At 52.0% G+C, this 57,671-nt stretch carries 28 protein-coding genes, 1 tRNA gene, 1 rRNA gene and 2 pseudogenes (1 of these 32 running past the window's edge); 26 read left to right on the top strand and 6 right to left on the bottom strand.

What is annotated here, in order from left to right; genetic code table 11:
• Positions 1-1,139 carry the 5' portion of a glutamate--tRNA ligase gene (gene gltX / locus CHL74_RS05205; RefSeq protein ID WP_094880108.1) on the bottom strand. 379 nt of this gene lie to the left of the window's left edge, so 1,139 of the gene's 1,518 nt are visible here — the first part of the coding sequence; it begins with the start codon at positions 1,137-1,139; its stop codon lies off the left edge, out of view.
• A 179-nt stretch (positions 1,140-1,318) separates the two neighbouring features.
• Between gltX and CHL74_RS05200 the strand changes: the two genes are divergently transcribed.
• Positions 1,319-3,391, top strand: coding sequence for an HD family phosphohydrolase (locus CHL74_RS05200; protein WP_094880107.1), 2,073 nt, complete (start codon positions 1,319-1,321; stop codon positions 3,389-3,391).
• Between the two features lie 42 nt (positions 3,392-3,433).
• Here CHL74_RS05200 and CHL74_RS05195 read toward each other — a convergent pair whose 3' ends face one another.
• A complete protein-coding gene (locus CHL74_RS05195) occupies positions 3,434-4,189 on the bottom strand; it encodes a copper homeostasis protein CutC (protein WP_094880106.1) in 756 nt (251 codons plus the stop codon).
• Positions 4,190-4,449: 260 nt separating this feature from the next.
• On the opposite strand from CHL74_RS05195, the gene CHL74_RS05190 reads away from it, so the two are divergent.
• Positions 4,450-6,063 carry an OmpP1/FadL family transporter gene (locus CHL74_RS05190; protein WP_094880105.1) on the top strand — a complete coding sequence of 538 codons (1,614 nt, stop codon included), beginning with the start codon at positions 4,450-4,452 and terminating at the stop codon, positions 6,061-6,063.
• A 555-nt stretch (positions 6,064-6,618) separates the two neighbouring features.
• On the opposite strand, the gene CHL74_RS05180 is transcribed toward CHL74_RS05190, so the two are convergent.
• Complete coding sequence (locus CHL74_RS05180; RefSeq protein WP_094880103.1) at positions 6,619-7,080, bottom strand: VanZ family protein; 462 nt, start codon at positions 7,078-7,080, stop codon at positions 6,619-6,621.
• A gap of 66 nt (positions 7,081-7,146) precedes the next feature.
• On the opposite strand from CHL74_RS05180, the gene CHL74_RS05175 reads away from it, so the two are divergent.
• Genes CHL74_RS05175 through CHL74_RS05165 form a run of 3 tightly spaced genes read left to right on the top strand, consistent with a single transcriptional unit; the run spans position 7,147 to position 10,518 of the window.
• A complete protein-coding gene (locus CHL74_RS05175; protein ID WP_094880102.1) occupies positions 7,147-8,508 on the top strand; it encodes a sodium-dependent transporter in 1,362 nt (453 codons plus the stop codon).
• Between the two features lie 12 nt (positions 8,509-8,520).
• A complete protein-coding gene (locus CHL74_RS05170; RefSeq protein WP_094880101.1) occupies positions 8,521-9,498 on the top strand; it encodes a YqiA/YcfP family alpha/beta fold hydrolase in 978 nt (325 codons plus the stop codon).
• A gap of 42 nt (positions 9,499-9,540) precedes the next feature.
• Positions 9,541-10,518, top strand: coding sequence for a transporter (locus CHL74_RS05165; protein ID WP_094880100.1), 978 nt, complete (start codon positions 9,541-9,543; stop codon positions 10,516-10,518).
• Positions 10,519-11,469: 951 nt separating this feature from the next.
• Here the strand turns inward: CHL74_RS05165 and CHL74_RS05160 are convergent.
• A tRNA-Val gene (locus CHL74_RS05160) sits at positions 11,470-11,544 on the bottom strand.
• A 412-nt stretch (positions 11,545-11,956) separates the two neighbouring features.
• Between CHL74_RS05160 and CHL74_RS05155 the strand changes: the two genes are divergently transcribed.
• On the top strand, positions 11,957-15,025 hold the full coding sequence (locus CHL74_RS05155) for a T9SS type A sorting domain-containing protein (protein ID WP_094880099.1): 3,069 nt from the start codon (positions 11,957-11,959) through the stop codon (positions 15,023-15,025).
• Positions 15,026-15,692: 667 nt separating this feature from the next.
• On the opposite strand, the gene rnr is transcribed toward CHL74_RS05155, so the two are convergent.
• On the bottom strand, positions 15,693-17,888 hold the full coding sequence (gene rnr, locus CHL74_RS05150; RefSeq protein WP_094880098.1) for a ribonuclease R: 2,196 nt from the start codon (positions 17,886-17,888) through the stop codon (positions 15,693-15,695).
• A 164-nt stretch (positions 17,889-18,052) separates the two neighbouring features.
• On the opposite strand from rnr, the gene CHL74_RS05145 reads away from it, so the two are divergent.
• From CHL74_RS05145 to CHL74_RS16130, 11 genes and pseudogenes are all read left to right on the top strand, one after another.
• Positions 18,053-19,054, top strand: a complete 1,002-nt coding sequence (locus tag CHL74_RS05145; protein WP_094880097.1) for an NAD-dependent epimerase/dehydratase family protein — start codon at positions 18,053-18,055, stop codon at positions 19,052-19,054.
• A 33-nt stretch (positions 19,055-19,087) separates the two neighbouring features.
• Entirely contained in the window at positions 19,088-20,050 is a 963-nt protein-coding gene (locus tag CHL74_RS05140; RefSeq protein WP_094880096.1) for a phosphatase PAP2 family protein, read from the top strand.
• Positions 20,051-20,091: 41 nt separating this feature from the next.
• Positions 20,092-21,111, top strand: a complete 1,020-nt coding sequence (locus CHL74_RS05135) for a hemolysin activation protein (protein WP_176452172.1) — start codon at positions 20,092-20,094, stop codon at positions 21,109-21,111.
• Positions 21,112-21,123: 12 nt separating this feature from the next.
• Positions 21,124-22,176, top strand: a complete 1,053-nt coding sequence (locus CHL74_RS05130; protein WP_094880094.1) for a glycosyltransferase — start codon at positions 21,124-21,126, stop codon at positions 22,174-22,176.
• A gap of 55 nt (positions 22,177-22,231) precedes the next feature.
• Positions 22,232-23,332 (top strand): glycosyltransferase, encoded by a 1,101-nt coding sequence (locus CHL74_RS05125; RefSeq protein WP_094880093.1) that lies wholly within the window; start codon positions 22,232-22,234, stop codon positions 23,330-23,332.
• Positions 23,333-23,992: 660 nt separating this feature from the next.
• Complete coding sequence (locus CHL74_RS05120) at positions 23,993-26,203, top strand: hypothetical protein (RefSeq protein ID WP_141241237.1); 2,211 nt, start codon at positions 23,993-23,995, stop codon at positions 26,201-26,203.
• 955 nt (positions 26,204-27,158) lie between these two features.
• The gene (locus CHL74_RS05110; protein WP_094880090.1) at positions 27,159-30,899 is read left to right on the top strand and encodes an endo-beta-N-acetylglucosaminidase; all 3,741 of its coding nucleotides are present in this window, start codon (positions 27,159-27,161) and stop codon (positions 30,897-30,899) included.
• Between the two features lie 158 nt (positions 30,900-31,057).
• Positions 31,058-34,846, top strand: a complete 3,789-nt coding sequence (locus CHL74_RS05105) for an endo-beta-N-acetylglucosaminidase (protein ID WP_094880089.1) — start codon at positions 31,058-31,060, stop codon at positions 34,844-34,846.
• A 167-nt stretch (positions 34,847-35,013) separates the two neighbouring features.
• Positions 35,014-38,444, top strand: a pseudogene (locus tag CHL74_RS05100) (SusC/RagA family TonB-linked outer membrane protein).
• Between the two features lie 40 nt (positions 38,445-38,484).
• Positions 38,485-39,315, top strand: a pseudogene (locus CHL74_RS16135) (SusD/RagB family nutrient-binding outer membrane lipoprotein); the annotation flags it as partial.
• 71 nt (positions 39,316-39,386) lie between these two features.
• Complete coding sequence (locus CHL74_RS16130; RefSeq protein ID WP_254923225.1) at positions 39,387-40,331, top strand: SusD/RagB family nutrient-binding outer membrane lipoprotein; 945 nt, start codon at positions 39,387-39,389, stop codon at positions 40,329-40,331.
• Positions 40,332-40,789: 458 nt separating this feature from the next.
• Here CHL74_RS16130 and CHL74_RS05090 read toward each other — a convergent pair whose 3' ends face one another.
• On the bottom strand, positions 40,790-41,113 hold the full coding sequence (locus CHL74_RS05090; protein ID WP_094880088.1) for a DUF3467 domain-containing protein: 324 nt from the start codon (positions 41,111-41,113) through the stop codon (positions 40,790-40,792).
• A gap of 316 nt (positions 41,114-41,429) precedes the next feature.
• On the opposite strand from CHL74_RS05090, the gene CHL74_RS05085 reads away from it, so the two are divergent.
• The 9 genes from CHL74_RS05085 to CHL74_RS05045 form a co-directional block, all read left to right on the top strand.
• A complete protein-coding gene (locus tag CHL74_RS05085) occupies positions 41,430-41,978 on the top strand; it encodes a DJ-1 family glyoxalase III (RefSeq protein WP_094880122.1) in 549 nt (182 codons plus the stop codon).
• Between the two features lies 1 nt (position 41,979).
• Positions 41,980-42,657, top strand: a complete 678-nt coding sequence (locus CHL74_RS05080; protein ID WP_094880087.1) for a 2-C-methyl-D-erythritol 4-phosphate cytidylyltransferase — start codon at positions 41,980-41,982, stop codon at positions 42,655-42,657.
• A 36-nt stretch (positions 42,658-42,693) separates the two neighbouring features.
• Positions 42,694-44,790, top strand: coding sequence for an ATP-dependent DNA helicase RecG (gene recG / locus CHL74_RS05075; protein ID WP_094880086.1), 2,097 nt, complete (start codon positions 42,694-42,696; stop codon positions 44,788-44,790).
• Between the two features lie 75 nt (positions 44,791-44,865).
• Positions 44,866-45,825 (top strand): Rpn family recombination-promoting nuclease/putative transposase, encoded by a 960-nt coding sequence (locus CHL74_RS05070; RefSeq protein ID WP_094880085.1) that lies wholly within the window; start codon positions 44,866-44,868, stop codon positions 45,823-45,825.
• A gap of 173 nt (positions 45,826-45,998) precedes the next feature.
• A complete protein-coding gene (locus CHL74_RS05065) occupies positions 45,999-50,489 on the top strand; it encodes a choice-of-anchor J domain-containing protein (RefSeq protein WP_141241236.1) in 4,491 nt (1,496 codons plus the stop codon).
• A gap of 19 nt (positions 50,490-50,508) precedes the next feature.
• On the top strand, positions 50,509-54,810 hold the full coding sequence (locus CHL74_RS05060) for a choice-of-anchor J domain-containing protein (protein WP_176452171.1): 4,302 nt from the start codon (positions 50,509-50,511) through the stop codon (positions 54,808-54,810).
• A gap of 227 nt (positions 54,811-55,037) precedes the next feature.
• The gene (locus CHL74_RS05055; protein WP_094880082.1) at positions 55,038-55,982 is read left to right on the top strand and encodes a peptidoglycan DD-metalloendopeptidase family protein; all 945 of its coding nucleotides are present in this window, start codon (positions 55,038-55,040) and stop codon (positions 55,980-55,982) included.
• Between the two features lie 118 nt (positions 55,983-56,100).
• Complete coding sequence (locus tag CHL74_RS05050; RefSeq protein WP_094880081.1) at positions 56,101-56,640, top strand: chromate transporter; 540 nt, start codon at positions 56,101-56,103, stop codon at positions 56,638-56,640.
• A 922-nt stretch (positions 56,641-57,562) separates the two neighbouring features.
• A 16S ribosomal RNA gene (locus tag CHL74_RS05045) occupies positions 57,563-57,671 on the top strand; the annotation flags it as partial.

The raw sequence follows: 57,671 nt of genomic DNA, 5'->3' as shown, positions 1-57,671 counted from the left end.
ATGCGCTCCATGCTCTCGTCCACGCCGTTGTTGGCTACGATGGGAGCGAAGAGTCGTGCAATCTCCTCGTTAGACTTGCGGAGGATATACTCATGATTAAACCACATGCCCTTCTGATAGTCAAACTTGGCGCCTGACTTCGAGCACTTGTGTATGTCGAACTGCTCCACAAGCTCGTCCAGCGAGAAGAGCTCCTGCTCCGTACCGGGGTTCCATCCGAGCAGAGCCAGGAAGTTTACGACTGCTTCGGGGAAGTAGCCGCTCTCGCGATAGCCTGAAGAGATGTCGCCGGTCTTCGGGTCGTGCCACTCCAGCGGGAATACGGGGAATCCGAGACGGTCGCCGTCACGCTTCGATAGCTTGCCCTTGCCCTCGGGCTTGAGGAGCAGCGGCAGGTGAGCGAAGGTAGGCATGGTGTCTTCCCAACCGAAGGCACGATAGAGAAGCACGTGCAGTGGGGCTGACGGAAGCCATTCCTCGCCACGGATTACGTGTGTTATCTCCATGAGATGGTCGTCCACGATGTTGGCAAGGTGGTATGTGGGCAGCTCGTCAGCGCTCTTATAGAGCACCTTGTCGTCCAGAATGTCGCTCTTTATCTTGACGTCGCCGCGGATCATATCGTTCACGTGCACCTCTATTCCGGGCTCCACCTTGAAGCGTACCACATACTGTTCGCCGTCGGCGATGCGGCGCTCCACCTCCTCCTTCGGAAGAGTGAGCGAGTTGGTCATCTCCTGACGTGTGCGTGCGTCGTACTGGAAGTTCTGCACAGCGGCACGCTTGGCTTCGAGCTGTTCGGGCGTATCGAAGGCGATGTAAGCCTTGCCGTCAGCAAGGAGCTGGTCAACGTACTTCTTGTATATGGCGCGACGCTCGCTCTGACGGTAAGGTCCGTGATTGCCGCCGAAGCTCACACCCTCGTCAAACTTGATGCCGAGCCAGCGGAACGATTCGATGATATATTCCTCTGCTCCGGGAACGAAGCGGTGAGAGTCGGTGTCCTCAATGCGGAACACCAGGTCTCCGCCGTGCTGGCGGGCGAAAAGATAGTTATACAATGCTGTACGCACACCACCGATGTGCAAAGGTCCTGTAGGACTCGGTGCGAAACGCACCCTTACTTTTCTCTCTGACATAAATGAATATATATATGTTTATGTATCTGTATATCGTTTATTTTTACAAAGGTAGTACAATTTTTCCGATTCTGACATTTTTTTCGTAATATTGCAGTCTAAACATAAGAATATAAGCACAATCGTCCGCTGGCAAAGCCCGCAGGACACCTAAACGACATCCCAAAGACAACACCATTATGGAAAAATTCTATTCAAGCAGAAAGCTTAAGTGGCGCAACTTCCTCAGCCGCACGCTACTCGTGCTAATCACTGTTCTCCTCATCGTATGGGCGCTGCCGCGAAACGAAAGCAAGCAGTTCCGCTACGACATCGGAAAGCCGTGGATGTACGGATCGTTCATCGCCAAGTTCGACTTCCCCATCTACAAGACCGACGAGACCATCAAGGAGCAGGAAGACTCGCTGCTGGAGACCTATCAGCCTTACTACAACTACGACCCGGCGGTGGAGAAAAAGCAGGTCAGCAAGTTCCTGGCGGACTATCAGAACGGCATCCCCGGACTGCCGCACAATTACGTGCGCCTCATAGCAGACCGCCTGCACCGACTATATCAGGCTGGCATCATGGACACGCCCGAATATAACGAGGCTTACCGCGATTCCACTTCGCAGGTGAGACTGGTGAGCGGCAACAGCGCACAGAGCATATCATTGGGCTGCGTCTATTCCACCCTCTCCGCCTACGAGCAGCTCTTCATCGACGAGCAGATAGCCATGCAGCGCCCAATCCTACAGCGATGCAACCTCAACAACTACATCGAACCTAACCTTATCTATGACAAGGGCAAGTCAGAGACCGAGCGCAACGACCTCCTCTCCTCCATACCGCCAGCCAGCGGCATGGTGATGAGCGGACAGAAGGTCATCGACCGTGGCGACATCGTGGACGAATACACGTACCGCGTGCTCAGCTCGTTCGAGCGAGAGATAAAGAGAAGGTCGGCAACGCAGACGCAGATAACCAACACCATCATCGGTCAGGTGATATTCGTGACGCTTATGGTGTTCCTCTTCACAATGTACTTGGGACTCTTCCGCCGCGACTACTTCAACAAGCCGCGATCCATAGCCATGCTCTATACGCTCATAACGCTGTTCCCGGTGGTGGTTTCGCTCATGATGCGCCATAACTTCCTCAGCGTCTACATGCTGCCGTTCGCCATGGTGCCCATTTTCGTGCGAGTGTTTATGGACTCCCGAACGGCGTTTGTATGTCATGTTACGATGATATTGATATGCACCACCGCCGTGCGTTATCAGTACGAATTCATAATCATACAGCTTGTGGCAGGACTCATCGCCATCTATTCGCTGCGTGAGCTGACAAGGCGTGCGCAGGTGTTCAAGACCGCCATCCTCGTGGGAATAGGCAGCACATTTGTTTATTTGGCGCTGCAGCTGATGCAGGACAACGATTTCTCAAGCATGGACCACGACATGTATTACCACTTCGTCGTTAACGCCGTGCTGCTGCTCATCGCTTATCCGATGATGTACATCATAGAGAAGATGTTCGGATTCGTGTCGAGCGTGACGCTTTTCGAACTTTCCAACACCAACCGCGGTCTGCTGCGCGACCTCTCCGAGATAGCCCCCGGCACCTTCCAGCACTCCATCACAGTGGGTAACCTCGCCGCCGAGATTGCCAATAAGATTGGAGCCAACGCCCTGCTCGTACGTACGGGTGCCCTCTATCACGACATTGGCAAGATGAAGAATCCCGTGTTCTTCACCGAGAATCAGGCTGGCGTCAATCCGCACGACACACTCACTTATCAGGAGAGCGCCCGCATCATCATCTCGCACGTCACGGAGGGCGTGAAACTGGCTGAGCGCGAGAACCTGCCGACCATCATCCGCGACTTCATCGTGACGCACCACGGCACGGGCATCACCAAGTTCTTCTATATAAAGTATAAGAACGAGCATCCCGAAGAGGAGGTCGATCCGGCTCCGTTCACCTATCCCGGTCCCAACCCGTTCACCCGCGAACAGGCCATCCTTATGATTGCCGACGGCGTGGAGGCTGCTTCGCGCTCCCTCCCAGAATACACGGAGGAGAGCATCTCCACTCTCGTCAACCGCATGATTGACCAGGACGTGACGGACGGCTACTTCAAGGAATGCCCCATCACCTTCCGCGACCTCGCCATTGCCAAGCTGGTTCTCATAGAACGCCTGAAAGCCATCTACCACACCAGAATCTCTTACCCGGAGATGAAGAAGGCAAGTGAGGAGGAGAAGAACTGAGAGGATGTGTATTCTCAACTCTCAACTTAAAAAAACTGCAATTTATTCCTCCACCGCATTCCCAATTGTCGCCCTCACGCGTTCTGCCGACGTATACATCAATGTGGACTCGTCGGCGTCCTTGGCTCCCATGAAGACGTCGGGATTGGCGAACTGCATGCGGCTGCGGACGGGGGTGCGGGCTGAGAAATGAAATTCGCGCACGCCGGTCTCGTCACGTATCTGACGGATGTTGTTCTCGTTGACACCACAACCGACGAGGATTATGATGCGTCCTGCGGCGAGCATGTTGAGGGTGCGCAGAAGACCGATGCCTTCAAGGGCGGTGGGCTGCTGACCGGAAGTCAGGACACGGTCAACGCCGAGCTGGATGAGCTGTTCGAGAGCGAGATGCGGGTCGCGGCAGCGGTCGAAAGCACGATGGAACGTCACGGACATTCCTTCGGCAGCCTCAACGAGGCGACGGTTGGCGTCCATGTCCAACGTACCGTCCGCGTTCAGACAGCCTATCACCACGCCGTCAACGCCAAGCTCACGGCATACGCGGATGTCCTCCAGCATACGCTCCACCTCAAGCGGCGAATAGAGGAAGTCGCCGCCGCGCGGACGGATGATGACGTGCAGACGGGTGGTGGTGAGCAGACGGCGTGCCACCTTAATCTCTCCGTACGACGGTGTCGTGCCGCCCTCGGGAATGCCCGCACAAAGTTCCACACGGTCAGCGCCGCCTTCCTGCGCTGCCAGACAACTCTCCACGCCATTGGCGCATATCTCAAACTTAAAGTCTTCTCTCATTATTATATAATATAAGGTTGATTGATTTGTTTATCTGATTGGGTCAGCAAATTTACATTAATTTATGTAATATGCCAAGAAGAACCTATGGATTTATAGGTTATGAAAGAGCTAAGAAACAGCGGCTTTTATTGCACAAACCTAATTCTTTGTGCAATAGAAGCCGTTTGTTTTGTTAATAGACTTTAAATTGAAAGTCGCAAACACGGAAAAAGAGAACAATTTGTTTACCTTTGCAACCAATTTATTAAAGGTTATTTAAGATGAACAAATTAAAAGCAGCTTGTTTGACAGCAGCGATTGCGTCAAGCAGCGTCTCGTTTGCAGGAGGATTCCTCACAAACACCAATCAGAATGTAGCGTTCAACCGAATGATGAGCCGTGAGGCTTCTATAGGAATAGACGGCGTTTACTATAACCCCGCCGGCGTAGTGTTCCTCGGTGACGGCCACCACCTCTCCATCAACTGGCAGCTCGCCTATCAGGACCGTACGATAAAGAACGACTACAGTCTGTTCACCAATAACGTCAACAACCCCATCACACCACGCGAATTCAAGGGTGAGGCGTTCGCGCCCGTCATCCCCTCATTCCAATACGCCTACAACAAGGGCCGCTGGTCGTTCCAGGGCAACTTCGCCTTGACCGGTGGCGGCGGCAAGTGTACGTTCGACAACGGTCTGGGATCGTTTGAGCGCATCGTGGCAGAGACAGCCATGGCAGCTTGCGGTCTTGCACGCACCGTTGACGGCGCCCTCGGAAGCGTTCTCAAGCAAGAAAACATGAAAATGTTCTCTTCAGACCAGGCTTTCGGAGCAGGCGGCAAGTACAGCTTTAACAGCTATATGCACGGCCGTCAGTACTACTTCGGTCTTTCGCTCGGCGCCGCTTACAAGGTGTCTGACAACTTCAGCGTCTTCGGAGGCGTTCGCGGCATTTACGCCACAACCAACTATTACGGATACGTGGAGGACATCAAGGTGGGCAACATGCCTCTCTATATGGTGCTCGACCCCACTAAGAAGGACGCTGCCAACATTGAGCTTAGCTGCGACCAGAACGGCATCGGTTTCACTCCGATTATCGGCGTTGACTTCAAGACCGGCAAGTGGAACTTCTCAGCCAAGTACGAATTCAAGACCCGTATGCGTCTGAAGAACAAGTCGGTGAACCTCGTGCCGAGTATCGGTAACCTTCCCGCCAACCTCTCAGCGCAGATGACTCAGATTCTCACTCAGAAAGGTATACCCGCTGAGCAGGCAGAGGCAACAGCAGCTGCAGTACTTGCCAACCAGACTGTGCAGCAGACAATGAAGAATCTGAAGAATCAGTTCGACACCGAGCTGGACGAGGCTATCGGCGAATATGCTGACGGCAAGAAGATTGCCGCTGACATCCCCGCATACCTCAGCGTTGGCGTAGGCTACAGCCCCATCGATCCGCTCCGCATCAACGTAGGCTTCCACTTCTTCGACGACAAGAACGCCAAGGCTTACAACAACCGTCAGGAGAAGCTCGACCACGGCACACTGGAGTATAACGCCGGCGTGGAGTATGACATCAACAAGAAGTTCACGGTCAGCGCCGGATGGCAGAGCACCAACTACGGTCTGCCTGAAGAGGAGGCCACAACATCGAAGGATAAGCGCTTCATGGACGACAAGTCATTCGTGACCAGCTCCAACTCAGTGGGCTTGGGTGGCGTATGGCACTTCAACAAGAAGATGAGCTTCACCGTGGCTTACTTCCACACTTTCTATCAGCACAAGAAGACAACGGAGTCTGTGGAGCTCATCCCGGGCAACGCCATCAACTACTCTGCCGACTACTCGCGTAACAACAACGTCTTCGCAGCTGGTATTGACATCAACTTCTAAAAGAAAATGTCATAAATATAAAAACTCAGTTCACTCAAAAAAATATGGACAGCCCCAATGGCTGCCCATATTTTTTTTGCTTGTTGGCTGAATTGTAAACAGAAATTTATCTGTGAGGTAGCTGTGTTAGGCAGGGCTTTGACAAAAACCTTTATCCACAAGCCTTTTGTTGTCACACCCTACGGGTTCATGATATCGTTTGGCGAATGGGATTTACGAGAGCGTTGCTCTCGACACCCATCCTCCAAACGATATCATGAGTGATGCCGAAGCATCACTGTGCCAACAAAAGGAAAAACAAACAAAACACAAGGTAGCGGATGGCGGGAGCCACCTGTTTGTGTTTTTCTTTGTTTTTTCCGGTTATGGGCGCGTGCTGTGCACAAATAAAAGGCTTTACGTTAGGTTGTAGAGAACTGGTTCTCGTAAGACCTAATGTAAAGCCTTTTATTTAAATCCGATAGGATTTGCGCCCATAAACGGACTGTGGAGTAAGGTTTTTGTCAAAGCCCTGCCTCTTTTTATATATTATAATACCATGTCCATTCCAATCTTCTAATTCTTGCCACGCTTCGTCGCACGCCATACCAACACCCCGATTCCCACTACTGCGCCTAATGTTGCTCCGAGGCTGTTGGCGGCGAAGTCCATCCAGTCTCCGCTGCGTCTGCCACCCGTGCAGTTCGCTTGCAGAATCTCTATCGTTCCACTCATCACCACCGGCGCCAACCATGCGAGGAGGAAGAGCTTCAGGCGGGAGGTTGGGGGCTTGCTTGTCACGCCCTCCTCGATGCTCACCACCTTCTGCGAGAAACGGTGCGGATCGTGGCGGCGGATATACTCCAGCCATATCGTGGCGCATGTGCCGCCATACATCGCTATGTGCACCCACTTATCTATCATCGTGACATCGTCAAGCGGCGTGGAAGGTACGGTTGCGAAGCAGAGTACCCATATTATCAGAATGTAGAAAGAAGAGACGGGGTAGTGTTTTACTAAATGTTTCAGATATTCCATATTTACTTTCGATTTTGATGCAAAAGTAAATAAAATTCATACATTTGCATCGAAAATCAAGTTATTATGTCAGAACAAAGAGTAAATTTTGGAAGTAAGCTGGGCATGGTGCTCGCCACCGCCGGCTCAGCAGTAGGATTGGGTAATGTGTGGCGCTTCCCTTATATGGCAGGTCAGAACGGTGGTGCCACGTTCATCATCATCTATATTGTCTGCGTTCTCCTGCTTGGCTTGCCCTGCATTCTCGGCGAGTTCATAATCGGCAGACACGGTGCTGCCAACACAGCCCGTGCCTATTCGCGCATCTCCGGCGGCAGTCCCTGGCGCTTCGTCGGCTATATGGGCGTGCTCACCGGTTTCCTCATCACGGGTTATTATGCCGTAGTGTCGGGATGGTGCCTCCAGTATATCTTCGCCTCGTTTATGGGCGAACTCAATGGCGACCCTGCATACATATCGCGTTACTTCGCCGACTTCTCCTCCTCCCCGCTGCGTCCCGTCTTGTGGACCGTAGCCATCCTTGCTGCCACCCACTTCATCATTATCCGTGGCGTGCGTCAAGGCATTGAGCGTGCGTCAAAGGCTATGATGCCAACACTCTTCATCCTCCTCCTCATCGTCGTAGTCAGCTCGTGTATGTTGCCCGGTGCGTCCAAAGGCGTTGAGTTTCTTTTCCGTCCCGACTTCTCCAAGATGAACGGCAGCATGCTCCTCGCCGCCATGGGTCAGTCGTTCTATTCGCTGTCCATCGGTATGGGCTGTCTCTGCACCTTCGCTTCTTACTTCTCGCGCCAGACCAATTTAGTGCGCTCCGCTGCCAACATCATCGCCATCGACACCTTCATCGCCATCCTTGCCGGCCTTATGATTTTCCCTGCCGCATTCTCCGTTGGCATCAACCCCGACAGCGGTCCGTCGCTCATCTTCATCACCCTGCCCAACGTTTTCCAGCAGGCATTCGCCTCAATGCCCCTCATCGGCATGCTTGTTGCTGTGCTGTTCTATATACTTTTGTCGCTTGCAGCCCTCACGTCGCTCATCTCCCTGCACGAGGTCAGCACCGCTTTCCTCAGTGAGGAGTTTCGCATGCCTCGTCCCCGCGCCGCCCTCGTCATTACCGTAGTGTGCAGCGTCATCGGCGCCTTCTGCTCCCTCTCCATCGGCGGCAGAGACTGGCTTGTTGTCTGCGGAAAGTCGCTCTTCGATGTCTTCGACTTCGTGACGGGTCAGCTTCTGCTCCCCTTCGGCGGCTTCCTCACCTGCATCTATCTCGGATGGTTTGCGCCAAGAAAGATTGTTCGCGACGAATTTACTAACTGGGGCACCCTCTCCGGACGCTTCTTCAGCCTCTATCTGCTGTTGGTCCGCTTCGTCTGCCCAATATGTATCATGCTAATCTTCCTCAATCAGTTAGGATTAATAGGCTAATATAAAATCATTATGGAAAAGCAATATCCCGACCTTATGTCGGGCAAGAAGATTATGTACGTTCACGGATTTGCCTCTTCGGCACAGTCCGGCACAGTAGAGATGCTCCGCCATCTCATGCCCAACGCCACTGTTGTGGCACGCGACATCCCCATCCATCCCGAGGAGGCGATGGCTATGCTCCGCTCCATGGCGGACGAGGAGCAGCCCGACCTTATCATCGGCACGTCAATGGGCGGTATGTATACCGAACAGCTCCACGGCTTCGACCGCATCCTTGTCAATCCCGCTTTCGAGATGGGCGAGACGATGTCTAAGTTCACCGGCAAGCAGGTCTTCCAGAATCCCCGTCTTGACGGCGTGCAGGAGTTTATGGTCACCAAGGGTCTGATAAAGGAATACACAGAAGCCACCACGCATTGCTTCTCCCCCGAATCGTTGGCTGAACCTGACCGCGTTTACGGTCTTTTCGGCGATGCCGATCCCGTGGTCCACACCTTCGACCTCTTCCGCAGCCATTACCCCAACGCCATCACCTTCCACGGCGAACATCGTCTGACCGACAAGATAGCCATGCACTATCTGCTGCCGCTCATCCGCTACATCGACGACCGCCAGGAGAAACGTGAGCGTCCTGTTGTCTACATCGACATCCAGACTCTTCGCGACAGCTACGGACACGCCACCGCTTCCATGCACAAGGCTTACGAGGCATTGCTCGAACATTACAATGTCTATATCCTCGCCCCGTCGCCTTCCAATTCTCCCGAGCAGATGGTGGCAGACATGGCATGGGTGGAGGAATATCTTAGTGCTCCGGCTTGGGGACACGTACTCTTCACCAATGAACGCCAGCTTATCTATGGCGACTACCTCGTTGCTTCCACACCGCAACCCGAGTTTATGGGCACCACGATAGAGTGGGGCAGCGACGATTTCAAGACATGGGAGGAGATAATCGTCTTCTTCGACCGACTTGGAGGACAATAACCTCCGACCGGCTGCTAACCCCTGAACGTAATTCATTCAGCCATGAACATCCTTAACTTCATAAAGAACTGGACCCTTCCCGTGTCTATCGGCACGGGTATAGGGGTCTATCTCATTTTTGCCCTCATCCCCGCCCTTGACGGATTCGCCACCAAAGCCTCTCCCGTCTTCGCCACGCTCCTCCCCGTGTTTATGTTCTGCGTGCTCTTCGTGACGTTCTGCAAGGTGGACTTCCGCAAGATGCGCCCCGTGGCATGGCATTGGTGGGTGGCTGTCTTTCAGGTGCTCTGCGTGGTGGCAGTGATGGCTGCCATCCTCGCCTTGGGTCTGCATGGTCGCGCTCTGGTCCTTGCCGAGGCATTGCTAACGTGCATCATCAGTCCGTGTGCTTCTGCCGCCCCCGTTGTGACGCAGAAGCTTGGCGGCAACCTTGAGGAGATGACCACGTACACGTTCCTCTCCAACTTCATCACCGCCCTTCTCATCCCCATCTGCTTCCCGATGCTCGACGAGGGAGCCGACATCGGATTCATCACCGCTTTCTCCCTTATATTATATAAGGTGTTCACGGTGCTGGTCATCCCGATGCTCCTTGCCTACATCGTCAAGCATTACATGCACGGTCTGTGCCGTCGCATTGTCTCCGTCAAAGACCTTTCTTATTACCTCTGGGGTTGCTCCCTGCTCATTGTCTCGGGCACCACGATGAAGAACATCCTGCACGCCGACACCTCCGTCTCCTTCCTCCTCCTCATAGCCCTCCTCTCCCTCGTGCTCTGCCTCTTCCAGTTCGGTTGCGGTCGCGCTATTGGCAGACGCTTCGGTGTTACGGTCAATGCTGGTCAGGGATTGGGTCAGAAGAACACTGCCTTCGCCATCTGGATAGCCTGCACTTATCTCTCACCCCTCTCCTCCGTAGGTCCCGGCTGCTACATCCTTTGGCAGAACATCATCAATAGCTGGCAGATATGGCGTGCGGCGAAGCGCCGCACGAATCAGGAGTTAGGAATTAGGAGTTAGGAATTAGGAGTTAGGAGTTGTTTAGTTTTTAATTTTGCACCAAGTCAGATACAAACTTAGGAGGCTATGGCGTCTCGCCGTAGCCACGCAGCCTCCCATAGCAGCCCCCAATCAGCGCCGTGTCCCGCAACCTCCCATAGCTGCCCCCCAGCGCCGTATCTCGCAACCCACCATAGCAGCCCACCAATCAGCGCCGTGTCCCGATGGGACACGTATCTATCAGAAACCCACTGCAAGCTCCGAAGGAGCGCAGCTGTGGGATAAGCATCCCCTCTCCCTCTCTTGGTTCCGCAAAGCGGGACCGACTATCATCCTCAATATCATACAGGATGTGTAAGTCCCCCTCCGGGGAACTATATTTAGGTGGAGGTGTCGCACGTACCCACAGCTGCGCTGCTTCGCAGCTTGCAGTGGGTTTCATGATATAGGTCCCGCTTCGCGGAACTCGCAGCTGTAATACGTAACTTAGTACCATCAGCTCATACTCAATCTGCTCGCGTCCGTGGTTGCGGGGTTACCAATGTCTTGCTGTACGTGGGTGCGAGGCTACCATAAACAATGTTTTGCTGTACGTGGGTGCTTGGCTACGGCGAGACGCCATAGCCTCCTATGTTAGTAACGGCTGCTTGTAGTTGCCAACAATTCGTTAATTCGTTTAATTCGTTGTTGCCGTGTCAAAGCGTGATAATCATTTGCTGTAATAACAATAAACAGCAAGACAAACATAGGAGGCTATGGCGTCTCGCCATAGTCACGCACCCACTAACGATCAGCTATAATGAGCTATATGGTGTTCTGCTATGGGTGGGTGCGTAGCTACGGCGAGACGCCATAGCCTCCTATGTTAGTAACGGCTGCTTGTAAAACTTATGTACTCCCTTGTCTGCTCCGGCATTCCTGGGGATATAAACAAAAAAAACGGATAAGTCATTTGACTTATCCGTTTCGTTGTGGGCGCTGAGGGATTCGAACCCCCGACCCTCTGCTTGTAAGGCAGATGCTCTAAACCAGCTGAGCTAAGCGCCCTTGCTTTATTGCTTTCGTAAAAGCTTTGTTCTTAAAAGCGATTGCAAAGGTAGTGAGTTTTTCTGTAACCTCCAAACTTTTCTGCAACTTTTTTTATCTTTTATCGAAAAAAAGTGATTTTGCCGCTTTCCCCCTCATATAGTCATGCCATATTAGTGGGAAAACGATTGTGAGAGAGATATCCGAAAAATATTATATACTCCCTTTCACTTGAATAATATTATTTAATATATTGATGTTCGATTTTTAACAACCTTACTTTGTTGTTATACATTTGTCAATATCTATAATATATTTCTAACAAAATGTATATTTTATTCTGTGAAATGTTGATATTTTGTTGGTGATATCGTTTAATTTTCCTAAATTTGTCGCCGTGCTTTTAAACATTTCTAACAAAATTCAGTATTTTATGGGAAAAAGATCTTCAACTCTCCACAAGGCTGCAAGTCTGTTGCTCGCTTTGTTAGTGATGCCTGCAGTGCAGTGTCTCGCTCAGTTGAACACACGTAAGCCAGCGTCCAGCGCTTCGGCTCCTAATCGTCAGGCGCCCCTCGTCATCAAGAAGGCTAACGGCACCACGAAGACCGCTTACGGTGTGCTCGGATTCGATCTGACCGACGGCAATATGCTTAACGGACTCGTCAGCTTCCCCTTCACAGAGGGTGCCCGCTTCAGTCTGGTAAAGTATTTTGGCGATGCCAACCATGATGTCACCGCCGGTGCCTACGCTGAGCGCTACTACTATGCAGAGCTTACGCAGACCGACCTTACCACGCAGAAGATGATTCCCGTGGAACTGATTCGTTACGACATCGAGAAGGATGTTACTGAGTCGGTAGGCGAGCTTTCGGGCTACACCAGCCACATCAACGATATGTCGTATGACTATAGCACGAAGACTATGTATGCCATCTCTGTTCTCAACGACGCATACACACAGCTCTTCACCATCGACCTCAACACTGCCGAGAGCAAGCTCGTTGCCGACCTTGACCGTCGCTTCTTCACGCTTGCCTGCACCTATGAAGGACAGCTTTACGGCATCTCTTTCGAGGGAGATTTATGCAAGATTGACAAGACCAATGGCAACGTCACTGTAGTGGGAGCCACCGGATGGCATCCCACATACTATCAGAGTATGGAGTTCGACCATTCTGACGAAACTCTCTACTGGGCTGCCAACCTCATGGGCGGAACCGACTTCGACGACTGCATCGCTACTGTCGATATCAACACAGGTGCTGCACAGAAGGTGGCTGCCGTTGGCAACAGCCCGCAGATTGCCGGTCTCTACGTTCCGTTTGCTGCTTCTGCAAAGGGCACGCCGTCCGCAGTCAGCGACTTCGAGTGTGTTCCAGGTGCGAACGGCGCTACCACCGTCGCGCTCTATTGGATGAACCCCACACAGACCTTCGACGGCAAGGAGCTTTCTTCTCTTACCGACATCAAGGTTTATCGTGACCGCGAACTTATCAAGACCTTCGAGAATCCCGAAATGGGCGAGGAGATGTCTTACACTGACGACCTCGGCGACGTGAAGGGTGGCTATCATTTCTATTCTGTAGTGGCTTCCAACTCTGTAGGCGAGGGTGCCGAGGAGAAGGTACGCATCTTCGTGGGTCGCGACATTCCTGCTGACATCACCACTCTTACTCTCCAGCATGACGGTTATGACAAGGCTGTCATTTCTTGGAATCAGCCCGAGTTAGGTCCTAACGGAGGTTACGTTGACGCTTCTTCTCTTTCTTATAAGGTAGTGCGCAAGCCCGACGGTCGAGTTATCGCCGACGGTCTGAAGCAGACCACCGTATCTGACGAGAACATCTCGCCCGTAGGTCAGTATTCTTATTCTGTTGTGGCTTCCAACGCCGACGGCGAGAGCAATGCTGTGGAGACCGAGACCCGCGTCTTCGGTCCTGCTTACTCAATGCCCGTGACATTCGATTTCACGGCTTTCGATGCTGACAACTCTTGGACAGTTATGGATGCCAATAAGGATGGTTACGCATGGATGTGGACCAAGGTTTCTTCCGGCGACCGTGTCATGGGACACCAGGCTTCCAGCACAGCCGTTTCTGACGACTGGCTCATCAGCTATTACATGCCTTTCGAGAAGGACGCCACATACCGCGCAGAGATGGAGCTTCACGCTTACAGCGCTGACAAGCTCGAGTTTGCTCTCCTTGACGAGATGTATACTGTAAAGCCTGCTCAGGTCCTCGACACCGTTACCGTCAAGGGCAACCGCGACAAGCAGCGTATCGGTGTTGTCTTCAAGGCAGAGTCTGACGGCTACAAGAACCTTGGCATCCACGCTCTCTCTCCGATGCGTGCCGACTGGCTTGAGGTGTTCAATCTTAGTGTGAAGAAGGCAGAGAAGTCTAACCTCGCTGCCGTTTCAATCAGCGGTCCTGAGAAGCCGATGGCAAAGAAGGAAAGCGTCTATACTGTTCGCGTAGAGAACCGTGGTACCGATAAGGCTTACGCTTATCGCGTCACTCTCGTCGACAAGAACGGTGAGGAACTCAATCATAAGGACGTTGCCGTTACTCTTAACAGCGGCGAATACGCAGACGTTGAGGTGGCATGGACACCGCAGGTGGCCGACACCACCGCCATTTGTGGCGTGGTTCGCACATGGCCTGACGACGAGTATGCAGACGACAACACTACAGACTATATGACTGTCATCGTACGCGAGGCATTTGATGGTGACGTTGTAGGTATCGGCCTTGAGTCTTCTTCAACAGCCAGCTCTTCACCGTTCGACCTCTCTAACCAGTATGCAGCAGCCCTCAACATCTATTCTGCTGACGAAATCGGTGAAAATAAGGATATGCTCATCCAGAAGATGGCTTGGCCGTATGACGCCCTTTATCAGTACAGCGACGTGGAGTCAATCCCCGTACGCATCTATCTTGCCAACACCGACCTTACCAACACTAAGGACGGATGGATTCCTGAGGAACAGCTCACTCTCGTTTACGACGGCATCACAAGCATCGCACAGAAGAGCACTGGTGATCTGACCATTGCTCTTGACGAGCCGTTCAAGTATGAGGCTGGCAAGAACCTCGCAGTCCTCACAGCAGTTAACTGCGACACTTATTGTCCTTACGTAAGCTTCAGACAGTACAACAGTCCGCTCGAGGGCAACGCCGCTTATGAGTGGGGCAGCTATTACGCTAAGCAGTGGTTCGACTTCACACAGGTTGGCCATCAGAACTACTACTCACGTACTGCAAGCATCATGATTTACATGACTGATGCCCAGACCGATGGCATTACTTCTGCCAACACTGCAGCCGTTGCCGGCACCGCTTACACCGTATCTGACGTGGCTGGCAGAGTAGTGGCAACTGGCGTCTTCTCAGAGCAGGGCACTGTCAATACAAGTGGTCTCCAGCGCGGCGTCTACGTAGTTAGCTACAAGGTGGACGGCAAGCGTCAGGCTATGAAGATCAGCGTTAATAAGTAAAATGTAGTGTCGGACGGCGTCCGCCGTCCGACACAATATTTGCATTTCTGATGCTCAATACTATGAGTTGAGCGCACGAAGAAATCTTTGGTGCGAAATTCTTGAGTTTTGAGCGTTTTGAGATAACGTACTTATACACAGTGCGTTATACGGTTTTCTAATAAAACGCTATGAAATTCAGCTCTCAAATGAGCCACTTTTTGCTGCAATAGCGCCACTTTTACACTCTAATAGTGCCACTTTTATCATGCAATAGCGCCACTTTTACACTCTAATAGTGGCACTATTGTACTGTAAAAGTGGCGCTATCGTTAAACATTGGTGCTGTTTGCACAGCAGAACACCATGAAAACGGCTTTCTGATTCTCTAGAATTGATTTTTATTTTGTAACATGTTTTTACTCTTTGTACGATATTTGCATTTAAGGTGAATATGTAATCTCACCCGCATTCTTGTGTTTTTACTTGTTTTTTTCGCTTATGGGCGCGTGCTGTGCACAAACAAAAGGCTTTACGTCAGGTTGTCGAGAACTTGTTCTCGTAAGACCTGACGTAAAGCCTTTTGTTTAAACCCGTTTAGGGTTTGCGCCCGTAAGCGGATTGTGGATGAATGTTTTTGTCAAAGCCCTGCCTACGAGATTAAGCAAACCTACTAATTCAAAAACTCCTATTCCGCCAGCGTAAAGTCGAGCTGTTTCTTTTCGAGGTTGGCACTTGCCACCTTGATGCGTATCGCATCACCCAGCTGGTACTTGTGGTGATGGCGACGGCCAACGAGGCAGTAGTTGCGTTCGTCGAAGTCGTAGTAGTCGTCATCGAGGTCGCGCATCGGTACCAGACCCTCGCAGTGGTTCTCGTCAATCTCGCAGTAGATGCCGTACGACTGGATGCCGGAGATGTGAGCGTCGTACACGTTGCCTATGCGCTCCGACATAAACTCCACAGCCTTATACTTTATGGAGTCGCGCTCGGCGTTGGCAGCAATCTGCTCCATCTCGCTCGAGTGCTCGCACAGCTCCTCGTAATGCTCCTTGTTGGCAGAACGTCCGCCCTGCTGATAACGCGTCAGCAGACGGTGAACCATCGTGTCAGGGTAACGGCGGATAGGCGATGTGAAGTGCGTGTAATAGTCGAACGCCAGACCGAAGTGACCCGTGTTATGGATGGAGTATTTGGCCTTCATCATCGCACGCAGCGCCACAGTCTGAATGAGGTTCTGCTCACGCTTGCCCTCACACGCGTCCATAAGAGCGTTCAGCGAACGCGCCATCGCACCCTTCGTGCCGTCCGTCTTCACCTTATATCCGAACTTCACCACAAACTCGCGCAGCGTCTCTAATTTTGTGGGGTCGGGATTGTCATGCACACGATAGGGTAGGGTCTTCGGCTTCTTGCCCTTCGCCACCTTGCCCACGCTCTCCGCCACGGTGCGGTTGGCAAGCAGCATAAACTCCTCGATTAGCTTGTTGGCGTCCTTCGAGCGCTTGAAGTAGCAGCGGATGGGCTTGCCCTTCTCGTCCACGTCGAAGTGAAGCTCCTCGCGGTCGAACCTTACCGAACCGTTCTTGAATCGTGCCGCGCGCAGCTTCTTAGCCAGTCGGTCCAGCGTGATAAGCTGGTCAGCGTTCTCGCCCTTATATCCTCCCTTGGGAGCCTTCGGTGCCGGTTCGCCCGTTCCGTCCACCACGCCGTTGTCCTCCAGCAGCTGCTGCACCTCCTCGTAGGCATAGCGGCGGTCCGACTTGATGACCGTGTGCACGATGCGATAGTCCTTCACCTCCGCGTCGTCGTTGAGAGTGAATATCACGGAGAACGCCAGCTTCTCCTCGTCAGGACGGAGCGAGCAGATGAAGTTGCAGAGACGTTCGGGCAGCATCGGTATGGTACGGTCGACGAGATACACGCTTGTGGCACGCTTCACCGCCTCCTTGTCAATGACCGAGCCCTCCTTAACGTAATGGCTCACGTCGGCGATATGCACGCCCACCTCCCAGAGGCCGTCCTTAAGCTTCTTGATGGACAGCGCGTCGTCGAAGTCCTTGGCATCCTTCGGGTCGATGGTGCACGTGAACGTGTCGCGGAAGTCCTCGCGCTCGGCATAGTCCTCCGGCGTTATCTCTGCTGAAATCTTCTCCGCAGCCTCCTCCACGTTCTTCGGATACTTATACGGCAGACCGTACTGTGCGAGGATGGTGTTCATCTCCACGTCGTTGTCTCCCGACTTGCCCAGCACGTCCGTCACCTCACCGATCATGTTGCGGTGGTCAGCGTCCGGCCATTCCATTATCTTCACCACCACGTTGTCGCCCTCCTTGGCACCCTTCAGCTTGCGTCGCGGAATGATGATGCTGTTGGCGAGTACGTTAGACGGCGAGATGAGCGTCGCGAGGTCGTGGTCGATGGAGATTCTTCCTACGAACGTCTCCTTCGCTCTATGCAGAATCTCGATGACCTGCGCCTCCTTTATATGGTTCTTGCGACGCGCCATGCACGAGAAGCGCACGCGGTCGCCGCTGAGCGCCCACATCGAGTTGCGCTCTGCCACGAAAATCGGCTTGTCGCTGCCGTCCGGCGTAATGGTGTTCTTGCCGTTGGTCTTGCGCAGGAAGACACCCTCCTGCACCTGTCCCTTCTGGTTGAGCTGGTATGAGTTGTCCGACACCTTCGTGATGAAGTCGTCCCATGCCATCTCTTCCATAATGTCAATGGCAAGCATCTTCAGCGGGTGTGTGTCGAGATGCAGACTTCTGAATATCTCCTTAAAGGACATCGTCTTGCCGGGATTCGAGGAGAAGAGCTCCTCCAGCTTCGGTACGAGCTGTTTCTTTGTCAGGCGTTTGCCTCCTTTCTTTCCTTTTCCCATGGTTTTATCTTTTTAGTATATACTATGCAAATAAACAAAAAAGTTTTGAGATATCAATGTCCCAGAGCGCTAAATTTATGTTACAAACGAATTAATCTTCAATAAAATCGTCTATTCGTCCAAATCTTGCTATCTTTGCAAGCGATTATGTACCAATTATCATAATGACTAACAAGATACTTATAACCGGTGCCAGCGGTTTCATTGGCAGTTTTATTGTTGAGGAAGCCCTGAACCGTGATATGGAGGTATGGGCGGCGGTGAGAAAAACCACCTCACGGCGTTACCTCAAGGACAAGCGAATAAATTTCATCGAACTCGACTTCAACTCCAAGGATGAGCTGAAGCGACAACTTGCAGACCATCAGTTTGACTACATAGTGCATGCTGCTGGAGTGACTAAGTGCATAGACAAGGCCGACTTCCGACGCATGAACACCGAGGGAACAAAGCATTTCGTGGATGCCATCATCGAGCTTGGTATGCCCATAAAGCGATTTGTCTTCCTCAGTTCGCTCAGCGTCTACGGAGCCATACACGAACGGCAGCCTTATCAGGACATCACCGAGAACGACTGTCCGCACCCTAACACGGCGTACGGCAAGAGCAAGCTGGAAGCAGAACGCTATCTCGACTCCATCGGCAACGACTTCCCGTACATCATCCTCCGCCCCACGGGAGTGTACGGCCCGCGTGAGAAAGACTATTTCCTCATGGCGGAGAGCATCAAGAAGCACGTCGACTTTGCCGTGGGCTTCCGTCGTCAGGACATCACCTTCGTGTATGTGCTGGACGTGGTGCAGGCAGTGTTTCTCGCCCTCGACCGCGGCATGAGCGGACGCAAGTACTTCCTTTCGGACGGCGACGTCTATCAGTCGACTGAATTCTCCGACCTGCTGAAGAAAGAGATGGGCGTGAAGTGGATGCTCCGCATTGTGGCTCCCGTATGGGTGCTGCGCGTCATCACCTTCTTCGGCGAGCGCATAGCACGCATCACGAAGAAGCCCATAGCACTGAACGACGACAAGTTTAACATACTCCGTCAGCGCAACTGGCGCTGCGACATCGAGCCGACAATGGACGAGCTCGGCTACCATCCCCACTACAAGCTGAAGGACGGCGTGCGTCTGGCGGTGAAGTGGTATAAGGAGAACGGATGGTTGTAAGAGGAGACCATACAGATAACCCAGAGAAAAATAATGAAATTCATAAAACAACTCTTCGCCATCGAGGCGAATCCCAAGCGTGGGCTGATGGCACTTGAGTGGCTGGTGCTGGCATACGCCACTTTCACGCTTCTCATCACCCTCTTCACTTTCACGACACTGCCCAATCCCGAAGCGATGATATGGGGACGCGTGCGTGCCGTGGCCATGACCTTGGCATTGTGGCTTGTCTACAGGCTCGTGCCCTGCCGCCTGACCCGCTGTGTGCGCGTCGTGGCGCAGATGTCGCTCCTTGCATGGTGGTATCCCGACACGTACGAGATCAATCGTATGTTCCCCAACCTGGACCACGTGTTCTGTCATTGTGAGCAGCAGCTCTTCGGATTCCAGCCAGCCATAAGCTTCGTCTCCACATTCTCGTGGCCCGTCTTCTCGGAACTGATGAGCCTTGGCTATACGAGCTATTATCCGATGATAGCCCTTACGACGTTCTTCTATTTCGTCTGCCGTTACAACGAGTTTGAGAGAGCTTCGTTCGTGGTGCTGGCGTCGTTCTTCATCTTCTATGTGGTGTTCATCTTCGTGCCAGTCGCAGGACCTACGTTCTACTATAAGGCAGTGGGCATGGAGAACATCATGTCAGGCGTATTCCCCGCCGTCGGCGACTACTTCAACACTCATCAGGAATGTCTGCCCACACCCGGATATACGCAGGGCTTCTTCTACGACCTTGTGGAGGATGCCAAGGCAGCGGGAGAGCGCCCCACGGCAGCCTTCCCCTCATCACACGTAGGCATCGCCACCGTGTGTATGCTGCTCGCCTGGCACACCCGCAACCGTCGTCTGCTCTACGTCATGGCACCCTTCTACGTGCTGCTCTGCTTCTCCACGGTGTACATCCAGGCACACTACGCCATCGACGCTTTGGCTGGTCTGGTAAGCGGCACACTCCTCTTCGTCGTCCTGATGTGGGCGACAAGAAGGCTGAAGTATTGACAACCATAAAAACGACATAACCCCTAAACCCCTTAATGCTTATGAATCCACAACCTTACAAGACGGACGTAGCCGTCCTCATACTCTTCTTTAACCGCCCTGACCATCTGCGCCGCGTGTTCGACGAGGTGCGCAAGGCGCGTCCCTCAAAGCTGTTCCTCTATCAGGACGGACCGCGTGGCGAACGCGATATGCCGGGCATAGAGGCTTGCCGCCGCGTCGTGGAAGACATCGACTGGCAGTGCGAGGTTCACCGCAAGTATCAGGAGCGCAACTTCGGTTGCGACCCGTCGGAATATATCTCGCAGAAATGGGCTTTCTCCATTGTGGACCGCTGCATCGTCCTCGAGGACGACGACGTGCCTTCGCAGTCGTTCTTCCCCTTCTGCAAGGAGATGCTCGACCGTTATGCCGACGACGAGAGGGTGTGGATGATTGCCGGATTCAATCCCGAGGAGCAGGTGGACAGTCCTTACGACTATCTCTTCACCTCCGTATTCTCCATCTGGGGATGGGCTTCATGGCGCCGCGTCATCGACACATGGGACCCCACGTACGCCTGTCTGGACGACCCCGATGCGAAGCGCCAGCTGGACGCCGTGATGCGCCAGCGCCGCTACTGCCTCGACACGCTTCGTGCCTGCTATGACCATCGTGCGTCGGGCAAGGAGTATTACGAGACCATCTTCTGGACGTCGATGGTGATGAACTCCGGTCTTGCCATCATGCCGACGCGCAACATGATAAACAATCTCGGAGCCACCGACGGTTCCACCCACTATACGGGTTCGCTGCAGACCATGCCGCGCCGCCTCCGCCGACTCTTCACCATGCAGCGCTTCGAGCTGGACGCCCCCGTCCGCCATCCGCGCTACGTCATAGAGGATGTCGACTTCAAGGAGCAGGTCTATCGCACCTACGCCTACGGTCATCCGCTCATCAAGGCAGGACGCTCAATGGAAGAGTTGTGGCTCAACATCCGCTACGGCAATTTCGGCTATATCTTCAAGGCTGTGTCGCGAAGAATAAGGAAAATCTTCGGTCGCGACCGCCACTGGTAATCAATAGTTTTTATGAAACATAATATGTCGCTCTCCGTAGTGATGTGCACATACAACGGTGCATCACGCCATCTTGCAGAACAGCTCGACTCCATCTTCTCGCAGACGCTGCTCCCTGCCGAACTCATCGTTCAGGACGACGGGTCGACGGACAACACCATGGACCTCCTCCACGACTATGCAGCCAAGGCGCCCGAAGGAATGGAGATGCGGATATTCCGCAACGAGAAGCAGATGGGCATCAACGCCAACTTCTTCTCTGCCATGCGCCGTGCCAAGGGCGACCTCATAGCCGTCAGCGACCAGGACGACATCTGGATGCCGACAAAATTAGAGGAGCAGGTGGCAGCGATGGCTGATCCGCACATGATGATGTGCGTATGCCGGTCCGTGCCCTTCTCGGAGAGCGGAGCCGAGGTGCGCTACGATCCGCGCCGCCCCAACTGCAATCTCATCCGCCTCTTCTATGCTTCGATGATGGGACATTGCCAGATGCTGCGCCGCACGCTGCTCGACTATATTCCCTCCGAAACAGAACATCCCGACATCTATCGCCGCACGTGCTACGACGTGATGACAGCCACGGCAGCGGCTGCCCTTGACGCCATCTGCCTTATCGACCGTGTGCTTGTGCGCCAGCGCCGTTATGCTGAGACTGCCACGTATGTGGGAGTGGACGCCCATCGTGTCCGCCAGGCAGACAACGCCCTCTATATGGTGTGGTACGGTATGTGTCATTGGCATAAGGTGAAGCCGTGGATGCGCCAGCACTTCGCCGCCCGCCTGACGTTCATAGAGTGGGTGTGGCGACATGAGAAGGCTGGCACGCTGGACGTTCGTGACGGCGTCACCACCAACAACCCCATCTATGCCGACGCGCTGAAGCTCCTGCATGCCGAGTGTGGCACGTCGCCCTTCTCCCTCCTCTCCCTTATGCGAATGTACGTAAAGTATCGTCACGTCCTCTTCTATACTTATGAGAAAGACCCCGTGGCGCTCCTGCGTGCCCTCCTCCATCCCTTCATGCAGGTGTATAACTACAGGTATCTAGTCCCCAAAAAATAATAAGTACAAAATAATAAGTAATAAGTAAAAAATAATAAATACTAAATAATAACTGATGCACGTCTACTTCTACCACACGCAGAACATCCAGTATTGTCTTGACAGAATGAAGGACGGCGAGTTTCCCTCGCACTTCCTCTATGGCGCATGCCACCTCAAAGACAACGGCATCGGCGTTGTCTGGCATCGTTCGCCGAAGAAGACGCTCTCCCGTATAGCCACCGCCATTAGTACGGCATGGCGTGTGCTCACCTGCCGTGAGAAGTATGACGCCGTGTATGCCACGCATTACAAGGGGCTGGAACTGGTGGTGCTCCTCCGTGCTCTCCGTCTCTTCCGCAAGCCCATCATCGTATGGCATCACCAGCCCATTGTCACCTCTAAGAGCCGGTTGCGCGAGCTGGGAGGACGACTCTTCTATCGTGGTTTCGACCGCATGATTTTCTTTTCGCAGAAGCTCGTTGACGATTCTCTTAAGTCGCGCAAGGCAGACCCGCGCCGCATGGTTGTGGGACATTGGGGTGCCGACCTCGACTTCTACGACCGCATCTCGCGTTCGGTGGCTGAGGCTCGCCAAGCGTCTGCTCATGAGGGTGGGGCAGAGGCTCCCGTCTTCATTGCCACGGGTAAGGAACAGCGCGACCAGCCCACGCTCATCGAGGCGTTCCGCAATACTCCTCACCACCTTATATTATATATAGGCATCAATGCCGACCCCTCCATCCCCAATCCCAACCTTGACGCCGTGCGCCACTGCCATCCCTCCGCCAACGTGAAGGTGGTGGAGATATGTGGCTTGTTGCCTTACGAGATAGCGTGCGAGGTGGCAAAGGCATCGTGCGTGGTGATTTGCTGCAAGGAGACCCGTTACACCGCCGGCTTGACCACAGTGGTGGAGGCATTGGCATTGGGATTGCCCATCATCTGCAGCCGCAACCCCCAAATCCCGGTAGACTTCTCCCGCGACGGCTGCGGCATCTCCGTTCCCTACGGCGACGTGGAAGGCTGGCAACGCGCCGTCGACTACATCGCCACGCATCCAGAGGAGGCGCGTCGCATGGGAGAGAAAGGCAGACAAATAGCCGAGCGGACGTTTAATGATAAGCGCTGCGCAAGGGAGATTGCAGAAGTTATAAAGAGTGTGACGCATAAGTAGCCAAGGCAAACCTAGGAGGCTATGGCGTCTCGCCGTAGCCCCGCACCCCCGTACAGCAAGTCATTGGTAGCCTCGCACCCACGGACGCGAGCAGATTGAGTATGAGCTGCGGGTTCCGCTGGGCGGGACCTGTATCATGAAACCCACTGCAAGATGCGAAGCAGCGCAGCTGTGGGTAAATATGCCCCTCCCAAAATGAGTTCCCCGAAGGGGGACTTACACATCCTGTCTGATATTGAGGATGATAGTCGGTCCCGCTTTGCGGAACCAGGAGAGGGAGAGGTGATGCTTATCCCACAGCTGCGCTCCTTCGGAGCTTGCAGTGGGTTTCTGATGGATACGTGTCCCCTCGGGACACGGCGCTGATTGGTGTTCTGCTATGGTAGGCTGCGGGACACGGCGCTAATTGGTGTTCTGTTATAGTAGGTTGCGTGGCTACGGCGAGGACGCCATAGCCTCCTAAGTTTGTATCAGCCTTGGTGCAGTGATTTCCCTCCTGATGGAGCTGTTGTATCGAATTTTATGCTTACCTTTGCCAAATATTTCTTTATCAATACTGAATCTTCTGAGATATGCAAGCATGGGATGTCTATACCCCGCTTTTATATAAATGTATAAGTCTACTAAATCAAAGTACCTAATAATATAATGAACAAGATAATGAATAATAGAATGAAGCGTTGGTTAGGAGCTTCTGTTCTCTGCCTTGTCATTGGCAGCGGACAGAACGTCGTGGCACAGCAGGTGATTTTTCCGCAGGAAGTGCAAGCCGACAAAGCACAGTTGGTAAGCCGCTCTAAGGAGTGGACACTGAAGAACGCGTTGCTGACAGCCAAGTTTGCCAAAGTTAAGGGCAAGCTGATCTTTAATGGCTGCGAAGAGATGAACCTTAAACCAGGCACCGAACTGTTTAAAGTGGTATTGGGTGACGGCAGCACCTTCACATCCTCAGAGATGGAGCTGGTAAGCGTCGGCACCGAAAATCTTGTCGGCGACAAAAATGCCGTGAAGGGGTCGGACCGCTTTAACGGTAAAGCGCTCAAAGCCGTGTTTAAGAAGGGTGATCTCAATATCGTCTGGCATGCTGTGCTGCGTGACGGAAGCCACTATCTGCGCACCACCCTTGACGTGTCTGCCGACAAAGATATTGCCATGCAGTCCATAACACCTATGATCTACAATGTGGACGGGTATAAGGCACAGAGCGTGCCGGAGGTAGTTGGTAATACACGCGGCGCGCTTATTGCCAGCAATAAGATATTTGCAGGTCTTGAAACTCCTATGGGCGTAAACTCCGTTGAGGTGGAAGACACTATGTCTGCTACAGCCGATGTGCCTATTCAGGGTTATTGGCGCCGCAACACTACGCTTAAGAAGAGTCAGCCGTGGGAGGTCAGCTCCGTTGTAGGATTGGTGGCTCCCGGTCAGGCACGTCGTTCGTTTCTGGCTTATAGCGAGCGCGAACGTGCAGTGCCTTGGCGTGCGTTCCCCCTATACAATTCGTGGTACGAGCTAAACATCGACCGCAACAATGCCGTAGGTAATAACGGCGTGTATGATGCTTCCGACCTCAAGAACACAAAGGGCGACTACTCGGAGAACATGACATCCACACAGTGCGCAGACGTGGTGAAGCACTGGAAGGACAAGTTCTATGATGTGTATGGCAAGGCCCCCTATGCTTTCGTCTTTGACGATGGTTGGGATGCTTACGGCACATGGACTTTCAATCCGAACTTCCCCAATGGCTTCGCTGATGAAGACCGTCTGGCTAAGAGCATGGGTGTGGGCATCGGTGCATGGTTAGGTCCGGTAGGCGGTTACGGCGGTAGCGGCACTTATCGTCGCAAGTATTGGGAAAACCGTGGCGGTATGCAGTTGAGCAATGAGGCATATTACAACTACTTCATCGACTGCTGCAACAACATGATTAGCAATTACGATTTCCGCTTCTTCAAGTTTGACGGCATCAGCGCACAAGGTACAGCCTTCGGACCTGATGAGGGTGACACCGGCATTGAGAATGCTGAAGGAATCATCAGCATAGAACGTGCCGTGCGCAAGACACGTCCCGACATCTTCTTTAACACTACCGTGGGTACATGGGCTTCGCCCTTCTGGTTCCATTATAGCGATGCGATATGGCGACAGGATGCCGACTGCTCGTATATCGGCAATACGGGAACAGACCGTGAACAGTGGATAACTTATCGTGACCACATGGTTTATAAGATCTTCACGCAAGGTTCGCCGCTCTGTCCTATCAACACTTTGATGACGCACGGACTAATCCTTAGCGAGAAAGGCAAGCCTTACACTCCGAGCGACTATAGCTATGACGGTGTGTTGCGTGAGATGCGTTGTGCCTTTGGCTGTGGCTCGGGTATGGTGGAGCTATACACCGACTATAAGTTGATGGACCAGATTGAGGACAACGAGGGCAAGGCTGGCGCTCTGTGGAAGGACTTGGCGGAATGTATGGATTGGCAACAGCGTAATGCCGATGTGCTGCCAGATATTCACTGGGTGGGTGGCAACCCATGGGACGGCACTCAGGTGAATGTCTACGGTTGGGCTGCTTGGAACGGCAAGAAGGCAACTCTCACCCTTCGCAATCCCGATGTGAAGGAACGTCAGTTCACCACTACGCTCCGTGAAATGCTCGACATCCCTGCATACATTCAGACCACCATCACGCTCCGCAGCTCGTTTGCAGACCAGAAGGTGGCGGTAGAAGGAGGACTGAAGGGTATTGAGGTGAATAAGCCCATCAATATCGATGACCAGCTTACCCTAAGCTTCCCCGCCTCCACAGTCTTTGTGTTTGAGGGCACAGACAATGGCAACTTCAACTTTGCTGCCGTGCATTAGGAAGAATTTATACAGCAGCAAAAGCAAACATAGGAGGCTATGGCGTCTCGCCGTAGCCCCGCACCCACATACAGCATTATGGTAGCCCACCCCACGTACAGCAATATATTTTGTTATGGTAGGCTGCGTGGCTACGGCGGGACGCCATAGCCTCCTAAGTTTGTGTTGCAGCTTATTGTTATACAAACAACAAAGGATATAATCACCCACGGACGCGAGCAGATTGAGTATGAGCTGATGGTACTAAGTTACGTATTACAGCTGCGGGTTCCGCTGGGCGGGACCTATATCATGAAACCCACTGCAAGCTGCGAAGCAGCGCAGCTGTGGGTAAATATGCCCCTCCCAAAATGAGTTCCCCGAAGGGGGACTTACACATCCCGTCTGATATTGAGGATGATAGTCGGTCCCGCTTTGCGGAACCAGAAGAGGGAGAGGTGATGCTTATCCCACAGCTGCGCTCCTTCGGAGCTTGCAGTGGGTTTCTGATGGATACGTGTCCCCTCGGGACACGGCGCTGATTGGTGTTTTGTTATAGTAGGCTGCGTGGCTACGGCGAGACGCCATAGCCTCCTAAGTTTGTATCTGCCTTGGTGTAGACGAAGCCGAGAACAATTCCTAATTCAAAATTCGGCACGCAGTGGTGCTAATGTTAATAATGTTAATAAAGTTAAATTTATTGCGTGCGTTTGTTTTTGTTACGCGCTTTTTGATTAATTTTGCAAAAGAAAAACGATATAATATAAAAACCTAAGAAGCTGAACGATACTTTTTCAAACTTTTTTTTAAGAACTACTAAGGTAAAAATTAGTGGTATAGACTGGATGTGCATCGGGAAGCCTCTGCTATATTTTCACAACATAGAATAATCTTGTATGAGATATGTGTCGAGCATCTAACCGTGCAAGACAAAACTCAACAAAACTGAATATCTATAACTTAAAACAAATCAAGAATGGCGAATTTTACTCGCAAGACCCTTACGCTCGCAGCAGGACTGATGCTCAGCGTAATGTCGTCAAACGCGCAGCAGCTGCGCGAGGGTTACATCGATGCCGGTAAGGACACCGGTAGTGAAAAGTTCCAGTTTGCACTTCAGAACTGGCAGAACAACCATCGTTTGTCTAAGGATGACAATTTCTACATCTCACGTGTTAAGCCGCATGTTCGTTTCCGTAACGCCGCCACACAGGTACGCGACCTTACTGCTGAGAACGACAAGAAGCTTATCGCTTGGATTCCTGTAAGCGATCCTGCTTTCAACGCACTTCCTAACGGCGTTTTCGACTCAGAGGTGTTCTCAATGTGGTCGTACGTAACACACTACGGTGACTGGACAGCTTCATTGGGACGCATCCCCGCAGCTTTCCTTGACGCAGCACACAAGAACGGTGTGGGCGTATCGGGTGTGGCTTCCATTCCTAACGCAGGTCTTGGTGGCGACTGGCTGAAGATGATCACAGCTATGGGATCTGCTGACGCGGAACTCGCTGCCAAGTTCTTCCGCTACTATGGTATCAACGGTATGGGCTACAACTCAGAGTTCTATGACCGTGAGGGTGTTGTTGAGGATCTCCGCGACTTCCATGCTAACCTTGTAAAGGCTGCCGAGAAGAACGACCCGCTCTTCGAGAATTTCTGGTATGACGGCACCAACGACGGTGGTGGTATCTCATTCGACCAGGGTCTTGGTACGCACAATGAGGAGACATTCGGTGACGGTGAGAACCGCCGTACATCACTCTTCTTCAACTATAAATGGAACCGTACATATCTTATGGATAAGTCGGTGACAAAGGCTGAGGAAATGGGTCGTGATCCGCTCGACCTCTACTGCGGTGTAAACATGCAGGGCGGTGAGCCGCGAGGCACTTGCTGGTCATACCTTCCTTCACGTCGTCTCTCTATCGGTCTCTGGGGTGCTCACTCCAACAATATGTTCTGGGAGAGCCGTGGTGAGAAGGGCTCTAACCCCGACGTTAAGCAGAACACATACCTCCAGCGTATCGAGCGCTACTTCACCGGCGGTACCCGCAACCCGGCTAACTGTCCGTCTATCGTAGACCGTCACGCTTGCAACGCTGACAACTTCGCTTGGCACGGTATGTCTACGTTCATGACAGCACGTTCAGCCCTCAGCTGGAACCTCTCTGAGGAGCCGTTCATCACATACTTCAACCTCGGTAACGGTAAGTACTTCAACCTCGAGGGTAAGCGTCAGAACAACAACTCTTGGTATAACGTAGGTATGCAGGACTACCTCCCGACATGGCGCTGGTGGTTCGCAAGCAAGCTGCTCGGCAACAAGGCTACTGACGTTCCTGAGAACGGACTTGACGCTAACTTTACATGGGACGACGCTTACTTCGGTGGCTCTACCATCCGTCTTACCGGTTCTACAGCTGACGAGTATCTCCACCTCTTCAAGACAGAGTATGCTCTCAAGGCTGGTGACGTCATCACATTCAAGTATAAGCTCGCAGGTGGTACTTCAGACATCGACCTCTTGCTCTCTGCAAAGGGCAGCGAGACATCTGCAACAGCATACAACGTCCTCAAGACTTCTCAGAAGGCAGACGACGAGGAGTGGATTGAGAAGAAGTTTGTCGTTGGCACTGACTTCGACAGCAAGGACCTCGCTCTCGTAGCTCTCCACTTCAAGAACGCCAAGAACCTGAGCCTTCTCCTCGGTGAGTTCTCTATCGTTCGTGGCACTTCAGCTGCTCCTGCTGCTCCTGTCATCACAAGCAGCGATATGCTCTATAACAGCTATGCCGGTATGGATGCCAAGCTCATCTGGAACATGGAGAACAACAAGGCAGTGGACGAGCCTTGCTACAACATCGACGTAAAGACCTCTTACTTCAAGCTCTATGCTCAGGAAGAGGGTCAGGAGCCGGTTCTCTGCGGAACAACAACTTCATGGGCTGGTATGTTCTTCTCTATCCCAGTAACAAACAAGGCTGCTAAGGTTCGCCTCGGTGTTTCTGCCGTAGCCCTTGACCAGAAGTCAGAGTCGCAGATTGCTTGGACAGAGTATAACACTCCGACTTCATACACACTCAGCGACGACATACAGATTGACAAGACCACTATCAAGCCGGGTGAGAAGTTCACTATGGGCTATGTGGATCCTGAGCACAAGGACGCTGCATGGGAGCTCCTTGACGAGGAAGGCAACTCAGTATACTCTGGCAACGGCAAGACCGTTACTGTGGAGAACGGCCTTGAGAATATCGGTTCTTACACACTGAAGCTCACTGGCGACGTAAGTGGTATTGAGAAGGTACGCGAGTATCCGGGATATGTTCAGATTACAGACAAGAGCGTAGGTGCTCTGCCTGAAATCTATACTCTCACAGCTAACGACAGCGAGGAGCCTATCTCTATCAAGGTTGGCGATCAGGTGACAATGAAGTACACCGCTCGCGAGGCTAACGGTGCAAGTTCACAGGGTGTTGACCTCCAGGAGTATCGTTACGGTGCCAAGTGTTCTGACCTCGGAATCACAGGCGCTAAGTCGTTCTCTGTATCTTACTGGCTGAAGATCAACGAGCTTGCAGAGGGTGATACACAGCTCTTCTCTGTAGCAAACAAGACTGATGCATGGCCTAAGACTGACTGGGGTTGGATTTGGGTAAACATCAACCAGGAGGGTGTTGTCAACTCATACACATGGCGTGGTGCTGACAAAACCAGCAACAACGAGATCCAGTATAATTATGGTAACACCAAACTGCCGGTAGGTACATGGGTACACATTACTCACGTATTCGACTACAATGCAGAAGGTGGTCTTCGCGGTGACTTCTACGTTAATGGCAAGAAGCAGGAGATTGTTTCTTGGAAGCGTACTAACACTGGTGACAAGACAGGCGACCCGGGCTACCAGGAGAATCCTTACAACATCACAGATATGCAGGTACTTGCTGTAGGTGGTGACGCTGCATTCCGTAGCGGTATCAAGGGTGCTATTGACAACCTCCAGATTTGGGATCACGCTCTTACAGCTGATGAGGTACAGACCACTATGGGTACTATCGACTCTAACAATGTTCCTGCAGGCATCATCGCATTCTGGGACAACGAGAAGGCTGCCAACGACGACTTCACATTCGCTTCTGTAGGTCAGAAGAAGGGTGTTCAGGCTGGTCTCCACGCTTACACTCCGACAGGTGACGAGGGTCAGGGCGAGTTCGTATGGGTTGCTCCTAAGTACACCTCAGGCTGTCCGTTCATCACTGGTACAGCTTACCAGGTGGAGACAGTTCCGACATGGAGTGCTCCTAAGGCTGACATCATCTCTCAGTCAGGTAACGACACAGAGGGTAAGGCAGTTCTTTCTTACGAGAAGGAAGGCGTTCGCAACGTAACTCTGACACTTTCTAACTCACTCGGTAAGGACCAGCGCGTATTCTCTGCCATCACAATCGGCAGCGGCACTGGCATCGACCAGCTCGGCAACGGAGAGCTGAAGGCTTACACAGTAGGCGAGGACGTTATCGTAGAGTTTGCTGAGGCAGGCAACTATGACGTTCAGATTGTTAACGTGGCTGGACAGGCTCAGGCTCGCAAGGCTGCTGCAATCGCAGCTGGCGGCAACATGCAGGTTCGCCTCGCTAATGCAGGTGCTTACATCCTCACCGTCAAGAAGGACGGCAAGGTGGTTCGCACTATGAAGCTTATCAGAAAGTAATATAGGCATCACTATTGACAATTTGTCATATAAATGCAGAATGAGGTACGCCAGCCGGCTCTCTGCAGCCGGCATGGCTTACCGCATTCTGCTTTCCATCAACTACTCAGAAATCATCTAACTATTTTTTTTATCTAAAACCTCTATCTGTATTATTTATGACGAATAAGAGAAATTTGCTCCTTGCGTCAGCAATGCTCTGTGTAGCCATGGGTTATGCCCAGCGTACACCGACTCATCCGCTCGATATCAAGGACACCAACTTCAGCGACATTCTCGCTAACTTGGAGACTTGGGAACCGGGCAATCAGCCCATAGGTGTAAGCCGTATCGACGACGAGTTCTATATCTCTCGTGTACGTCCTTTGAAGCGCATCACCGACAACGTTTATCAGGCCAACAACGTGGCAGACCCGAAGCGTAAGTTCTGTCTCTGGACTCCGCTGGACGATCCTACCTCTTCTTGGAAGGCTCTTCCCCGCTACTGCTTCGAAGGTGACAACTTCTCAATGTGGTCTTACCTCGACATCCACGGCAACTGGACAGCTCCTTGGTTCCGCGTGACTGCAGGTCTGTCTGACGTTGCTCACAAGAACGGTGTAAAGGTGGGTTGTGTGCTCTCAATTCCTTGGGCAGCTTCCGTTTATCTTGACGGTGGCAACATCTATTCAAAGATTTTCACTAAGCTGACAGAGCGTGACGATAATGACAACTTCAAGAACGTTGACCGTTTCGTTCGTCTGCTCAAGTACTACGGCATTGACGGCATTGGCGTAAACTCAGAGTTCGGTTCTGACTACGACACAATGTCAGAGTTCCAGGAGTTCATCGCTGAATGTCACAAGAAGGCAGAGGAAATAGGCTGGGCATTCCAGCTTCACTGGTATGACGGTACCAACGACAACGGTGCTATCACCTTCGACCAGGGTCTTGGCAGTCACAACAAGGGAATGTTCGGTGCTGCCGGTCATGTGGTTACTGACATGATGTTCTCTAACTACAACACCGGCAAGGGTACGCTTCAGAACTCTGCCGCTTATGCTGAGTCGATGGGTCGCGACCCGTACGACTACTATAAGGGCTTCGACATCCAGGGCCGCGACCTTTCAAACTTCTACAACGCCGACTGGCGTAACCTCGAGGGCGTAAAGGCATCCATCGGTTTCTGGGGCGCTCACTCACAGGGCCTTATCCATCAGAGTGCTACCGACTACGGTACATCTGACGTAGCCATCCAGAAGGCATACCTCGAGAAGCAGGAACTTATCTTCTCAGGTGCTAACCGCAACCCGGCTAACGTACCCGCAGTAAACGGTACTACAACACTTGCAAACGCAAGCCTGAAGAACAACTTCCATGGTGTGGCTCGCTTCAATACAGCCAAGTCTACCATCCAGGCAGTTCCGTTCGTATCACGCTTCAACCTCGGTAACGGTCTGAAGTTCCGCAGCGAGGGTAAGGTGACATTCGACCACAAGTGGCATAACCTCAACACACAGGACATTCTTCCTACATGGCGTTGGTGGGTGGTAAATGCAGCTGAGCAGGCTCCTACATCAGGTCTCGTTAACGCAGAGCTTACATGGGACGACGCTTACTGGGGTGGCTCTTGCCTCCGTCTGAGCGGCGCTACAGATCTTTCACGTGTAAAGCTCTATCGCACATCTCTCACAGTAGAGCCTACATACAACATCTCTGTAACATACAAGATGAATAACGAACTTGACACACACGCCAAGCTCTTCGTTGCTCTCAAGGACAATGTTACATCATATAAGGAAATAGACATCCCTGCAGCTGAGAAGTTCGGCGAGTGGACAACATTCACCACAACTCTCGACAAGCTCGGTATCAAGTCAGGCGACAACATCGCCCTCATTGGTATCACAACCGAGAATACAGCTGCTGACTACTCGATGCTCGTTGGCGAGCTCGCAGTCCGCAACCCGCAGCAGAACTTCGCTCCGGTAGCTCCTGAGGTTAAGGAGGTGGAGGTTCTTCGTGGTAAGGGTAGCACTGTTGACTTCAAGATGCGTTATGCAGCCAAGGAGGAGACAGGCGGCGTTAAGACTTACAACGACGAGGTTGACACATGGTACTACGAAATCTGGATGCAGCAGAAGGATCAGGAGGCTCAGTATCTCACAGCCACCACATCATGGGCTGCCTACGTGATTGACGCTCCTATCAAGAGCGGTTTCGAGGGTCGCGAGTGCCGCTTCGGTGTACGTGCCGTTTCGCCGGACGGAATCAAGAAGAGCGACATCTCTTGGAGCGACTACAAGGAGATAGCATACGACACTCCGTCAAGCGAGGTGGTTCTCGACCGTCAGGTTGTAAAGCCGGGTGAGACATTCACCGTAGGTCTGGAGGACGCAATGGCAGATCCCGCACAGTCTTGGAAGGTTACAAACGCTGAGACTGCCAAGGTGGTTAAGACTGCTGAGAACGTTAAGTCGTTCGAGCTTGCCATCGACGAACTTGGCGTATACGACGTTACAATCGTTGACTCAAAGGGCGTAGAGCAGGTACTCCGTGGTAAGATTCACGTATCTCCCGAGGAGACTGGTGCTGTTCCCGTTGTCAACACTGTAAGCGTCGACAAGACCAAGGCTGAGACCTCTGAGGCTCTCAATATCTCTTACACATCTCGCGACGGCGAGGGTAAGGTGTCACGCGGTGTTCAGGTGAAGGACCCCAACATGCTCATGATTCCTGGCGAAATCCAGCAGGGCATGTCTTATTCATACGCTCTTTGGGTGAAGGTGGACAACTATGCACACGACAAGCAGGGTACAAACCTCATCAACAAGAACACTGTTGCCGACAAGTGGCCCCACAATAACTGGGGTGACCTCTGGGTACAGGTTCGTCCGGCTATCCCCGCTGGTCAGAACGAGTGCCGTCAGGATCACGCAGCCAACGAGGTTTCGTTCAACACAATGGGTTGGACAGGTCACGATAGCCCGAGAGAGTCGATGATGACCACAGGCTACAGCCTCAATCCTGGCGTTTGGAACCACATCTGCGTTACTCAGGGTGCTGACTGCCAGCAGAAGATCTACTTCAACGGCAAGTGCGTAGCTGGTCCTAACAACTTCGCAAACTCAACACGCCGTGAGGACAATCCTGACAGCCGTATCGACAGATGGACCACTGCAAACATCTTCATCGGTGGCGGTGGCGTTTACAAGGCAGGTCTTAACGCAACCATCGACGAGGTTCAGGTTTGGAACAAGCCTCTTACTGACGACGAGGTGAAGGCAGCCATGAAGGGATTCGCTGACGGCTCAGTGCCCGAGGGTCTCCAGGGCTACTACACCTTCGAGGATTACAATAAGGCAGACTCTACATTCGCTAACCACGGTCACGCAGGTGCTGAGTATGTTGCCAAGATGGTGTTCATGGACGGCAGTGGCGGTGAGAACACAGCCAGCGCTGCTTATAAGAAGGTGGCTTCTGACAACAACCTCACCGGTTATCCAGGCATCCCGGGTACACTCGAGGTTAAGACAGACCGCAAGTGGCTCCTCGCAGGTGCACGTATCTCTTCTGAGACAGACAAGGCTGCTGTCATCACTTACGCTCGTGAGGGATCTTACGAGGCAGGCGTACAGCTCACCAACTTCTGGGGCGAGTCATCTAAGATGGTTGACGACGCAATCGAGATTACTGAGCCTACAGCTATCAACGGTGTAGACCGCGACGCTCAGTTCTCAGTTTATCCGAATCCGTTCGTAGAGAGCGTTAACTTCCGCTTCGCAGAGGGTGGTGCTTACACCATCAACATCGTAAGCGCAAGCGGCGCACTCCTCCAGACCAACTCATTCAACGCTGGCGCTGGTGAGGCTGTCAACGTGGCAGTAACAGGTGGTAAGGGCCTCTACGTAGTTCAGGTAATGAAGGACGGCAAGCTCTACAAGGCCGTAAACGTGGTTAAGAAGTAAGCCGCAGACTCAGGCTATTTCTTTAATGTATACCACTAAGAAAGAATAAATAATCAACAACGAAAAGGCGAGTCGGTAGTTCAGTAAAATTTTTCTTTTTATTTGAGCCGCCGACTCGCATTATAGAAAACAGCTATAACTTTTCCATTTTAAATCAAATCAAAACAATGAACAACAATTCCAACGAAAAAGGACAGATGTTCTTGAAGGCTGCTTTCGCCGCCCTGCTCGCAGCAGGTGTGCCGGCTCAGTATGCTTCTGCTGCAGGAACAACCGCTCCCAACGCTTTGATTCAGGCAAATGAGAATCTGGTGCAGGGTTGCGTTACTGACGCTACTGGCGAACCCCTCATTGGCGTTAGCGTAGTTGTAAAGGGTGCCACTGGTCTCGGTGTCGTTACCGATATCGACGGTAACTACAAGATCAATGTAAAGGACAAGAACGCAACACTCGTATTCTCTTACATCGGCTATACTGCACAGGAGGTTAAGATCGCTGGTCGTACTAACGTAGACGTTAAGATGGCTGACGAAAGCTCAGTGCTTAAGGAGGTCGTTGTTACCGCCATGGGTATTAAGCGTAAGGAAACCTCTCTTACATATTCAACACAGCAGGTTAAGGCTTCTGACCTCAACCGCGTACAGGACCCCAACGTTGCCAACTCTCTCGAGGGTAAGGTATCAGGTGTGACCATCACTCCGTCTGCCGGTGGTGCCGGTGGTGCTTCCAAGATCCTCCTCCGTGGTAACAAGTCAATCATGGGTAAGAGTACTCCGCTTATCGTAGTTGACGGTGTGCCTATGAGCAACAACACACGTGGTGAGGTAGGTAGCGGCTCAATGCTCGCAGTAGGTGCTTCTGAGGGTGGCGACGCTCTCTCAATGATCAACCCTGACGACATCGAGTCAATCAACGTCCTCAAGGGTGCCAACGCTGCTGCCCTCTACGGTTCAGAGGCTGCCAACGGTGTGCTCATGATCACCACAAAGAAGGGACGTGAGGGCAAGATGGCAATCACGGTTTCTTCTAACGTAACCTTCGACAACCCGCTCCTCACTCCGGACATCCAGAACGTATACGGCGCTTCTGTTACTCCGGTTAGAGACGATGCGGGCAACATTACCAGCGGTAAGGTGGGTATCTACAGCTGGGCCCCAAGGTTTCTGAGATGAGCCAGTATAAGATGACAGGTGCTGACGGTCAGTCATACCTCGGTCTGCCCGTTACTATGAACTCGGAGAAGTTCTCAGGTCAGATGAATAATGTTCATCTCCGCGACTATGCTAAGAACGACCTCGACGACTTCTATCGCACTGGTGTAACGACCAACAACTCTATCGCACTTTCAGGTGGTACTGACAAGATGAGCAGCTACTTCTCTTACGGTAACTCTCACTCTGACGGTATGCTTCCTAAGAACTCATACAACCGTCACACTCTGTCTTTCCGTCAGGACTTCAAGTTCTTCGACCGTTTGAGCGTTAACGTATCGATGAACTACATCCAGACCAAGACAAAGAACCGTCCTGGTGGTGGTGTTGCAATGAACCCGATTTACCACATGTATACGGCTGCCCGCAACATCGATATGGACTATTATCGTAACAACTACGCCAACGCTGAAGGCACATGGCGCAGCGAGCCGACTGGCTACTACAAGAAGAACGCCGACAATACATATTCTTGGACAACTGACCGTGCAGACCTTACAGGTCCGCAGCAGAACTGGGCATACCAGGAGAATGGTCAGAACAACCCGTACTGGCTGCTCAAGCAGAACAACGGCGTGAACAAGGAAGACCGCTTCTTCGGTAACGTAACCGGTACGCTCGATATCTATGACGGCCTCTCTTTCCAGGCTCGTATCGGTATGGACTTCTCAAAGTATGAGACAGACGCACGCCGTTATGCTACAACATGGCTTCCTTCAGGTATGGAGGACTACGGACGTTACTGGTGGGGTTACAGCAAGACCACTGAGATCTACACCGACTACATGCTTAACTATAACAAGACATTCGGCGACTGGGATGTTTCTGCAACTCTCGGTTGGGTAGGTCACACCACTAAGGGCGAGGGACACTCTTACGACTCTGGCAACGCTACATACTACTATGCAAACCGCCAGCAGCTCAGCACACTCGTCAACTACTTCTCAACATCAGCAGGTGGTCCTGGCGCTCTTTCACAGAGCAAGTCTTCAGACTGGAACAAGGGTGCTGTCTTCACAGCTCAGGTTGGCTGGAAGGACAAAATCTATGTCGACGGATCATACCGTGAGGACTGGTATCGCTCATTCCGTCAGTTTAAGGATCGTGGTACGCCCGAGCACTACGGTTACTTCGGATTTGGTGCCAACGCCATTGTCAGCTCATTGGTGAAGCTCCCCGAGTGGTTCAACTACTTGAAGTATCGTGCTTCTTACTCAGAGGTAGGTAACTCTATTCCTAACCAGGTGTACGGTTCGCAGAACATCAACCTCGAGACTGGCGCTTACACACCGTCACAGTGGGCTACCTTCAAGAACCCGCGTCCTGAGAAGACCGCTTCATTCGAGACCGGTATCGAGTCATTGTTCCTCAACAACCGACTCAGCCTCGACCTTACATACTATAACGCTACGATGTCTAACCTCTACCTCGTTGGTACCAACGCTTCAGGTAAGTCAATCCCGATGAACACCTGTAAGATCCGCAACCAGGGTGTTGAGGCTACTGTAGGCTACGACTTCAAGTTCGGCGCACAGGGCCTCCGTTGGAAGACTTCTTACAACGTTTCTTACAACAGCAACAAGATTCTCCGTACAGCTTACGACGAGAAGACTGGCAAGGAGAACATCATCGCAAGCTATGTAGGCGGCGTACAGGTGCTCTATAAGGAAGGTGGTAAGTTCGGCGATATGTACGTAACTGACCTCAAGCGTTACAAGGCCACTGATGCTGCCGTTAAGAACGGCACAGCTAAGGAAGGCTGGTATGTGCTCAACTCTCAGGGTGGTGTACAGATGGACTCAGAGAACACCTATGGCAAGTATGTCGGCAACATGAACGCTGACTGGCAGATGGGTTGGACCAACAGCTTCTCATATAAGGACTTCACACTGTCGTTCCTCATCAACGGACGTATCGGCGGTAAGGTGCTCTCTATGACTGAGTCGTTCCTCGACGGTTATGGTCTGTCACAGCGCTCTGCAGACGCTCGTCTCAACGCTGAGGCTAACAAGATTTACGCTGACGCAGTTTATGGCGAGAATGTTCTCGGTGTCAAGCTTGACGACGGCAGCGGTCGTATTGTTCCTGTTTCGGCTTACTATCAGTCAGTTGGTGGTGTGGCACCTCAGGATATCGAGCGTTACCTCTACAGCGGAACCAACTTCCGTCTGCGTGAGCTCTCTCTCGGCTATACCTTCCGTGACCTCTTCGGAGCAAACAAGAACCTGAGCCTGTCGTTCATCGCGCGTAACCTCTTCTTCCTCTATAAGGATGCTCCCGTTGATCCGGACGTGTCGCTCTCAACAGGAACTGGTCTTAGCGCATTCGAGGTATTCAACATGCCTTCTTCACGCTCATTCGGTTTCTCTCTGAACGTCAACTTCTAATAAACAACATCATCTATAATAAGAATAGAAAAAATCGAATATGAAAACATCTAAGATATTTCTGATGTCTGCCATGGTCCTCTCGGCTTTCGGTCTGCAGTCATGTCTTGACTACGACACTCCGTCTGACGAGTTCCAGAAGGAAACGACGGTTGTCACACCTCCTACCATCTCTACTGGTAAGGCAGACAGCATCAATTATAATGTAGAAATCACCGAGAAAATGTATCAGAACGCTTACAAGCGTCTCCGTTCACAACTCGGAACAGCCCTCACCGGTATCTACAGCATCCGTGGCGGTAAGGAAGGTGGCAAGCCTGAGGCTCATGCATACCAGTTCCAGTTCTGCCTTGGTCCTGACAACTACGTTCAGTACAGCTGCGTACCTCACTCGGACTTCCCTTACTCTAACGCTGAGTTGAAGTCTACATATCACCTCTCTAAGGGATTCAACGGCGGTCCTGGCGGTGGCTTCTCTTCTTGCAAGACCTGTATCGCTCCCATCCTCAACAACGGTGACCTTGACTCTATCCCTGAGCTGAAGGCAGCTTATCTCTTGCTCTATAACTATGCTGCAATAGAGAATGCTGATATGTTCGGTCCGATGCCTTACAACGATTTCAAGAAGAACCGTGACGAGTCGCCGTTTACATACGATGATGTCCGTACCATCTACTACAGCGCAAAGGCTAACATCGACTCTTGTGTAGCTGCTTTCAAGCACTTCCAGAAGCGTCCAGAGTGGTATAAGACCAAGGTTGTGAAGAACATCTTCATCAACCGTCTGCCGTTGCTTAAGAATGCTGATCTTTATGAAGCAGAGGGTTTGCAGCCTTGGATTGAGTTTGCCAACTCACTGAAGCTTCGTATGGCTATCCACCTCGCAAAGGTGGAGCCTCAGACAGCTAAGGAATGGGCTGAGGCTGCGTTCGTGACGGTGTTATCTCTCAGTCCTCACATGAGTTTGCTCTCTATGCTTCTGTTCTTGGTTTCGACCATCCTATTGTTCAGATTTCAGAGTGGGGTGACTCACGTCTTGGCGCTTCTTTCTGCAGCATGCTCGAGAGCCTTGACCACCCGTACGTTAAGTACCTCTTCAAGAAGAACACTGAGGCTATTGAGAAGACCGGTAACAAGGGCTCTGCTCCTAAGACCACACCTGCTGAGTCTGTAATCGTAGGTATGCGTGACGGTACTGTTCCTGGCATCGGTCAGAGTGCTGGTACCAACTCGTATATCTCATTCTCTAAGCTTGACAACCAGTACATGAACTCACACTTCCCGCCGTGCTACTTCATGAAGCTTTCTGAGGTTTGCTTCCTCCGTGCTGAGGGCGCTCTCCGTGGCTGGAACATGGGTGGTTCTGCACAGCAGTTCTATGAGGAGGGCATCCGCTATGCTTTCCTTGAGGACCGCGACATGGATGACATCAAGTACAAGGATATGCTTGAGGACTACATGAACGTAACAAAGGCTAAGGACTACACTTACGTTGATCCGACTGGTGAGACTCCAGATATGCCGAGCGTTACTAAGATTCCGGTTAAATGGGACAACTCTCTTGACAACGAGAAGAAGCTTGAGATGATCATCACTCAGAAGTACATCGCTTCTTATCCTTACAGCTATGAGTCTTGGGTTGACCTTCGTCGTACAGGCTATCCCCGTCTCTTCCCTGTCCTCAACCCTGAGGATGGTGACGGTTCGCTCACAATGGGTGACAACGCTGAGTATTGCTCAGGTCTGAACATCATCCGCCGTCTGCCTTGGTTCACTGACGATCCTCAGACCAAGGAGGACCTCAACGCAACAGGTCTGCCCGCACTCGGTGGTCCTGATCAGCAGGCTACACGCCTTTGGTGGGATGTTGACGCTCCTAACTTCTAAACATCGCCCGACACGCCGCAAGGCGTAAGGCAATAAACAATAAGAAAGCCGTGGCGCTCCGCAAGGAGTAAGCCACGGCTTGCTTCGTTCTTAGACATGTAGACATGTTTTTTAGACATGAAGACATGTAGACATGTTTTTTTAGACATGTAGACATGTTTTTTTAGACATGAAGACATGATTTTTTTGACATGCAGACATGCAGACATGTTTTTTAGACATGAAGACATGTAGACATGTTTTTTAGACATGAAGACATGTAGACATGATTTTTAGACATGACTTCCTGTCTTCCTGTCAAAAATCATATCCAACGAATCATGTCTTCATGTCTTCTTGTCAAAAACCTGTCTTCCTGTCAAAAACCAGAAAACGAAGAAAGCGGATGTGGCGTTCTTTGGGGAACGTCGCATCCGCTTTCGTGTTTCTTTTTATGCTATTAAGCTTTGTCAGCTTGCTTATGCCTCAGCGTCCTGTGTGTGGAACGGAGTGGCAGTGCGAGGCTGCTGCTGCTCGGGGAGCTGGATCTTACCGAAGTTCTGCTCATACTTCTGGATGTTGTCGTTGAGGGCCATGAGGAGACGCTTAGCGTGCTCGGGAGCCATTACGACGCGGCTGCGTACCTGCGGCTGCTGCAGTCCGGGGAGCATGCAAGTGAAGTCGAGGATAAAGTCGCTTGAAGAGTGAGTGATGAGTGCGAGGTTAGCGTAAACGCCTACACCGATTTCCGGCTTCAGTTCGATCTGAAGACCCTGGGGCTGCTGGTTCTTGTTTTCTTCCATTTTGTTATTTTGTTTAAAGTTAATATTGTGTGTTTTCAGTATTTCTATATGCAAAGATAATATTTTATATGGAGTCTCACAAATTAAATTTATTAAAAAATTATTGAGAGCTCAAAAAGCTGCAGAACCAAAAAAAATGTGTAAGTTTGCATATACAATTAAAAAGTATGCCCAACTATTAAAAAATGACGTTATGGCACGATTCTATTCGCTGAAGAAAAAGGACGAAGAAGACGCCCGCATCGCCGATCCGTTCGGTGTATTGCGCTCCGTCCCGAAGACGTCCTCAGGTAAGCAAACTAAAGAACAATATATTATGACAAAAGTGTACGTATTTCTTGCCGATGGCTTCGAGGATGTCGAGGCATTGGCTCCCGTTGATATCCTTCGCCGTGGTGGTGTTGGAGTGGTTACTGTCAGCATCAACGGCTCTGAGATGGTAAAGTCTGCCCACAATGTATATGTAAAGGCTGATGTCCGCTTCGAGGAAGCCGACTTCTCTGATGCCGACCTCCTTATGATTCCCGGCGGTATGCCTGGCGCCAAGAACCTTGACGAGCACAAAGGTGTGCGCAATGCCCTTCTCGCACATGCCAAGCAGGGCAAGCTTCTCAGTGCCATCTGCGCCGGACCTATGGTTCTCGGTCATCTCGGACTGCTTGACGGTCTGCGTGCCACCTGCTATCCCGGCTTCGAAGGCGAGCTGAAGGGCGCCACCTACACAGCCCAGCTTGTCACCGTCGACGGTAATGTGGTAACGGGCAAGGGTCCGGCAGCTGCGTTCGAGTATGCCTTTACCCTCCTCTCCATCCTCAAGGGCGAGAAAGTGGTAAGTGATCTGAGAAAAGGCATGATGTTCGAGTAGTATGAACAAGGACTATATCATCATTGTGGCAGGAGGAAAGGGACTGCGTATGGGCGGCGATCTGCCAAAGCAGTTCCTCCTCGTTGACGGCAGGCCCGTCCTGATGCGAACCATAGAGCGTTTCCGTCAGTACAGCGAAGCCATCGGCATCATCCTCGTATTGCCTCACGCCCAGCAAGACTATTGGCGTCAGCTCTGCAAGGAATATCACTTCAACGTGGAGCATACTGTGGTGGACGGCGGCGACACCCGCTTCCAGTCATGCAAGAACGGAATAGCCGCTGTTCCCGACGACGCCACCGGCGTGGTGGGCATCCATGACGGCGTACGACCCTTTGTCACCGTGGACGTCATAGCTCGCACCTATGAGGCTGCCCGTGAGCATGGAGCAGCCATGCCCGTAATGCCCGTCACCGACACGCTGCGCTACGTGGCTGGCGAAGACGGAGGCCATAACGTGCTGCGCTCCGACTATCGCACCGTCCAGACACCGCAGACTTTCGACATCCAGCTCATCAAGCGCGCCTACGACGTGCCCTACAGCGAAGCCTTCACCGACGACGCGTCTGTGGCTGAGGCAGCCGGACACAAGGTGGTGATGGTGGAAGGTTGTCGTGAGAACATCAAGCTGACCACACCCTACGACCTGCTCCTTGCGGATTTTATCTGCAAACAGTAATTCGTAATTCCTAACTCGTAACTCCTAAATCTCAATATGGATATACTCTCGCAAGACATAATGTATCTGCCCGGTGTGGGCCCCCAACGTAAGGAAATCCTGAGCAAGGAGCTTGGGATATCCACATGGCGTGACCTTATCGAGAATTTTCCTTATAAGTATGTCGACCGCAGTCGTATCTATACCATTCGTGAGCTTTCCGCCGATATGCCCTTCGTGCAGATAAAGGGCAAGGTGCTCAGCTATGAGGAGTTCGAGATGTCGGCGCGTAAGAAGCGAGTGGTCGGTCATTTCAGCGACGGCACCGGTGTAGCCGACCTCGTTTGGTTCAGCGGAGCACAATATATATATAAGAACTATAAGGTAGGGCAGGAGTTCGTAGTCTTCGGTCGCCCTACCGTCTATCAGGGACGTTTCCAGTTTGCTCATCCCGAGATGGAGCGAGCCTCCGACCTTCAGCTCTCCGAAATGGGCATGCAACCTTACTATACCACCACGGAGCGCATGAAGAAGATGGGCATCACGTCGCGAGTGATAGAGAAGACGGTCAAGAACATGCTTCTCAAACTGAAGGACCCGCTCCCCGAAACCCTCCCTACCTTCATCACCAAACCGCTTCACCTCGTCTCGCGCGATGAGGCGTTGCGCTGCGTACATTATCCCAAGACGCCGCAGCAGATGAAGGCGGCACGCGACCGTCTGAAGTTTGAAGAGCTGTTCTACGTGCAACTCAACATTCTCCGCTATGCTTCCGACCATCGTCGCAAGTATCGCGGCTATGTATTCCAGCATGTCGGCAAGCTGTTTAACGACTTCTATTCGCAGAACCTCACCTTCAGTCTTACCGGTGCGCAGAAGCGAGTGATGCACGAGATACGTGACGACATGCGTTCCGGTAGGCAGATGAACCGTCTGCTCCAAGGCGACGTAGGTTCCGGCAAGACACTTGTGGCGCTGATGACAATGCTCATCGCCCTCGACAACGGTTTTCAGGCGTGCATCATGGCACCCACCGAAATCCTCGCCGAGCAGCACTTCACCACCATAACGGAGTTTCTTCGCGGTCTCGGCATCCGTGTGGAACTCCTCACTGGCATAGTGAAAGGAAAGAAGCGTCGCGAGGTGCTTGAGGGCCTTATCTCCGGCGAGGTACAGATTCTCGTCGGCACGCATGCCGTATTAGAGGATCCGGTCAAGTTTCAGCGACTTGGTGTGGCTGTCATCGATGAGCAACACCGGTTTGGAGTGGAGCAGAGGTCGCGCCTTTGGGCTAAGAGCGAGAATCCTCCCCACATCCTCGTGATGACCGCCACCCCCATCCCACGCACCCTCGCCATGACCATATACGGCGACCTTGATGTGAGTGTCATCGACGAGTTGCCGCCGGGACGCAAGCCCATACAGACCATACATAAGTATGACAAGCAACTTACGTCGCTCTATAACGGCATCCGCAAGCAGATAAACCTCGGTCGTCAGGTGTATATCGTCTTCCCGCTTATCTCCGAGAGCGAGAAGATGGACCTGAAGAACCTTGAGGAAGGCTACGCTTCGCTGTGTCAGATATTCCCTGAATTCAAAATCAGCAAGGTGCACGGCAAGATGAAGTCGGCAGAGAAAGACGCTGAAATGCAGAAGTTCGTGAGTGGCGAGACGCAGATTCTCGTTGCCACCACCGTCATAGAGGTGGGCGTAAATGTTCCCAATGCCTCCGTAATGGTAATCCTCGACGCTCAACGCTTCGGTCTTTCCCAGCTCCATCAGCTCCGCGGTCGTGTTGGAAGAGGTGCCGAGCAGAGCTATTGCATCCTCGTCACTGGCTACGAACTCTCCGCCGTTACCCGCAAGCGCATCGACATCATGTGCGACACGAACGACGGTTTCCGCATCGCCGAGGCCGACCTCAAGCTTCGCGGTCCCGGCGATCTCGAAGGCACGCAGCAGAGCGGCATCGCCTTCGACCTTAAGATTGCGGACATCGCCCGCGACGGACAGTTTGTGGCGCTTGCCCGACAGGAGGCACAGAAAATCATTGATGCTGACCCCACCTGCACGTCCAAAGAATATGCCATGCTATGGCGACGCCTAAGAGAGCTGCGCGATACCAACATCAACTGGGCTGCCATTTCGTGAGAGAGCGGGTTATTTCTGCTTTATGATAATTGCATATTGGGGATTTTTTTGTATTTTTGCAAAAAACAATAGCCTATGCCAAGATTCATTAATCCATTCTCCGACTGGGGATTCAAGAAAATCTTCGGTCAGGAAATCAACAAGGACTTATTGATAAAGTTCCTTAATGACCTTCTTGACGGCGAGCATCATATCACAGACCTCGTCTTCAAGGATAAAGAACAATTGCCGGAACTGGTTGAAATGCGAGGTATCATCTATGATATCTACTGCACTACAGACAAGGGTGAGCACATTATTGTGGAGATGCAGAACCGCTATCAGCCATTCTTTACAGACCGAACCATCTATTATGCCTCGCGCGACATTGTCAACCAAGGCGTAAAAGGTACGGTGGGTGACACGAATGTTAAGTGGAACTACTGTCTGGCACCAGTCTATACTGTCTGTTTGCTAAATTATGATATGAAAGACGGTACGCCGACGAAGTTCCGTACGGACATCGCCCTGATGGATATGAAGGACAATACGGTCTTTTCCGATCGCTTGCGATTTATCTACTTGATGCTTCCTCTGTTCGCAAAGAATGAAGAGGATGAATGCGAAAACGATTTTGAACGTTGGATTTACATCTTAAAGAACATGAGTACTTTTGAAAGAATGCCTTTCCAGGCGCGCAATGCTGTATTCAAGAAGCTCTCCGAGATAACAGACATCGCCGCCTTAAGCAAGGACGAGCGAGAAAAATATGATGAGAGCTTGAAGGTGATGCGCGACTATCATGCCACGCTTGAAGGGGCTGCACTCTTAGGAAGACGTGAGGGTCTTGAGGAGGGCCTTGCTGAGGGTCGTGAGAAAGGCCTTGCTGAGGGTCGTGAGAAAGGCCTTGCTGAGGGTCGTGAGAAAGGCCTTGCTGAGGGTCGTGCTGAGGGTCGTGCTGAAACAGCCAAGATGATGCTTGAGGATGGTGAGCCAATATCAAAGATAATGCGTTATACCGGACTTACAGAAGAAGAGATTGAAAAATTGAGATAAGTAATTGCCACGCTATGGGAGCCATGCTGCCGAAGTGTGGCAATTTTGTATATATACGCCTTTATTCAACTTATATCACTAATTTATTGTTTTTCTGCGGAATCTTTTATACTTTTGCGTTATTAAGTGATATTTGAACAAAAATTCAGTTAATCAGATAAAATCTTAGCATTATGAAAAAAGATTTACCCCTTACTGCCCTTGTCCGGTCATTTGTGACAATGGCATTTCTTACCTCGTCGTCATTAGGAGTGATGGCGGACTATCCTCGTAAAGCTGCTACGAACCTGCAGTTTTACACTTATGTGTCGGCAAGCGAATCCCGCGATGCAGGTTTCTACACTTTCAATTCTTCCAACCCCACAGTGTTCACCCCAGTCGGCAACGATGTGAAATGTTATGGCGGCGCCACTTATGCACAGGGAAAGTTCTGGTCGTCGTACTATGAGGAGAACGAGGACAACTCGAAGATTACGTTCCCAATCCATCTTTATGGCTACAACACAGCCGACTGGACAATCGGCGAGGAACGTCAGGGTTTCGCTTTTACGGATATCTCCTCCGACCTCGCTTTCGACCCTGAGACACAGGCCATCTATGGCATTTTTTCTGACGCCGACTATTCCGGCAAGTATCTCACGCTCGGAAGGCTTACTTACACCACAAAGGACGATTATCCCTTTGTGATTTATTCTTGCCAGCCCATCGCTCAGATGCCAGAGCGCATGGTGGCGCTAACCTTCAATCGCGACGGACAACTATATACGATTTCTAAGACAGGCAAACTCTACACCGTGGATAAATACACTGGTAAGGCTACTGTTGTGGGCAACACCGGATTCAGCATCCTGCCCTTCTTCCAGAGTGCCACGTGCGATTATGCCACCGGCGACATCTATTGGGCTGCCTATTCCGACGTGGATTGGGCTACGCACGTCCTTAAGGTGAATCCTGCTACTGCTAACGTCACGGAGATTGTGAATTACGGCTTCAATGAGGACACATGGCAAGGCGAGCAGACCTACGACCAGCTCTCCACCATCTTCCTCAAGCAGGACCTCGACCTCGCCACTCTTCCCAAGCCTGTCAGCTCGCTGAGCGTTTCGATGACGTCGCTCTCCGGCGGTAGCGTGGCGTTCACGATGCCGACGCTTGACGTCGAAGGCAAGAGTCTTCCTGCCGATATTGCTTATACTGTACGTATCAACGGTGAGACTGTGGCACACGCCAATGCTGCACCCGGTGCCGCTGTCACCGCTCCTTTCACTGCTGCAAAGAGTGGCAACAGCGTATTCAGCGTGACAGCTGAGATTCCTGCTACCACCGCTCGTCCGGCTGCCGTCAGTGAGCAGACCACAGACACCAAGTGGGTGGGCTATGACGTGCCTATGCCGCCTACCTCAGTGAAGGTGAAGGCGAAGGGCAACGATGTGACGCTGACATGGAAGGCGCCGGAGGCATCCGTCAACGGAGGCTACTTCGATAAGGACAACCTCCGCTATGCCATCTCGCGCTTCAAGATGGGCGAGACTGCCGACTCCGTGATTGTCACAACAGACTGCGCCGCCACTACATACGTCGACCACGTAGAGTCCACCGACATGACGTGGTATTACTATAAGGTGACGGCTCTGAATGGCGACCTGAAGAGTAAGCCTGCCACATCCGTGGAGGTAAGCGTTGGCTCCAGTCTCTCATTGCCTTATCATAACGGTCTGAGCACCAGTGCTTCAATGGAAGACTTCACCATCGTTGACGCCAATGATGACGGTTCGACATGGAGTTTTGACGGCAACTATAATATGGTTGCATACACCGCCAACAGCTCTAATGCTGCTGACGACTGGTTTATCACGCCGCCCATAAATATGAAGAAGGGTGCCGCATATAAGTTCTCTTTCGATGCCGTCAACGACTATCCCACGGAGCGTGTGGCTGCAGCTGTCGGAACTGACGCCACCGCTGAGGCTATGACCGACATCGTCATCGAACCTACGGAGGTTACTTATCAGCCTCGCCGTCGCACTCTCTCCGGCACCTTCCGTGCTACGGAGGATGGCATGCGCTATTTCGGCATCCATGCCATCTCAGACGCTGACTGCAATCATCTTTATGTAGACAATCTCAACATCACTGAGGTATCGGCTTCTGCTCCAGATTCACCTACTGACCTTGTGGTCACACCGGGCGAGAAGGGCGCCACTACTGCTGCGCTCAGCTTCACGGCTCCGACGCGCATGTTAGGCGGTGCGGCGCTGACCGACAAGATGGACATCGTCATCTCGCGTAACGGCGAGTCGCTCACTACGCTCACATCTGTAACGCCAGGTCAGAAATGTTCATACAACGATCCGAGCGTGCCCTCCGGTTCGTGCGTTTATGCCGTGCATGCAGTTGACGCTTCCGGCAACGAAGGATTGGAGACCACAGCCAAGGTGTTCGTCGGCATTGACGAGCCGGGTGCGGTGAAGAATCTCAGGGCTTACGAGGATGCCGAAACGGAAGGTCTGATACACGTGGTTTGGGACCAGCCGGAGGGCGTGCATGGAGGCTACATAGATCCTAACGACCTTACATATTATATATCAGTGGGCACCGATCCCAACGACATCAATCTTGGCAGCAAGACATCGTACGATGACCAGCTGACAATTAAGGCAGGTCGTCAGGCATACAACGGTTACAGCGTATATGCCGTGAGCAGTACGGGTGGCGGTCGCAGCAACTGGAAAACCTGCACAGCAATCGGCGGTCCAGCCATCAAGGCGCCGATGATTGAGTCGTTCAAGAACGTGACGATGGAGAGCGGACCGTGGATTACTAACATGACCAAGGGAGAGGTAGGCGAGGCTTACTGTTACGCCATGACCAGCAGCGCGTCAGCACAGGCACAGGACGGTGACGGCGGTATGCAGTCGTTCTCTGCCGACAAGACAGGCAAGGCGGTGCGTAGCGAGTCGCCGAAGGTGGACATCAGCGAGATGGCGAAGCCTACGCTCAACTTCTGGGCTTACTGCACTGGCAAGGGCGACAAGCTGACAGTCAGCGTGCAGAAGGATTATGCCGACTTTGTGCCGGTGAAGGAGATTATTTCTGACCAGTACGCCGTGGGTTGGCAGCGCTTCAGCATTGACCTCACTCCGTATAAGGACTGCCGTTATGTGCGTATCGGCTTCGAGGGCGAGGCTGTCAATACCACTACAGAGTTCTTCGCTTACGACAATGTTGCCATCGTAGATGCCGCCGATAACGACATCATGGCAGTTGAGCTCACCGCTGCCGAAGAGGTTGAGGCTGGCGACATGGCTGACCTGCAACTCACAGTGCGCAATAATACAGCCAATGAGGTGGCCGCCGGCGACTACACCATCGTAGTGTATAAGAACGGTGAGGAGTTCAGTCGCTTCACGGGCGACCCGCTTTCAGCTGATCGTGCCAAGACCATTGGTCTGAACGGTAAGGTTACGGTTGTGGATGATGACAAGGTGGAGTTCAGTGCTGTTGTTGACTACGCTGCCGACCAGATAGAGGACAACAATGCGTCGAACACCGTTAGCGTACGTGTGAAGAAGAATGACTATCCTACACCTTCCGGTCTTGAGGCTTCGTCACGCCAGAGCAATGTGGGTCTGTCATGGCAGGCTCCCGACCTTAACAGTCTCGGTCTGAAGCGTACCACCGAAACCTTCGACGATTACAAGGCATTTGCCATCAGCGACTTCGGCGACTGGACCACGTACGACTGCGACTTGCAGAATACCATACAGATAACACTCAGCGAATCGTTCGGACCGTTGCAGTACGAGAATTCCGGTGAGCCGATGGCATTCCAGGTGTTCAATTCGCTCCAGGCTGGCATTCCGTTCACCTCGTGGGAAGCCCATTCCGGCGAACAGATGCTCGTAAGTTTCAGTTGCGCATCGCCCGACGGTGGCTTCACAAAGAAGCAGAACGACGATTGGCTTGTGTCGCCTGAGCTTTGCGGTGAGGCACAGACTGTAAGGTTCTTCGCCAAGGCTGGCATCGCAAGTGCAGTGCCCGAGCAGATGGAGGTGCTCTATTCCGTTTCGGACAAGACCATCGACAGCTTCAAGAAGATAGGCGAGACCATCGACGTTAGCAACGTGAAGAGTTGGGACGAGTATAAGGTTGAACTGCCGCAGGGTGCGAAGTACTTCGCCATCCGCTGCGTCTCCAACAACAAGTTCGCTCTCCTTATTGACGACATCTCGTATATCGCGAAGGGTGCGGAGAAGGAGAATCTTACATTCGTGGGATATAACGTCTATCGCGACCGTCATAAGCTCAATGCCAAGCCTATCGACCAGCGCTATTACATCGACGATGACGTGCGCCAGTCGGACAGCTATGCTTATCAGGTGACGGCTGCTTACGAAGAGGGCGAGTCGAAACCGTCTAATACAGCCACCATCACATACCTCTCAGCCATCAACAATGCCTCGACAGCTGCTGTTGTGGTAAACGGCGGAAAGAGCTGTGTGGAGATAAGCGGCGCAGAAGGCAGAATGGTGAAGATGTTCACCGTGGACGGTCGTCTCGTACGTACCTTCGCCGGTGAAGCTCATATCACCGTAGAGGCAGAACCGGGCGTATATGTCGTTATGGTGGACGGCAGCGCGTTTAAGGTTTCGGTAAGAAAGTAATGTCAATAAAATGAAAAGCATGATGAAGAAATCTTTGTTTCTGACACTTGCCATCGCATCGGCTTGCGGTTCTGCCTTCGCGCAGACGCAGCCGACCATATATGGCAGTGTGATCTTTGGACATGGTTGGGAAGACATGGGCAGCGATGCGCCGTTCGGCATCTATTCGCTCCCTGCCAACGATGCCACGCAGATGAAGAGTGTGAAGCTGGACGACAATCTGTCGGCTTTCGGTGGCGGCGTATACGTAGACGGTCGCTATTACATGGTGGACTATTCGCCGTACGACTATGACGGTACGGTCAGTTTCCGAGTATATGACGTGGATGCAGGGTGGCGACTCATTGAGGAACGCCATCTTGCCACCTATTCGAGTGTGGCTTCCGACCTTGCCTATGATCCCACTACGGACCGTGTGTACGGATGTTTCCGTGAGAGTGCCACCACCAACGGCTACTTCTTCGGTACGCTTAACACCATCACAGGATTCTCCTCGAAGATAGCCGACCTTAAGCAGGAGCTTATAGCCTTGGCTGCTACGAAGGACGGACGGCTTTACGGCATCAGCATCTACGGCATGCTCTACAGCGTGGACAAGACCACCGGCGCTCTGACCGAGATTGGTCAGACAGGCAAGACGGTGAAGTATGCGCAGAGTGCCACGTTCGATTATCCTTCTGGACGTATGCTCTGGGCGATGACGCCTCACTATACGCATGAGAGTCCGGAGATATGCGAGGTGAATCTTACTGACGGAACTGTTACTACGCTGACCACCATACCTGACAGATATGAGTTTACGGGTATATATACCACCGGTTCGTATGCCGATGACAATGCCCCGGCACGTCCAACGTCGTTGAAGGCTTCGCTCACAGGAACGTCGCTGACAGGCAAGGCGCTCATCGCAATGCCGGACCGTACGGCTGGCGGCGGCAATCTCGCCTCGTCTCTGGGCTATAAGCTTTGGATGGACGGCAGTCTGCTTAAGGAAGGACAGTCGCAGGCGGGAGCCGGTGTTGAGGCTGCGCTGACGCTCACACGTGGCATGCACCACATGAAAGCGGTGGCTACCAACAGCGCGGGACGCAGCCAGTTCGCCTATTGCGACTTCTGGGCGGGCAGCGATGTGGTGAATGCCGTGTCGCCGAAGGCTGTAATGAAGGACGCCCAGACGGTAAGCGTGTCGTGGACAGCTCCGCAGCGAGGCAATCATGACGGCTATTTCGATCCGTCGCTCGTCACTTACACCGTCACGCGTCAGCCCGATGCCAAGGTGGTGTACGATGGCAGCGCCACATCCTTCGACGACAAGGAAGTGGCAGACCTGCAGATGGGATATTATTATTATGAGGTGGCTGCGAAAGTGGCTGGCGAGTACGGCGACAAGGTTCGCACCAATGTGGTGCAGGTGGGTTCGGCTCTGAAGCTACCGTATGACCAGCCGTTCAATGACGAAGTGGCTGTCAAGACCATGACCGTCATTGATGCCAATGAAGACGACGAGACTTGGCAGTTCTTCGGCGACTGCTTTATCTGCGGTGTCAGTCAGGAAGGACTCGACGATGACGACTGGCTCGTTACGCCGGCGTTTAATCTTAGCAAGGATTCGGTTTATCAAGTGTCGATGGACGTGAAGGCGGAGGAAGGCTATTGTGAGACGGTGGCTGTGGCTGCCGGACAGAAGGCGGAGGCGGCAAGCCTGACGCAGACGGTTCTCGCTCCTATGAAGGTGGATAATGTCAATTATCGCACGCTGTCGGCTGTCTTCGTACCGAAGCATGACGGTGCCTGCCACATCGGTGTGCATGCCTTGAGTCTGTATGCAGAGGGCAGTTATCTGTATCTGGACAACCTCAAGGTGAAGTGCATCGGTTCGGTGAAGTGTCCGGGTGCTGTGACGGAGGCAAAGGCAGAGCCGGTTGGATCAAGTACGGACCGCAAGGTGGAGATTTTGTTCAAGGCTCCCGTGGTGAATATGGGTGGCGAGACGCTGACCGCCAACCTGAAGCATATCACCGTGAAGCGACTCACGGACAATAAGGTGGTGGAGACATTCTCGAACATCATCCCCGGCGATATCTGCCAGATGACCGACACACCATCAGCTGACGGAACTGTCAGCTATGAGATAACGGCAGAGAACGCCGTAGGCAAAGGCGAGACGGTCACCGTCTCAACGTATGTGGGATTGGACCAGCCCGCTGCTGTCGAAAACCTTAGAATCAGTAGCACAGATGACGGACAGGTGACAGCCTCTTGGGATGCTCCATCAAAGGGTAAGCACGGAGGCTTGATAGACAAGGCTTCTCTGAAGTATAACATCGCCAATGTGGATGGCAGCTCGCTTAAGAGCACCACGGTCAGCGAACCTTCGTTCTCGGAGCAGATGACAATGAAGGGCGACGAGCAGCGACTGGCATGGTATGTCATCACGCCGCGCACGCAGCAGGGCAAGGGCATCGCCGCGCCCACGGACACCATTTTCGTGGGCAAGCCTTACGCTGTGCCTTATGCCGAATCGTTCGCAAAGCGCAGCATGCAGCGTGGTCCTTGGTACGGCTCGATGAGTGCACTTGCAGAATGGAACATCATGCAGTACGGCACATACGCTGATGCTGCCGACCTTGACAACGGCTTCATAGCCTTCTCTACGGTTACCACAGGCGCCAGCTCTGATTTTATCGGACCGAAGATAACGCTGAAGGACACGCGTAATCCGCGTCTCACATTCTATGTATGGAACATGAAGCGTTCCATCCATCATCTGCGTGTGGCTCTGCGCACTCCTGACGGCAAGCGCCATCAGCTCGATGATATTCTGCCCAACGATTTCGACGGTGAAGACAACGACGGCCGCTGGCTGAAATATAGCTACAGCCTTTCTGACCTTCGTTCGTACGAATACGTGCAGCTCATCTTCACAGGTGTGGGCGGCAATACCGAAGACCTTACGTCCATCGTGCCGCTTTATATAGACCAGATAAACGTAGACGACCCGCTGTCCTTTAATCTTACGATGGGCGACGTAAGCGCCATGATTGACAAGGTTAGCGTAGGCGACGACGTTACGGTGTTTGCCAATATCAGCAACACGGGCGATAAGGACGCTGCCGACTTCGATGTCTGTCTTTATCGTGGCGAGACGCTTGTCAGCAAGACGCACGTTGACGAACTTGCCGCAGGGCAGAACACAGACGTGGAACTGAAGGATGCGCCCAACTCTGATGCAGCTCTCTCCAGTCTGTATCATGCTGAGATTGCGTGGAATTCGGATGAGGACGCTTCGGACAATGTGTCGAAGAATGTTGTCGTCACAGTCCTTCCCGGTCGTCCGTTCGTGAAGGACGCCAAGGCTGAGGCTGCTGACGGAATGCAGTCGGTAGCGCTTTCTTGGAGTGAGCCGGAGGGCATCAGCAATGGAGCTGAGGCTGAGGATGTGGTGGAAGACTTCGAGTCGTACGTGCCCTTCACCATCAGCCATTTCGGTGAGTGGACATTGATGGACATCGACGGAGCGTCCACGCTCGGCATTCAGGACGGTTCGGGCGACTTCGTGCAGTACGACAATGTGGAGGCTCCGATGGCGTTCCAGGTGTTCAACCCCTCTGCCGTCAGTCTTAGCCCGTTGTATTTCCCGACGCATTCAGGCTCGCAGGTGGCAGCCGCATTCAGTGCCGGACGCTATACCGCCAACGACGACTGGCTTATCTCGCCGGAGGTGGACGGAGCGCAGACCATCACCTTCTGGGCGTGCAGCCCCAACAACAACTATTACGGCACGCAGGAACAGATGGAGGTGCTGTGTTCTGTGGAAGGAAAATCCATCGGTTCGTTCAAGAAGGTAGGTTCCACGATTACCGTTCCTGGACAGTGGACGCAGTATTCTGCCGACCTGCCGGAGGGAGCACGCTATTTCGCTCTCCGCTGCACGTCGAAGGACCAGTACATTCTCTTCGTGGACGACATAAAGTATCGTAAAGCAGGAACAGGTCTGAAGCTTCTGGGCTATAATGTCTATCGTGACGGCATGCGTCTTAACGCATCGCCCATAACAGCAACGAAGTATACCGATAACCGATCAGTCGACACCGACGTTACGTATAGCGTCAAGGCTGTCTATAACACTGGTGAAAGTCGTGCTGCCAATGCCGTATGGGATGCAGCATCAGGCATCAGTGGGGTAGGGGAAGACAATGGTTCTGCGCAAGTCCGTATTTACGATCTCAGTGGTCGTCAGATGCCTTTGGGCGCCTCTTTGAAGAAGGGTGTCTACGTTGTGCGAGATAACGGCAAAACGCGCAAGATATGCATTAAATAGTGCAAATTGTTTAAAATGAGCAAGTTTAATTGTTAAAGATATTACAAAATCTGTTAATGAGGTACGTAAAACTACCTTATTGACAGATTTTTTTTGTAACTTTGCAACGCAAATGCAAATTGCAATGTGCATGTTGCAAACTTGTGGTTGAACGCCTTTTTTTGTTCAACGATTACCTTTCGAAGGAGCGATAAACTCGTTCCAATCTAAAACGAGTCCTAAAGAAAATGAATTTGAAGAAAACGCTGAAGAAATTTACAATATCGATGCTGCTTGCCGTAGCGTCCATACCGGTGCATGGTCAGGATCTTCTTGCCCGCCAAGCTCCAGTAGACCGTAAGATGGCAGCAGTCGATACCATTATGTTGCGAAATATCGCAGCGAGAGAAGAGGCGGAGTCGCCCGCGACAGACCTCTACGCAGGATGGGACAACCGCTATGCACACCGTGCCACAGAACTCCCTGAACATTACAAGATTGACCTTCGTCATTTCTGCATGCCCACCACGAGCCGCGTCATAACCAGTAATTTTGGTTCGCGCTGGGGACGCCAGCACAAGGGTCTTGACATCAAGGTGTATATCGGCGATACCATCCGTGCGGCATTCTCAGGAAAAGTCAGAATTGTAAGATACGAGGGCGGAGGATACGGTAAGTATATCGTCATCCGACATAACAACGGTCTGGAGACCATCTACGGACACCTCTCGAAGCAACTCGTAGATGAGAACCAGGAGGTTCGCGCCGGTGAAGTCATCGGTCTCGGTGGTAACACAGGACGAAGCACGGGTTCGCACCTTCACTTCGAGACACGTCTCTGCGGCGTGGCTCTCAATCCCGCTCTTATGTTCGACTTCCGTGAGCAGGACGTAACAGGCGACTATTATGCTTTCGACCGCTCGACGTATGACAGCGAGTCGGCAGCTGCTACAAGAGCACGCGGAAAGAAGGACGGCTCTTCTTACGCATCCAACTCGCGCAACGACTATGCCACCAACGACCGCGCTACGTCTGGTCTTACCGATCAGGTGCAGTATCACAAGGTTACGAAGGGTGAGACGCTCGCGTCCATCTCTAAGAAGCTCGGTGTTTCGATAGACAAGATTTGTAAGCTGAACCACATCTCGAAGACCATGCGTCTCCGTCCCGGTCAGATCTTGCGCTATTCATAATAATCGGACATTACCATAATATTTATATTAGAATAATTACGCCAGATAAGGCCGGTGAGGTCTATTGTCTGGCGTTTTTCTTTTTTTGTAACATCATAAAGAGACATACGTTATATATATGCTGCTCAAATTTTTCCTTACCTGCAACAAGATAGGTGCGTTCACGCTCGGAGGCGGTTATGCCATGATACCGATCATGGAGCGTGAGTTCGTGGATAACAACAAGTGGATGGACCGGCAGGAATTTATGGACATCATGGTGGTGGCGCAGTCCACGCCGGGTATTTTCGCCATCGACATGGCGTCACATATCGGATATAAGCTGAAAGGAGTATGGGGAGGCATCGTCGGAGCCGTCGGCATAGCCCTCCCGTCCATCATAGCCATCATCATCATAGCCATGTTCTTCCATAACTTCAAGGACAATCCCTGGGTGGAGAAATTCTTCAAGGGAGTGCGTCCCGCAGTAGTGGCGCTCATCGCCGCTCCGTGCTTCAAGATGGCAAAGACCGCCAATATCTCATGGCGCAACGCCTGGATACCCATAGTCTGCTGTCTGTTGATAGCATTATTTGGGGTTTCGCCCATTTACATAATAATCGCGGCAGGCGTTTCGGGATATCTCTATGGCAGATGGAAAAGACAAAGAGCAGAATAAAATGGCTCAATGTCTTCTTGCTTAAAAACATGTCTTACTGCCCACTATGCAAATATTGTCTAAACGGTAAAAACTTGTTACAAAATAAAAATTGATTATAGAGTTTAGGTTTGCTGTTTTTTCGGTGTTTTGCTGTGCAAACAGCACCCATGCCATATGATAGCGCCACTTTTACACTCCAATAGTGCCACTATTAGACAGTAAAAGTGGCACTATTGCATGATAATAGTGCCACTATTGTAGTGTAAAAGTGGCGCTATTGCATCAAAAAACGGCTCTTTTGCGAGTCTGATTTCATAACGCTTCGTCAGAAAATCGCATAACCTACTGTGCGCAAACGCATTAGCTCAAACCGCTCAAAACTCGAGAATTTCGCACCAAAGATTTTGTCGTGCGCTGAGCTCATAGTATTGAGCATCAGGAATGCAAATATTGTGTCGGACGGCACCCACCGTCCGAATTAGGAATTAGGAATTTTCTCTCCCAACCCCTAAACTCTCAACTCTCAATTCTCAACTCTCAACTGTATATAATTAATGTGTTGCTGTTATCGAACACAGTTTTCAGTTGAGATATATCAATTTCAGCTCTAAAAGTGCAGATTTCCTTAACTTTTTTGCTCAAAAGTTTTGGAGATACGGAAAAAAGCTATACCTTTGCATCCGCTTTCGAGAACGAACGAAACCTCAAGCAAAGCAAGAGAAGAAACGTTCAGTGTAAAGCATTAAGAAAGAGTTCTTTGAAAAGATTTACATAAGACAGATAAAGTAGTACAAGAAGCGAGAACGAAGAAATTCGTTCTTGGGTAGAAGAAAACGAACCGTCAAGTTTGTTTGACTTTAAACTCTAATTTGGAAGCTCGTTCTGAAACAGATACAAACAAGCAACGCTTACTTCGGTAAGAGTTGGTAAAAGATATTTTACAATGTAGAGTTTGATCCTGGCTCAGGATGAACGCTAGCTACAGGCTTAACACATGCAAGTCGAGGGGCAGCATGACGATAGCTTGCTATTGTTGATGGCGACCGGCG

This window comes from Prevotella sp. 885 (assembly GCF_002265625.1).
Classification (GTDB): Bacteria; Bacteroidota; Bacteroidia; order Bacteroidales; family Bacteroidaceae; genus Prevotella.
Note: the sequence above shows the minus strand (reverse complement) of the source record. Positions and strands in the feature narration are given on the sequence as shown.

Bases quoted from the DNA above. Each gene is read 5' to 3' on its own strand.
- CHL74_RS05060 (WP_176452171.1), top strand. From the start codon at position 50,509: ATGATGAAGAAATCTTTGTTTCTGACACTTGCCATCGCATCGGCTTGC.
- CHL74_RS05125 (WP_094880093.1), top strand. From the start codon at position 22,232: ATGCACGTCTACTTCTACCACACGCAGAACATCCAGTATTGTCTTGAC.
- CHL74_RS05065 (WP_141241236.1), top strand. From the start codon at position 45,999: ATGAAAAAAGATTTACCCCTTACTGCCCTTGTCCGGTCATTTGTGACA.
- CHL74_RS05110 (WP_094880090.1), top strand. From the start codon at position 27,159: ATGGCGAATTTTACTCGCAAGACCCTTACGCTCGCAGCAGGACTGATG.
- CHL74_RS05130 (WP_094880094.1), top strand. From the start codon at position 21,124: ATGAAACATAATATGTCGCTCTCCGTAGTGATGTGCACATACAACGGT.
- CHL74_RS05155 (WP_094880099.1), top strand. From the start codon at position 11,957: ATGGGAAAAAGATCTTCAACTCTCCACAAGGCTGCAAGTCTGTTGCTC.
- rnr (WP_094880098.1), bottom strand. From the start codon at position 17,888: ATGGGAAAAGGAAAGAAAGGAGGCAAACGCCTGACAAAGAAACAGCTC.
- CHL74_RS05120 (WP_141241237.1), top strand. From the start codon at position 23,993: ATGAATAATAGAATGAAGCGTTGGTTAGGAGCTTCTGTTCTCTGCCTT.
- CHL74_RS05135 (WP_176452172.1), top strand. From the start codon at position 20,092: ATGAATCCACAACCTTACAAGACGGACGTAGCCGTCCTCATACTCTTC.
- CHL74_RS05085 (WP_094880122.1), top strand. From the start codon at position 41,430: ATGACAAAAGTGTACGTATTTCTTGCCGATGGCTTCGAGGATGTCGAG.
- CHL74_RS05105 (WP_094880089.1), top strand. From the start codon at position 31,058: ATGACGAATAAGAGAAATTTGCTCCTTGCGTCAGCAATGCTCTGTGTA.
- CHL74_RS05180 (WP_094880103.1), bottom strand. From the start codon at position 7,080: ATGGAATATCTGAAACATTTAGTAAAACACTACCCCGTCTCTTCTTTC.
- CHL74_RS05080 (WP_094880087.1), top strand. From the start codon at position 41,980: ATGAACAAGGACTATATCATCATTGTGGCAGGAGGAAAGGGACTGCGT.
- CHL74_RS05090 (WP_094880088.1), bottom strand. From the start codon at position 41,113: ATGGAAGAAAACAAGAACCAGCAGCCCCAGGGTCTTCAGATCGAACTG.
- CHL74_RS05200 (WP_094880107.1), top strand. From the start codon at position 1,319: ATGGAAAAATTCTATTCAAGCAGAAAGCTTAAGTGGCGCAACTTCCTC.
- CHL74_RS05070 (WP_094880085.1), top strand. From the start codon at position 44,866: ATGCCAAGATTCATTAATCCATTCTCCGACTGGGGATTCAAGAAAATC.
- CHL74_RS05190 (WP_094880105.1), top strand. From the start codon at position 4,450: ATGAACAAATTAAAAGCAGCTTGTTTGACAGCAGCGATTGCGTCAAGC.
- CHL74_RS05050 (WP_094880081.1), top strand. From the start codon at position 56,101: ATGCTGCTCAAATTTTTCCTTACCTGCAACAAGATAGGTGCGTTCACG.
- CHL74_RS05170 (WP_094880101.1), top strand. From the start codon at position 8,521: ATGGAAAAGCAATATCCCGACCTTATGTCGGGCAAGAAGATTATGTAC.
- CHL74_RS05055 (WP_094880082.1), top strand. From the start codon at position 55,038: ATGAATTTGAAGAAAACGCTGAAGAAATTTACAATATCGATGCTGCTT.
- CHL74_RS05165 (WP_094880100.1), top strand. From the start codon at position 9,541: ATGAACATCCTTAACTTCATAAAGAACTGGACCCTTCCCGTGTCTATC.
- CHL74_RS05140 (WP_094880096.1), top strand. From the start codon at position 19,088: ATGAAATTCATAAAACAACTCTTCGCCATCGAGGCGAATCCCAAGCGT.
- CHL74_RS05175 (WP_094880102.1), top strand. From the start codon at position 7,147: ATGTCAGAACAAAGAGTAAATTTTGGAAGTAAGCTGGGCATGGTGCTC.
- CHL74_RS05145 (WP_094880097.1), top strand. From the start codon at position 18,053: ATGACTAACAAGATACTTATAACCGGTGCCAGCGGTTTCATTGGCAGT.
- recG (WP_094880086.1), top strand. From the start codon at position 42,694: ATGGATATACTCTCGCAAGACATAATGTATCTGCCCGGTGTGGGCCCC.